Origin of the sequence: Paramagnetospirillum caucaseum (assembly GCF_000342045.1) — a bacterium.
GTDB lineage: Bacteria > Pseudomonadota > Alphaproteobacteria > Rhodospirillales > Magnetospirillaceae > Phaeospirillum > Phaeospirillum caucaseum.
In genome coordinates this window covers 1-45,954 of sequence record NZ_AONQ01000038.1, presented here as the reverse complement: position 1 = coordinate 45,954, position 45,954 = coordinate 1, and the positions used below count along the sequence as shown (strand labels likewise).

General features: G+C 61.4%; 43 protein-coding genes and 4 pseudogenes. 29 read left to right on the top strand and 18 right to left on the bottom strand.

The features are described from left to right. Nucleotides 1-203: 203 nt before the first annotated feature. The 5 genes and pseudogenes from tnpC (H261_RS23435) to tnpA (H261_RS26745) all read right to left on the bottom strand — a co-directional run. Nucleotides 204-758, bottom strand: a pseudogene (gene tnpC, locus H261_RS23435) (IS66 family transposase); the annotation flags it as partial. Nucleotides 759-770: 12 nt separating this feature from the next. Further along, nucleotides 771-1,091 carry a transposase gene (locus H261_RS26750; RefSeq protein ID WP_407636093.1) on the bottom strand — a complete coding sequence of 107 codons (321 nt, stop codon included), beginning with the start codon at nucleotides 1,089-1,091 and terminating at the stop codon, nucleotides 771-773. Nucleotides 1,092-1,162: 71 nt separating this feature from the next. After that, a pseudogene (tnpC, locus tag H261_RS14130) lies at nucleotides 1,163-2,784 on the bottom strand (IS66 family transposase). Nucleotides 2,785-2,849: 65 nt separating this feature from the next. After that, complete coding sequence (gene tnpB / locus H261_RS14125) at nucleotides 2,850-3,197, bottom strand: IS66 family insertion sequence element accessory protein TnpB (RefSeq protein ID WP_008618742.1); 348 nt, start codon at nucleotides 3,195-3,197, stop codon at nucleotides 2,850-2,852. After that, entirely contained in the window at nucleotides 3,194-3,571 is a 378-nt protein-coding gene (gene tnpA, locus H261_RS26745) for an IS66-like element accessory protein TnpA (RefSeq protein WP_407636092.1), read from the bottom strand. Before tnpA (H261_RS26745) ends, tnpB begins: the two co-directional genes overlap by 4 nt. Nucleotides 3,572-3,711: 140 nt before the next feature. Here tnpA (H261_RS26745) and tnpA (H261_RS26740) point away from each other — a divergent pair, with 140 nt between their 5' ends. Continuing rightward, nucleotides 3,712-3,999 carry an IS66-like element accessory protein TnpA gene (tnpA, locus tag H261_RS26740; RefSeq protein WP_081608954.1) on the top strand — a complete coding sequence of 96 codons (288 nt, stop codon included), beginning with the start codon at nucleotides 3,712-3,714 and terminating at the stop codon, nucleotides 3,997-3,999. Beyond that, nucleotides 3,951-4,145 (top strand): annotated as a pseudogene (locus H261_RS14115) (transposase domain-containing protein); the annotation flags it as partial. The gene tnpA (H261_RS26740) and the pseudogene H261_RS14115, both read left to right, overlap by 49 nt. A 388-nt stretch (nucleotides 4,146-4,533) precedes the next feature. Here H261_RS14115 and H261_RS14110 read toward each other — a convergent pair. The 10 genes from H261_RS14110 to H261_RS23430 form a co-directional block, all read right to left on the bottom strand. Then, a complete protein-coding gene (locus H261_RS14110) occupies nucleotides 4,534-4,935 on the bottom strand; it encodes a RidA family protein (protein ID WP_008618736.1) in 402 nt (133 codons plus the stop codon). Between the two features lie 30 nt (nucleotides 4,936-4,965). After that, nucleotides 4,966-6,600, bottom strand: coding sequence for an AMP-binding protein (locus H261_RS14105; RefSeq protein ID WP_235062936.1), 1,635 nt, complete (start codon nucleotides 6,598-6,600; stop codon nucleotides 4,966-4,968). A 55-nt stretch (nucleotides 6,601-6,655) separates the two neighbouring features. Next, nucleotides 6,656-8,473, bottom strand: a complete 1,818-nt coding sequence (locus tag H261_RS14100; RefSeq protein ID WP_008618732.1) for a methyl-accepting chemotaxis protein — start codon at nucleotides 8,471-8,473, stop codon at nucleotides 6,656-6,658. Nucleotides 8,474-8,475: 2 nt separating this feature from the next. Continuing rightward, nucleotides 8,476-9,162, bottom strand: coding sequence for an ABC transporter ATP-binding protein (locus H261_RS14095; RefSeq protein WP_008618730.1), 687 nt, complete (start codon nucleotides 9,160-9,162; stop codon nucleotides 8,476-8,478). Beyond that, nucleotides 9,155-9,910, bottom strand: a complete 756-nt coding sequence (locus H261_RS14090) for an ABC transporter ATP-binding protein (protein ID WP_008618728.1) — start codon at nucleotides 9,908-9,910, stop codon at nucleotides 9,155-9,157. The genes H261_RS14095 and H261_RS14090 overlap by 8 nt, the downstream gene beginning before the upstream one ends. After that, complete coding sequence (locus H261_RS14085) at nucleotides 9,907-10,878, bottom strand: branched-chain amino acid ABC transporter permease (RefSeq protein WP_008618726.1); 972 nt, start codon at nucleotides 10,876-10,878, stop codon at nucleotides 9,907-9,909. The genes H261_RS14090 and H261_RS14085 overlap by 4 nt, the downstream gene beginning before the upstream one ends. After that, nucleotides 10,871-11,743: a branched-chain amino acid ABC transporter permease gene (locus H261_RS14080; protein ID WP_008618724.1), complete on the bottom strand. Its 873-nt coding sequence runs from the start codon at nucleotides 11,741-11,743 to the stop codon at nucleotides 10,871-10,873. The genes H261_RS14085 and H261_RS14080 overlap by 8 nt, the downstream gene beginning before the upstream one ends. 62 nt (nucleotides 11,744-11,805) lie before the next feature. Further along, nucleotides 11,806-12,972 carry an ABC transporter substrate-binding protein gene (locus tag H261_RS14075; RefSeq protein WP_040476519.1) on the bottom strand — a complete coding sequence of 389 codons (1,167 nt, stop codon included), beginning with the start codon at nucleotides 12,970-12,972 and terminating at the stop codon, nucleotides 11,806-11,808. A gap of 79 nt (nucleotides 12,973-13,051) precedes the next feature. Next, nucleotides 13,052-14,512: an oxidoreductase gene (locus tag H261_RS14070; RefSeq protein ID WP_008618708.1), complete on the bottom strand. Its 1,461-nt coding sequence runs from the start codon at nucleotides 14,510-14,512 to the stop codon at nucleotides 13,052-13,054. A 2-nt stretch (nucleotides 14,513-14,514) separates the two neighbouring features. Next, nucleotides 14,515-15,027 (bottom strand): MarR family winged helix-turn-helix transcriptional regulator, encoded by a 513-nt coding sequence (locus tag H261_RS23430; RefSeq protein WP_152426878.1) that lies wholly within the window; start codon nucleotides 15,025-15,027, stop codon nucleotides 14,515-14,517. Between the two features lie 486 nt (nucleotides 15,028-15,513). Between H261_RS23430 and H261_RS14060 the strand changes: the two genes are divergently transcribed. The 24 genes from H261_RS14060 to H261_RS13945 all read left to right on the top strand — a co-directional run bounded on the left by H261_RS14060 (nucleotide 15,514) and on the right by H261_RS13945 (nucleotide 42,911). After that, nucleotides 15,514-17,121, top strand: coding sequence for an acyl-CoA synthetase (locus H261_RS14060; protein WP_008618706.1), 1,608 nt, complete (start codon nucleotides 15,514-15,516; stop codon nucleotides 17,119-17,121). A gap of 13 nt (nucleotides 17,122-17,134) precedes the next feature. Beyond that, nucleotides 17,135-19,249, top strand: coding sequence for a hydantoinase/oxoprolinase family protein (locus tag H261_RS14055; RefSeq protein ID WP_008618705.1), 2,115 nt, complete (start codon nucleotides 17,135-17,137; stop codon nucleotides 19,247-19,249). Then, nucleotides 19,168-20,946, top strand: a complete 1,779-nt coding sequence (locus tag H261_RS14050; RefSeq protein WP_235062935.1) for a hydantoinase B/oxoprolinase family protein — start codon at nucleotides 19,168-19,170, stop codon at nucleotides 20,944-20,946. Before H261_RS14055 ends, H261_RS14050 begins: the two co-directional genes overlap by 82 nt. Before the next feature lie 45 nt (nucleotides 20,947-20,991). After that, nucleotides 20,992-22,125: a benzylmalonyl-CoA dehydrogenase gene (gene iaaF / locus H261_RS14045; RefSeq protein ID WP_008618703.1), complete on the top strand. Its 1,134-nt coding sequence runs from the start codon at nucleotides 20,992-20,994 to the stop codon at nucleotides 22,123-22,125. After that, nucleotides 22,122-22,523, top strand: a complete 402-nt coding sequence (locus tag H261_RS14040) for a cobalamin B12-binding domain-containing protein (protein WP_008618702.1) — start codon at nucleotides 22,122-22,124, stop codon at nucleotides 22,521-22,523. Before iaaF ends, H261_RS14040 begins: the two co-directional genes overlap by 4 nt. Beyond that, on the top strand, nucleotides 22,520-24,127 hold the full coding sequence (locus tag H261_RS14035; RefSeq protein ID WP_008618701.1) for an acyl-CoA mutase large subunit family protein: 1,608 nt from the start codon (nucleotides 22,520-22,522) through the stop codon (nucleotides 24,125-24,127). Before H261_RS14040 ends, H261_RS14035 begins: the two co-directional genes overlap by 4 nt. A 121-nt stretch (nucleotides 24,128-24,248) precedes the next feature. Then, the gene (locus H261_RS14030) at nucleotides 24,249-25,115 is read left to right on the top strand and encodes an FAD binding domain-containing protein (RefSeq protein WP_008618700.1); all 867 of its coding nucleotides are present in this window, start codon (nucleotides 24,249-24,251) and stop codon (nucleotides 25,113-25,115) included. Continuing rightward, nucleotides 25,096-25,587, top strand: coding sequence for a (2Fe-2S)-binding protein (locus tag H261_RS14025; protein WP_008618682.1), 492 nt, complete (start codon nucleotides 25,096-25,098; stop codon nucleotides 25,585-25,587). The genes H261_RS14030 and H261_RS14025 overlap by 20 nt, the downstream gene beginning before the upstream one ends. A 51-nt stretch (nucleotides 25,588-25,638) precedes the next feature. Then, nucleotides 25,639-27,987, top strand: coding sequence for a xanthine dehydrogenase family protein molybdopterin-binding subunit (locus H261_RS14020; protein WP_008618681.1), 2,349 nt, complete (start codon nucleotides 25,639-25,641; stop codon nucleotides 27,985-27,987). Nucleotides 27,988-28,007: 20 nt separating this feature from the next. Next, a complete protein-coding gene (locus tag H261_RS14015; RefSeq protein WP_008618680.1) occupies nucleotides 28,008-28,259 on the top strand; it encodes a MoaD/ThiS family protein in 252 nt (83 codons plus the stop codon). A gap of 146 nt (nucleotides 28,260-28,405) precedes the next feature. Beyond that, nucleotides 28,406-29,602 (top strand): CaiB/BaiF CoA transferase family protein, encoded by a 1,197-nt coding sequence (locus tag H261_RS14010; RefSeq protein WP_008618679.1) that lies wholly within the window; start codon nucleotides 28,406-28,408, stop codon nucleotides 29,600-29,602. Continuing rightward, nucleotides 29,599-30,789 (top strand): CaiB/BaiF CoA transferase family protein, encoded by a 1,191-nt coding sequence (locus H261_RS14005; protein WP_008618678.1) that lies wholly within the window; start codon nucleotides 29,599-29,601, stop codon nucleotides 30,787-30,789. The genes H261_RS14010 and H261_RS14005 overlap by 4 nt, the downstream gene beginning before the upstream one ends. Before the next feature lie 14 nt (nucleotides 30,790-30,803). Further along, the gene (locus H261_RS14000; RefSeq protein ID WP_008618677.1) at nucleotides 30,804-31,631 is read left to right on the top strand and encodes an SDR family NAD(P)-dependent oxidoreductase; all 828 of its coding nucleotides are present in this window, start codon (nucleotides 30,804-30,806) and stop codon (nucleotides 31,629-31,631) included. A 112-nt stretch (nucleotides 31,632-31,743) separates the two neighbouring features. Further along, nucleotides 31,744-33,198: an NADH:flavin oxidoreductase gene (locus H261_RS13995; RefSeq protein WP_008618676.1), complete on the top strand. Its 1,455-nt coding sequence runs from the start codon at nucleotides 31,744-31,746 to the stop codon at nucleotides 33,196-33,198. Between the two features lie 27 nt (nucleotides 33,199-33,225). Further along, nucleotides 33,226-34,149 carry an ArgK/MeaB family GTPase gene (locus tag H261_RS13990; RefSeq protein ID WP_008618675.1) on the top strand — a complete coding sequence of 308 codons (924 nt, stop codon included), beginning with the start codon at nucleotides 33,226-33,228 and terminating at the stop codon, nucleotides 34,147-34,149. A gap of 182 nt (nucleotides 34,150-34,331) precedes the next feature. After that, entirely contained in the window at nucleotides 34,332-34,775 is a 444-nt protein-coding gene (locus tag H261_RS13985; RefSeq protein ID WP_008618674.1) for a MaoC family dehydratase N-terminal domain-containing protein, read from the top strand. A gap of 10 nt (nucleotides 34,776-34,785) precedes the next feature. Continuing rightward, nucleotides 34,786-35,199 (top strand): MaoC family dehydratase, encoded by a 414-nt coding sequence (locus H261_RS13980; RefSeq protein WP_040476530.1) that lies wholly within the window; start codon nucleotides 34,786-34,788, stop codon nucleotides 35,197-35,199. 71 nt (nucleotides 35,200-35,270) lie between these two features. Beyond that, nucleotides 35,271-36,314: a molybdopterin-binding protein gene (locus H261_RS13975; protein ID WP_008618672.1), complete on the top strand. Its 1,044-nt coding sequence runs from the start codon at nucleotides 35,271-35,273 to the stop codon at nucleotides 36,312-36,314. A 47-nt stretch (nucleotides 36,315-36,361) separates the two neighbouring features. Continuing rightward, a complete protein-coding gene (locus H261_RS13970) occupies nucleotides 36,362-37,513 on the top strand; it encodes an ABC transporter substrate-binding protein (protein WP_040476517.1) in 1,152 nt (383 codons plus the stop codon). A gap of 76 nt (nucleotides 37,514-37,589) precedes the next feature. Continuing rightward, nucleotides 37,590-38,465: a branched-chain amino acid ABC transporter permease gene (locus H261_RS13965; protein ID WP_008618670.1), complete on the top strand. Its 876-nt coding sequence runs from the start codon at nucleotides 37,590-37,592 to the stop codon at nucleotides 38,463-38,465. A gap of 3 nt (nucleotides 38,466-38,468) precedes the next feature. Further along, on the top strand, nucleotides 38,469-39,464 hold the full coding sequence (locus H261_RS13960; RefSeq protein WP_008618669.1) for a branched-chain amino acid ABC transporter permease: 996 nt from the start codon (nucleotides 38,469-38,471) through the stop codon (nucleotides 39,462-39,464). Next, nucleotides 39,458-40,222: an ABC transporter ATP-binding protein gene (locus H261_RS13955; RefSeq protein ID WP_008618668.1), complete on the top strand. Its 765-nt coding sequence runs from the start codon at nucleotides 39,458-39,460 to the stop codon at nucleotides 40,220-40,222. Before H261_RS13960 ends, H261_RS13955 begins: the two co-directional genes overlap by 7 nt. A 4-nt stretch (nucleotides 40,223-40,226) precedes the next feature. Further along, nucleotides 40,227-41,555, top strand: coding sequence for an ATP-binding cassette domain-containing protein (locus H261_RS26645; protein WP_008618666.1), 1,329 nt, complete (start codon nucleotides 40,227-40,229; stop codon nucleotides 41,553-41,555). 159 nt (nucleotides 41,556-41,714) lie between these two features. Then, nucleotides 41,715-42,911 carry a thiolase family protein gene (locus H261_RS13945; RefSeq protein ID WP_008618665.1) on the top strand — a complete coding sequence of 399 codons (1,197 nt, stop codon included), beginning with the start codon at nucleotides 41,715-41,717 and terminating at the stop codon, nucleotides 42,909-42,911. 189 nt (nucleotides 42,912-43,100) lie between these two features. Here H261_RS13945 and H261_RS23425 read toward each other — a convergent pair whose 3' ends face one another. Next, nucleotides 43,101-44,135: a transposase gene (locus H261_RS23425; protein ID WP_008618657.1), complete on the bottom strand. Its 1,035-nt coding sequence runs from the start codon at nucleotides 44,133-44,135 to the stop codon at nucleotides 43,101-43,103. Nucleotides 44,136-44,444: 309 nt separating this feature from the next. Between H261_RS23425 and H261_RS25795 the strand changes: the two genes are divergently transcribed. The 3 genes from H261_RS25795 (at nucleotide 44,445) to H261_RS26090 (ending at nucleotide 45,408) form a co-directional block, all read left to right on the top strand. Then, nucleotides 44,445-44,615, top strand: a complete 171-nt coding sequence (locus H261_RS25795) for a hypothetical protein (RefSeq protein WP_008618656.1) — start codon at nucleotides 44,445-44,447, stop codon at nucleotides 44,613-44,615. Between the two features lie 39 nt (nucleotides 44,616-44,654). Beyond that, entirely contained in the window at nucleotides 44,655-45,179 is a 525-nt protein-coding gene (locus H261_RS13935; RefSeq protein ID WP_008618655.1) for a DUF2889 domain-containing protein, read from the top strand. A 76-nt stretch (nucleotides 45,180-45,255) separates the two neighbouring features. Continuing rightward, nucleotides 45,256-45,408 (top strand): hypothetical protein, encoded by a 153-nt coding sequence (locus H261_RS26090; protein ID WP_235062934.1) that lies wholly within the window; start codon nucleotides 45,256-45,258, stop codon nucleotides 45,406-45,408. 13 nt (nucleotides 45,409-45,421) lie between these two features. Here the strand turns inward: H261_RS26090 and H261_RS13930 are convergent, their stop codons facing one another. Beyond that, nucleotides 45,422-45,622 (bottom strand): HU family DNA-binding protein, encoded by a 201-nt coding sequence (locus H261_RS13930; RefSeq protein ID WP_235062933.1) that lies wholly within the window; start codon nucleotides 45,620-45,622, stop codon nucleotides 45,422-45,424. Between the two features lie 63 nt (nucleotides 45,623-45,685). Beyond that, nucleotides 45,686-45,954: pseudogene (locus H261_RS25470) on the bottom strand (hypothetical protein); the annotation flags it as partial.

Below are 45,954 nucleotides of genomic sequence, written 5' to 3'. Positions count from 1 at the left end.
GGCTGCCTTGTCGTCGGCCTCCCAATCGGCGTAAGCCTTCGCCGAGGGCCGCCTTTCACCGGACGGAGAAGTGTGGCGTAGTCTGGCACTGGGTATCCCCCCGGTGACGGCCGCCTGTTCGAGCGGCCCTTGCTCTGAGATTCTGCCAGCCTGATTGTAAGCGTCCCCTGACGGCTGCGGTTTCTCCGGCTTGACGGAGGCGGTCAGGCGGCGGCAGGGATGCTGGCCGGGACACCGATGGTCCAGGGCAGGAGGTCGGCGATCCGGTTGATGGGATGGTCGGCGATGCGGCCGATGACGTCGCGCAGATAGGCTTCCGGATCGCGGCCGTTGAGCTTGGCGGTCTCGATCAGGGTGTAGATGGCGGCGGCGCGGTCACCACCGGCATCGGAGCCGGCAAACAGCCAGTTCTTGCGTCCCAAGGTCAGGGGGCGGATGGCCCGCTCGGCGGCATTGTTGGTCATCTCCAGGCGGCCATCGTCGAGATAGCGCGACAGCGCCGCCCAACGCGAGCGGGCATAGCGGATGGCGGCGGCCAACTCGCTCTTGCCGGAGATCTTGGCCAAGGCGGCGTCAAGAAAGACGGCCAGGTCATCGAGTTGTGATCGGGCATGGGCCTGGCGGGCTTGTTTTCGCCCCTCCGGGGATTGGCCGTTCACCTGACGCTCGATGCCAAAGAGGGCGCCGATCCGCTCCAGGGCTTGCGCCGCCAGTGGCGAGCCGGTGGCCAGATGGATGTCGTGGAATTTACGCCGGACAGCAGAATACCCTCATCCGCCACCAGTCGCCGACCATGGGTGAGCAGGATCTCGATCCGCGCCTCCACACCGAGGGCCGTCCGGCTCCTTCGCCTCCGTGGCAGACGCGGCAACCGTCACCGGGACGAAAGACGGGGCTGTCGCTGGCGGCATCTTCGTCCCGTACCGGGCACACCATCGACCGAGAACACTGGAAGCAAGACGGTAACGCCGCGCAACCTCCGCCACCGAGCGACCACTCGCCTCAACCTCCGCCACCAGCCGCCGCTTCTCCGCCTCCGGCCAATGCCGGCGGCGGGCGGGCCGCTCATCGCTACTGCCATCGCAGACCATAAGCATCCCTTTGCCATCCTTAGCGTAAGCGTCCTCTGACGGCTGCGGTTTCTCCGACTTGACGGAGTCTATCAGGCGGCGGCAGGGATGCTGGCCGGGGCTGCGATATTCCAGGGCAGGAGGTCGGCGATCCGGTTGATGGGGTGGCCGGCGATGCGGCCAATAACGTCGCGCAGGTAGGCTTCGGGATCGCGGCCGTTGAGCTTGGCGGTCTCGATCAGGGTGTAGAGGACGGCGGCGCGGTCACCACCGGCATCGGAGCCGGCAAATAGCCAGTTCTTGCGTCCCAAGGTCAGGGGGCGGATTGCCCGCTCGGCGGCATTGTTGGTCATCTCCAGGCGGCCATCGTCGAGATAGCGCGACAGCGCCATCCAGCGCGAGCGGGCATAGCGGATGGCGGCGGCCAGTTCGCTTTTTCCGGGGATCTTGGCCAGGGCGGCATCAAGGAAGACGGCCAAATCATCGAGCTGTGATCGGGCATGGTCGTGGCGGGCTTGTTTCCGCACCTCCGGCGGCTGGCCGTTCACTTGGCGCTCGATCCCGAACAGCCCGCCGATCCGCTCCAGGGCTTGCGCCGCCAGCGGCGAGGCGGCAGCCAGATGGATGTCGTGGAATTTACGCCGGACATGGGCCCAGCACGCCACTTCGCTGACGGTGGCGGGGATGCCGTCCCGATCCTCATAGAGTGGGCCGAACCCGGCATAGCCATCGGCCTGGAGAAAGCCGGAGAATCGCGCCAGATGACGGCGGGGATGCTCGCCCTTGCGGTCGGCGCTGTAGCGGTAGAACACGGCGGGCGGTTCGCTGCCACCGTGGGGCCGCTCGTCGCGCAAATAGACCCACAGCCCCCGGTCTTGGTCTTGCCCATCCCCGGCGGCTTTGCCGCCAAATCATTTGAACTGCGCGCCTTCGCGCGCGGCGCCAGAACCGGGACCGGAGTGTCATCGGCGTGCAGCTTGTCGGCGGCGAGGACATGGCGCTCCACCGCACCGACCAGGGGCTTGAGCAGCGCCGCCATCTTGCCGACCCAATCGGCGCGGTCGAGCTCGACGCCGTCGCGGGCGTAAATGCCGGATTGGCGATAGAGCGGCAGATGATCGCAGAATTTGCCGACCAGCACATGGGCGAGCAAACCGGGACCCGGCTGGCCCCGCTCGATCGGCAGGCTCGGCATCGGGGCCTGCGCCATGGTTTCGCACGTCCGGCACGAGAAAGCCGGGCGGACATGGCGGACGACCTCGAAACGGCCCGGCAGGTAATCGAGAATCTCGGTGACATCCTCGCCGACTGGACGCAACGCCCCGCCGCAGGCCGGACAGGCGCAGCTCCCGGCATGGACGACCTCGCGGCGCGGCAGATGCGCAGGCAGAGGGCGGCGACCGCCATGACGGCGCTGACCCGGCTCGGCCGCCGGAGTCTCGGCGCTTGCCTCGCTCGCGGGCCGATCCGCGCCGGCGCTGACCTCCAGATCCTCCAGCACCAGTTCGAGCTGCTCGATCTGGCGGTCCAGCTTCTCCGAGGAACGTCCGAATTGCTGCCGCCGCAACCGGGCGATCTGCACCTTGAGCGTCTCGATTTCCAGGCTCTTGGTGACCAGACCGGCCTTCGCCGCCGCCAGTTCTCCGGTCAACCCGGCGATGATCTGGCGCAGGGATTCGACGTCATCGGGAAGGGAAGACACGGTTTCGAGCATGGCCGCGATTTTAACGCGACAGAGAGCGCCAAGCCATTGATTTAACGCCATGATTGGCGGAATTCTCAGCCCGCCGCCACCGGCTGCCAGGTCCGTACCGGCAGCCGCCAATCGATCCCCTCCAGCAACATGGAAAGCTGGGCCGTGGTCAGCACCACCGAGCCTTCGCGCGTCACCGGCCAGACAAACCGGCCCTTCTCCAGCCGCTTGGCGAACAGGCAATAGCCTTGGCCGTCCCAATACAGCACCTTCACCAGATCGCCCCGACGTCCCCGGAAGATGAAGAAATGGCCGGAAAACGGATTCTGCTTCAGCACCTCCTGCGCCAGCATGGCCAGACCGTCGAAGCCCTTGCGCATGTCGGTGACGCCCATCGCCAGATGAATGCGCACCCCGGCGGGAATGGTGATCATGCTCCCTCGATGGCGGCGATCAGCAGGCGCAGACGCGAGGGCGCAATGCCCTCATCCGCCACCAGCCGCCGACCATGAGAGAGCAGAATCTCAATCCGTGCCTCACTACGCCGGGGGCCGTCCGGCTCGTTCATCTCCGTGGCAGACGCGGCAACCGTCACCGGGACGAAAGACGGGGCTGTCGCTGGCGGCATCTTCGCCCCATACCGGCTACGCCAGCGGCCGAGAACGCTGGAAGCAAGACGGTAACGCCGCGCAATCTCGGCCACTGACCGGCCGCTCGCCTCAACCTCCGCCACCATCCGCCGCTTCTCCGCCTCCGGCCAATGCCGGCGGCGGGCCGGGCGCTCATCGCTACTGCCATCGCAGACCATAAGCATCCCTTTGCCATCCTTGCCACGCTCAACCCGAGCACGCCATTCAGGCCGATTGGGAGGCCGACGACAAGGCAGCCGTCAGAGGACGCTTACGCCGTCAGAGGACGCTTACGCCGTCAGAGGACGCTTACGCCTGATTGGCGTTGGTGGTGGCGGATGTGTCCACAAATTCGTTTCTGGACAGAAGTTCGGTGGTTCGGCGTCGCAACCGGTCCTGGCCGGAGGCGCTGAAGCGGGAGATCGTCGCTGCGACGTTCGAGCCGGGAGCTTCTGTCGCGGCGGTGGCGCGACGCTACGAGGTCAACGCCAATCAGCTCTTTACTTGGCGGAAGCGATTTGGCCCGCCCGGAATCGACACGATGACTCCAGGCCTGGTGCCGGTGGTGCTGCCGGTGGTGACCGCGCAGCAGCCGTCTACACCCTGATCGAGACCGACACCCCCACCGGCCGCGATCCCGAAGCCTATCTGCGCGACGTCATCGGCCGCATCGCCGATCACCCCATCAATCGGATCGCCGACCTCCTGCCCTGGACCATCGGCGCCCCGGCCAGCATCCCTGCCGCCGCCTGACCGCCTCCGTCAAGCCGGAGAAACCGCAGCCGTCAGGGGACGCTTACCGTTGGTAATCGGTTTGATCCTTGGTTCGGTTGTTGGTGTTGCAAACCCTACCGAAGATCTCCCGATGACCACCCCGAGATCGGGGCTGCCTGGGGATGACGTCTCCGGGCGCTACGCGCCCTACGCCATCATCCCCAGGTAAAAGCTGCTACACCACTCAGCGGGACGTGCCCCCTGGACGCCATCATCGACGCATGTTGCGACGCCTGGAATGCCCTAGCCGCAGACGCTCAAAGGATCACCAGCCTCGCCTTCTATCCCTGGATCAAGAAGGTCATTTCATAGGTCGGTATACCCCGTTGCCAGATGGAGAGCAGCCACAAGCCGATTACGCCATGTATTATGGCGATTTTGGAATGACTGCGTTGGCCTGTATTTCAATCTTGGCCCGATCTTCTATCAATGCCACTACCTGGACGGCAGCCATGGCCGGAAAATGGCGGCCGATTACATCACGATATGCCTGCCCAATTTCCTTCAAGCGCGCCAAATATTCTTGCTTGTCCACCAGATACCAAGTCATGGCAGTAATATGTTCCGATTTACCGCCCGCCACGGCCAGCACTTCAAGGATATTGGTCAGTGCCTGACGAGTCTGCTCGACCAGATCGTCGCTTTCAAACTGGCTTTGGGCATTCCAACCGATCTGCCCACCGACAAAGACATGACGTCCTTCGGCAGCAACTCCGTTGGCGTAACCGAGTGGCTTTACCCAGCCATCAGGCTGCAAGATGGTGTTCATTATGAAAATTCCTCCAACTTAAACAATTGTCTATCTTAATGCCACGCGCTGTAGCTTGCCAGTTGGTGTTCTAGGTAGCGTTTCTCGGAATTCAACCTGCCTTGGGTACTTGTATGGCGCGATTTGCAATTTAACGAAGTCCTGTAGTTGCTTTGCCTTGGATTCGGAAGCATCCGATGGGCGCTTGAGAACAACAAATGCCTTCACCACATGGCCGCGTTCGGGGTCGGGAACTCCGACAACCGCGCATTCAGCCACATCGGGGTGTTCCAGAAGCACATTCTCGATTTCGGGGCCCGAGATGTTGTATCCGGCCGAGATAATCATGTCGTCACCACGCGCCTGATACCAAAAGTAACCATCTTCATCCATGCTGTAGATGTCGCCCGTCAGGTTCCATCCGTTGGATACATAGCTTCGTTGGCGTTCGATATTGCTCAGGTAGCGGCATCCGGTGGGACCTTTGATGGCCAAGCGCCCGATGTTTCCGGGAGCGAGCGGGCGGCCCTCCTCATCGACGATGCAGGCTGTGTAGCCGGGGATAGCCTTGCCTGTTGAACCGGGACGGATATCGTCACCAGACGCCGAGATGAAATTGTGGAGCAATTCCGTGGCGCCAATACCGTTGACGATTTTCAGGCCGGTGGCGGCAAGCCAGCGGTCCCAGGTGGCCAGAGGCAGGTGCTCGCCCCCAGACACGCAAAGCCGAAGGCTGGCAATATCGCGGCCGGCCACAAGGTCCGTCATGGCCCGATAGGCCGTCGGTGCGCTGTAAAGCCCGGTGACACGATATCTGGCGATCGTTTCCAGCAAATCTTCGGGAGAGAAGCTCTTCCTCAATACGACCGAGGCGCCGTGATACATGGGGAACAGCACATGTGCGCCAAGTCCATAAGTGAAGGCCAGGGGCGGGGTGCCACAGAACCTGTCCTCGGGGGTGATGCTCAGCAGCTTTGGAAAACACTCGCAGGCTGCGATCAGGTCGCGGTGAAAGTGCATGGTGCCCTTGGCCTGACCGGTGGTTCCGGAGGTGAAGGCGATGATGGCAACGTCGTCTGCGGCCGTTTGTACGTTGGTAAACGCGCTTGATCTTCTCGATATGGCTAGATCGAGAGTTCCGGCGGCATCGAGATCGCCACCAAGGGCAGAAAACGACATGACGTGACGAAGACTGGGCCTCAGGGACTGGACAGTCTTGGTTTCCGCCACCAGGCTGGAATCGCAGAGGGCGTGGGAGATCTCGGCCTTGTCGCATATATAGCCAAGTTCCCTTGCGCGCAGGAGAGGCATGGCCGCTACGCAAATCCCCCCGGCTTTCAAGACGGCAAACCAAGCCGCCACCATCATCGGCGTATTGAAGCCATGCAGCAGGACCCGATTGCCGGGAACAAGCCCCATGTCTTGTACCAAAACGTTGGCGATCCGGTTGGAGCGATCCAGCAACTGCTCATAGTTCCATACGACATCTTCGTAAAGGAAGGATGGACTCCCCCCATGACCGGTCGCCACCATATCGTCCAAAAGAAGAGCGGCGGCATTGATCGACGGGGAGATCAAGGAGAGCGGCGGCTCGTCGATGGCCATATCGGGCCAAAGCTCTGCCAGCGGCAAATTTCGTCGCGCAAACTGATCGATATGGGCGGACTTCACTTTGTCGGCAACCAACTTCGCCTCCAAAAATAGAAAATAGCAAAATAAATACTGAGAGCGTCATCCGTTGCTAACTTGATGCGCTCGATTGCTGCGTGTACACGCCAACACAAATTACAATGTCATCGACTTTTTTCGAAAAGCAAGATTTGTCCTCAAGGACTTTTGTTGTTGGGTTAACATAAACGTATTCTGTCCAGCCCGATCCATTCCGTATTGCTATTTCACGTGTCTCGCGAGAGAAAAGCTTCCCATTTGCATCTTTCAGCGTATTTCCATCCATGCCGACCAGTTTCGGGTTCGCCCCTTGGCCAACTATCATTCCATTATTGGCATCCAGAACGACCACATAGAGGTCCTTGAAATGAAACGGTCCTGATTTGTCGATAATGGCGTCCAGAAATTTTGGTCGGCCGTTGGTGCGAAAAAATATTTCGGCTTGCTCAACCATGGCTTGCGCCTCCTCCGGCGTCCCGCGCCGGGCTGAGCTATACGAGGCTTGGTTTGCGGCGTATCCAAGGCGAACGCCCCCCCAGTGCCTGCCTTGAATGAAGATGGGTGAGGAGACATCCATCATGAGCTCCGTCCTGCCATTGCCCATGTCGCGGACATAGACCTGCGGCCACACCCCTTCAATATTGCGAGAGGCCGCCAAGCCAACTTTATCGTCAAATATTCTGCGATTACGGCAATGCACGGCATTCCAGTCCTGGTCTGGACCAGGCGGTTGGGAGTATCGACTGTTGTGAGTAGGGACATATCCGTTGCGATCTGTAAGACAACAGAACACGACCTGGCGATCAAACGACAAAGCCTGATCCAATAGCGGCTGGATCGCGTGATCGGTGAATCCTGTGAAGCGGGTGACGTATTGCGGAGGTTTGCCCCCCGCAATCTGCTTGTAATCCTCATCAAACAGATCGGCGATAGAGATGGCCCCGGCGGATATGCCCTCTTCCATACTCTTTCCAATGAGTTGGGCCAACCGCCGGACCTCATTGGCGAATGGCGTGTCAGGGGTCTGGCAATCGGCATCGAAGGCGATGGCGATCATCCGTTCGCCGGCAACGCGCATCGTGGTAAGCGATTCCGTGGCAGCATCAAGATCTTTGGCCGCCGCCGCGATCCCGGACCGCGCGCCGCATACCGAGGTTTGGAGGTTATCACCGTCCGCCTTTATGATGGCCGCCTGCTCCGATACCACTTCCAAATCGTTGGAGATGTGCTCGACGACGCTGCGGATGGCATCAACGTGCTTGCCGATGGTCGCTGTGCTGGTATTGACCTCTTGGGCACGGATCACGCTGGAGTTGCTCTCAGAGGCCATTGTTGATGCCACCGACTGGAGTGCTCCCAGTGTCTGCCGGATCTCGCCTGTTGAAGCGGAGGTCTGACGCGCCAGTTCCTTGACTTCCGCGGCAACGACGGCGAAGCCGCGGCCCGCCTCGCCGGCTCGCGCAGCCTCGATGGCAGCGTTGAGCGCCAACATGTTCGTCATGCGGGCGATGGTTTCGATCGATGAGGCCACCTGCTCTACCTGTTGCAGGGCGGACTGCAGGGTGGTGATGTGGTTCATTCCAACCAGCACTATCTCGGAGAGCGTCTTGATATCGGACAGAGATTTCCCAATCTCCTCCTTTGAAGCCGCCATTGTTGCCACCGCCTCTGCTGCGAGCGAGCGGCTATTCCCAGCGGTGAGAACGATTTTTCCGGTTTCCTGCCCCAAGGCAGTCATACGGTGTTCGATTGCCTCCATGACCGAGGACTGTTGGCCGACATGCGCGGATACTTGGTCCACGCGAGTCAGGACCTCCGCCACCTGAATACCCAACCCAGCACCCTCATTGGCAAGGCGTTGAATGACAATTGTGGTGTCGATGTCAGCCATGCTCAGACCCCCAAATATCGCTGGCGGATATCGTCGGCCTCGCTCAATTGGCCACTATTGCCTGCCCACACCGTCCGTCCCTTCTCGATCACGAAATGACGGTCGGCAATCTTGATCAAGGCATCGATATTCTTATCGACCACCAGAATCGATTGGCCGAGACGCTTAAGAGCTGTCAGGCAGTTCCAGATCTCAGCCCGGACCAGGGGTGCCAATCCTTCCGTGGCCTCGTCCAGAATCAACAGCTTTGGGTTGGTCAGGAGGGCACGGGCGATCGCCAGCATTTGCTGCTCTCCACCCGACAGTTTGTTGCCTAGGTTGGAACGGCGTTCCCGTAGCCGCGGGAACATAGTGTAGGCCTTCTCCAAGGTCCATTCGCCCTTGACCTGGGTCGCCAACATGTTCTCCTCAACGGTAAGATTGGGAAAAATCTGTCGCCCTTCGGGAACCAGTCCTATCCCGGTACGAGCGACCCTGTGGGCAGGCAGACCTGTAATGGGTTTTCCGGTAAAATGGACCTCTCCGCGTCCGGGCTTCAGAACTCCCATCATTGCCTTGATGGTGGTGGTCTTGCCCATGCCGTTGCGGCCGAGCATGGTGACGACCTCTCCGGCGCGGACCGAAAGATCGATGCCGAAGAGTACCTGGCTGCGACCGTAGCCGGCTTCCAGGCCATTGACCTTAAGCATGATCCATCTCCCCCCCCAGATAAGCCTGCTGCACTTCGGCATTGGCGCGGATCGCGTCAGGTCGGTCGGTGGCAATGGCCGTGCCGTAGACAAGCACGGTGATCCGGTCGGCAATACTGAACACAACGTCCATATCGTGTTCGATAAGCAGGATGGTTGGGCCGCCACGCAGGCGTCGCAGAAGATCGACGATGACCCGAGCTTCCTCGCGGCCCATGCCGGCAAGCGGCTCGTCGAGCAAGAGCAGATGTGGCTTGGTCGCCAGGGCCATGGCAATCTCCAACTGGCGCTGTTCTCCATAAGCCAGCTCGCCGGCAGGGACGTTGCCGCGGACGCCAAGCCCGACTTGGTCGAGTAAGGCCTGGGCGGGCTCCCTCAATGTCGGATCCGTGCTGGCATCGCGCCAGAATTTGAAGCTGTGACCCGCACGGGCCTGCACGGCCAGTGAGACGTTCGTGAGGGCTGAAAATTGCGGAAAGATGCTTGTGATCTGGAAGGAACGGACAATTCCTCGCGCAACTCTCTCGGGCACCGGTAGATTGGTGATGTCCAGACCCTCGAACAAGATCGAGCCGCTGTCAGGCGCGAGTTCACCGGCCAATTGCGCGACCAGGGTGGACTTGCCGGCGCCGTTGGGACCGATCAGGGCATGGACCTCTCCCGGCATGACCTGGAGGTGCAAATCATTGGTCGCCACCAGCGCGCCAAAGATTTTGACCAGCCCCCTGACTTGGAGCAGGCAGCTCATAGCACCCTCCTGGTGACCAATGCGCCATAGATGCCTCGGCGGGCGAAGTAAATTACAGCCAGAAGAAGAGGCCCTAGCGCTATTTGCCAGTGTTCGGTATAAGCCGACAGGACCTCCTCCAAGGAGAGAAAGGCCACTGCCCCGATCGCCGGACCGAGCAGTGAGCCCACCCCACCCAGGATGACCATGACGATCAGCTCACCCGAGCGTGTCCAATGCATCATGGCCGGGCTGACGAAGTTTGCCTGGTTGGCCATCAAGGCCCCGGCAAGGCCCGCCAGCGCGCCGGCAATGGTAAAGGCTGCCAAGCGGTAGCGGTAGGTCGGGACGCCGATATGAAGCATGCGCCGCTCATTCTCCTTGGCGCCGCGCAGCACCATGCCGAATCGGGATCTGGTAACCCGCAGCAACAGCAGATAAACCGCAGTCAATACGCCGAGGGCGACATAATAGAAGGTCGTCTTGTCTCGAAGGGAAATCAGGTCGGAGAACTGAGAGCGTTGCGGTAGCCTCAAACCGTCGTCGCCGCCGTAGCCTTTGAGCGTCACGAAGAAAAAGTAGGCCATCTGGGCAAAGGCCAGAGTGATCATGATGAAGTAGAGTCCCTGGGTGCGGATTGACACCGCCCCCACCAGGAACGCGAAGATACCGGCGCACAGCATGGCCAGCGGCCAGGTGATCCAGCCGCTGCTGGTGCCGGGAATGAATCCCAGCAGCAGGGTCTCCTCCGCCGCATGGTGACCGAGTATGCCGACCACATAGGCGCCGATGCCGATGAAGGCGGCATGACCGAAGCAGACCATACCGCCATACCCCAAGATGAGGTCGAGGCTCATGGCGGCCAGGGCGAAGACCAGCATGCGGCTGGCGATCCCGATGTAGAAAGGTTCGCCCAATGCCTGCGCCACCGGCGGCAGGGCAAGGAGGGCAATGGCCAGCAGAGTACCGAGGATGCGGTTTCTAACCATGTGCGGGGAACAGTCCTTGGGGACGGCGCCACAAAATGGCGGCCATCAGGATGTAAATGGACATCTCTGCCAGAGAGGCAGGCAGCAGCATGCGGCCGAAGGTATCAACCAAGCCGACCAGCAGGGCGGCGAGGAAAGCCCCGCGAACCGAGCCGATCCCCCCGATCACGATCACAACCAGGGTGGTGATAAGCACTCCATCACCCATCCCGACCTGCACGGCCAGCAGCGGCCCCGCCAAGGTGCCGGCCAGTCCGGCCAGCGCCGCTCCCAGGCCGAACACCAGGGTGAATAGGATGCGGATGTTGACGCCCAGCGACTCGATCATGCCGCGATTGCTTGCGCCGGCCCGGATCAACATGCCGAGGCGAGAGTGCGTAATCAGCATGTAGAGGAACGCCCCCACCGCCACGCCGATGAGAATGATCAACAGCCGATAGACCGGATAGGGGGCGCCGGGAATCAGCTCGATGGAGCCATTCAGCATCTCCGGCAATGCGAGGAAATAGGCCTGCGGTCCCCAAATCATGCGAACCAGTTCATTGAAGAACAAGATCAGGCCGAAGGTGGCCAAGACCTGATCAAGGTGGTCGCGATGGTAGAAGCCTCGCAGGATTATGGCTTCCAGTGCCATGCCGAGAATGAGAACACCCACGAAGGCCCCCGCGGAGGCCAACAGAAGTGACCCGGTCAACTGGAACAGGGTTGCCGCGAAATAGGCCCCCATCATGTAAAGTGAACCGTGCGCCAGGTTGACAAAGTTCATGATGCCAAACACCAGCGTCAGACCGGACGCCATCAGGAACAGCATGGTTCCCAGTTGCAGTCCATTCAGCAATTGTTCGAGAAAAAGAAGGATTCCCATTTCGCCTCCCCACCGCTTGTGGCGGCGGCCAAACATGACCGCCGCCTTGGATCAAGTGGCTGTCACATTTTGCAGGATTCGAAATAGGCATCTTTGTGCTGGCGGAAGACCTCGCTCCGATGGGCATTGGTCAGACGCCCCTTGGGATCCTTTACCACCTCATAGAGGTAGTAGTTCTGAATCGGGTGATGGTTGGTGTTGAACTTGATGTCGCCCCGCACGGAGTCCAGCTTCACCGTTTCCAGGGCCTTGCGAACCGCTTCACGGTTCTTCGATCCACCGGCGGCCTTGATGGCGGAATTGAGGGCAAGCGCGCCATCATAGGCGGTCGCGGCGTATGGCGAGGGAACGCGACCATAAGTGGCCTCGAAGTCGGCGACGAATTTTCGGTTGAGGGACGTGTCCATGGTCTCGGACCAGAAACTGGTGCTGAACGCACCCAAGGCCGCGTCTCCCACCGCCGGCAGGATGGTCTGATCCAGTGAGAACGAAGGTCCATACAGGGGGATTTCGCTTTTTAACCCAGCCTGCGCGTACTGCTTCAGGAAGTTGATGCCCATCCCACCAGGGTAGAAATAGAACACCGCCTCGGGTTTCGTCTGCCGAATTTGCGCCAATTCGGCGGCATAATCGGGCTGGTTGAATTGGGTGTAGACTTCGCCCACGATCTGGCCGTGGTAAAAGCGCTTGAACCCATTCATCTGATCCTTGCCCGACGGATAATTGGGAGCCATCAGATAAACCGTCTTAACCCCCTTGGCGGCCAGGAATTGGCCCATCGCCTCGGCAACATTATCGTTCTGATACGATATGCTGAAGTAATACGGGTGGCACTCCTTGCCAGCAAGCTGCGATGGGCCGGCATTGACCGACAATAGAAGGGTTTTGCTTTCCAAGACTGGCTTGGCCACCGCCAGCATCACATTGGAGAAGTTGATGCCGGTGATGACGTCCACCTTGTCGCGCTCGACCATCTTTTCGGCCAACTGGACGCCGATGTCGGGCTTGGCCTGGTCGTCGCCCTGGATGATCACCGTCTCGGCTCCCCCCAGCTTGCCGCCCAGATGCTTAAGCCCCAGATTGAAGCCGTCCAGAAGCTCGCGACCAAGAACGCCCTGCGGCCCGGAAAAAGTGGAGATGAAGCCGATCTTTACCTTGTCCTGCGCGGCCGAGGCAGGAAAAGAAAGTAGGGCAATAGATGTTGAGATCAGTAGCGCAGCCTTAAGCATGACAAAACCCTCCCTCTTGGTTTTCAGACGAATTTATTTTTAGTCGTCTGTCTTTGTATTTGTTTTTTACACAAACGTATCAAGCCATCGCAGGGGCGCGATCAGCTTCGCGGTCTCGCTCCACGCTCGGCCCATCGGGCTTGATCATCACGACGTTTGACGGGGCGCCAGCTTGTCCGCTCGCTGAACATGCGCGCACGTAATACCGATAGGTCAGTCCGCCAAGGATGGAATTATCCATCCAGCGCGTCACCTTGACGGCATCCTCGATAACCACGTCACCGTCGTCGCTGGCACGGTATACGTCATAGCGGGCGGCTCCCTCCGCCTTGTCCCATTGAAGGGTCGCGGTGTCGCCATTCAAGCCGACGCGAAGGTTGGCACTCCCGTTCGGCCAACCTGGCGCCGAGCCTTGGGCGTTGTCATCGGGGGCCTGCATCATGCCCTTGGGCCACAGGAAGCAGACAACCTTCTTGTGCGCGCCGTCCAGATGCTTGCAGACGTTGCAGTAGTCGCATTTCACAATGCGGTCGATTTCTCCTCTGGCGACTTTCAGAACCCAATCCGGGTCGGCCAGAAGCCCTCGAGCGATGCCGACGAAGTCCATGGAGCCGTCGGCCAGGACCCTTTCCGCATCATCGGGGTCGGAGATCTTTCCCGCGCCTGCGACGGGGACCTGATAGCCCTTGGCGTTGAGGAACGCCTTGATTTCACGGGTCAGCCCCGCATGGAGAGCGGCGGGATACTGGGCGCCCGGCATGCAGCGATCCCCGGAATATCCATTGTATGGATGGGGGACCTGGCCAGCGGCATGCTCGGCATCCTCGAACTTCCCTCCCACGGACAATGAGATATAAGCGAGCCCCAATTGCGCCATGCGCAGGGCGATCAACTTGGAATCGCTGACAGTGCTGCCGTCGGTGATGAATTCATCGGCGAGGATACGGATGCCGACGGGGAAGTCGGCTCCGGCCTTGCGGCGGACACTTTCCACCACCCGGCCGAGTATTCGCAACCGCCCCTCCATAGATCCGCCATATTCATCCTTGCGCATGTTCCTTCGGGAGAGGAATGAGGAAAGGGTATAGGCATGCGCGGCATGCAATTCTGCACCGTCAAACCCCGCTTCGCGGGCTCGGGCGACGGCGTCGCCGAACTGCTCGACAATGGTGTCGATGTCCTCGTGGGACAGCATGTCAACTGTCTGGCGCCAGCCCGACTTTGAGATTTTCATGAAGTGAATGATCTGGGGAACGACCTTGGAATCGGAGGCGCCATGGATCTGCTTGACCATTTCGGCCAAACCGGGGACGAACTTCTGGTCCGAAATTCGCAGGAGAGGCCCTGCGTTGGAATGGTGGATCGCCATTGCCTCGACGACGATAAGACCAACACCACCCTTGGCGTACCGGACGTAACGATCCTGGATCTCTTGCGTGACCCAGCCTTCTTCGTCCGCAAGGCGGGTGACCATTGCCGGCACCATCACGCGGTTCGGAATGACCATTCCCTGAAGATCCAGCGGCTCCAGAAACTTCATGACTATTCCTCCTCATGTGATGTAGCGGAGCGCCTCCCGCGGTGGCGTTGATTCATTGTCGGCAAGTCCGCCTTGAAGGAGCCAAGCGTCTGATGGAGCTTTTCAAGCGTAGTGGTGCTTTGGGCGGCCATTATCTCGTCTAGCCAGCCTTGATGGGCCGGCTCCATCCGTTCGACCAGATCCCTCCCTGCCTGAGTGAGGAAGACCCTTTGGGCGCGGCCGTCATTTGGGTCGGGAACCCGCTGGATAAGCCCCTTGCGCTCCAAGCGATCCGACAACTCGGTGATGTTTCCCTTGCTGACCATCAGCCTGTCAGACAATTCACGAAGAGTTGGTCCCTCGGGAGGTCGGTGAACCTGGGTTAGGAGGTCGAATACAGGCATGGTGATGCCAAATTCATCCCGCACCCTCTGGCGAAGAAGTCTTATTACAACATTGTTACATGTCAGCATCAGCATCCAAATTCTGAGCGGTAGCTTGCTCTTCTGGCTGTCACTTTCATTCTGGTTACTCACTAAATCACTCCATATGTTTTGGAATATCTACGAGCGGTTCCAACGGGAAGGCCGCGCTCATCATCAAAGGTAATTGGTTCGTATATGTACCATATGGTTAACATATGAACTAATTTCGGTCGTGTCAATACCCATATTTTTCCATGACCAAGGCTCAGGATGCTGAGGCGCTCATTGCCGACCGGTACCCTTGGTCCGGTTCACTCACGGAGTCGGCCGTCTACCCAGATCGATGTCACCTGACCGGACGCTATGGCCGATCTGATGGAAATCGCTGAGAACGACCAGCTGCGTCCGCGCTCGCAATGGTGATCCTGGCGGGTGGCCGCGGTGGGAATTTAAGGAGTGAGTCGGCATCGAATTTACGAGACGTAAAAAAAATCAATCTATGAGTAAAATTTGTTTGCGTGGCCGGTCCATCGGAGCTAGTCCTATAGGGGCGGGTGAACCTTGAAGCGGGTTCTCGATCTGCTCGGAGGGAGGGAGATGGCCGATTGGCGCACAGATACGGGGGGGCGGGATCTGTCCGACTGGGTTTCCGGTTGGGCGCGCCATCTTCCCGAAAAGCCGGCGATCCGTTATGGCGACGAGATCATCACATACGCGGACTTGGCTGATCGCGTTAACCGAATGGCTGGCGTGCTGCGCATCGACCTTGGTGTCGGGCGGGGTGATCGCGTCGCGTTTCTCGGCCTCAATTCGCCGAGGATGCTGGAATTGCTTTTCGCATGCGCCCGGCTCGGCGCCATGCTGGTCCCGCTCAATTGGCGGCTGACCGAGTCGGAACTGTCGGTCATTGTCGCCGATTCCAGACCGGTGGCGGTGGTCGCGGAACCCGCATTTCATGCTGTCGCGGAGGCCGTGCGCGGCCATGCCCCGGGGGTGCGGCTGGTCAGTTGCGCGGATGCTTCGACAGTGGGGTGGGCGTCCTTGACCGAGTTGGTGACTCGGCATGGGGGCGCCGCCGAGCCACGGTGCGGGGGCTACGATTCGCCGGTTCTGATCTGCTACACCTCAGGCACCACCGGCAAGCCGAAAGGGGCGGTCCTGACTCAGGGCGCCATGTTCTGGAACGCCGTCAACAGCGCCCACATGCATGACCTGCGCAGCACGGACAGGATACTGACCTGCTCGCCGCTGTTCCATGTCGGGGGACTCTGCATTCAGACCGTGCCGGCTTTTCACGCCGGTGCGACGGTCACGTTGCATCCACGGTTCGACGTCAGTGCATTCTTCGACACGGTCGAAGCAGAGAAAACGACGCTGATCCAACTGGTGCCCACGCAGTGGCACGCGCTCATCGCACATCCCCGCTGGAAGACGGCGGACTTGTCCTCGATTCGACTGGCGGTGACGGGCTCGACCCTGGTGCCCGGTTCCCTGACGGAAACGCTACAGGATCGAGGACTTGATCTCATTCAGGTCTACGGCAGCACCGAGACAGGGCCGATCGCCGTTTTCAGCCAGCCGGCCAACGCGCGGCTCTTCCCCACCTCAACGGGCAGGCCGGCGATCCATTGCGATGTCCGTATCGTCGATGACATCGGACGCGATGTTCCGGTCGGGGAGCGCGGCGAGATTCTGGTTCGCGGCGAGAATGTCATGGCCGGCTACTGGGGCGATCCGCAAACCTCGGCGGAAGTCCTGCGTGATGGTTGGTTCCATAGCGGCGATATCGGTCATTTCGACGAGAGCGGCAACATGTTCGTCGATGACCGCAAGAAGGATCTGATTATTTCAGGTGGCGAAAACATCTATCCGGCCGCCCTTGAGTCGATTCTTTATGAATGTGCCGACATCAGCGAAGCCGCGGTGGTCGGGCGGGCCGATCCGCATTGGGGCGAGCGGGCGATTGCCGTGGTGGTTCGCCAACCCGGCAGCCGGATTACGGGCGAAGAAATCCTCGCCTTATTCGAAGGCCGGGCGGCCAGCTACAAGCTGCCGAAGGTGGTGGTATTCGTCGATAGGCTGCCGCGCAGCGGCACGGGGAAACTTCTCAAGGGCGAAATCCGCAAGATGGTTGCGGCCGATGAAGGGGAGGCAGCCTTGTCTCCGCATGGCGCCGCATCCAAGACACAAGCAACAACACGTTAAGGCGGAGCAAGACATGGCGCTGAAAATTGGTATCGACGTCGGTGGAACCTTCACCGATTTCCTGGTCGCCAAGGATGGCGAGGCTCCTCGAATCGTCAAGGTGCTGTCGACGCCCCAGGATCCGTCCATCGCGGTCGTCGACGGATTGACCGAAATCGCGGCGAGCATGAATCCGGCGCTGTCGGTTCAAGACCTGGCCGCCTCGATCGATACGATCGTCCACGGCACCACGGTCACGACCAATGCGACGCTGACGAGCACCGGCGCGCGCACGGCGCTGGTCACCACCGACGGGCTGCGCGACGCGCTGGAAATGCGCCGCGGCATCCGCGAGGAACGCTACGACAACCGCTATACCAATGTTCCGCCGCTGGCGCCCCGTCACCTTCGGGCCGCCGTGCGCGGTCGCGTGGATCGCGATGGCAGGGAGGTGGAGAGCCTCGACGTCGCCGGAATCAAGGCCGCGACCGAATTGTTCCGGAAGGAGCGGGTGGAGGCGGTGGCAATCTGCTTCATGAATGCGTTTGCCAACCCCGAACATGAGCGCCAGGCGGCGGAAATCATCCGGCGTGAACTGCCCGAGGTCTATCTGACCGTATCGACCGACCTGCTGCCGTCGATCCGCTTCTATGACCGGATCAGCACCACCGCCCTGAATTCCTATGTGGGACCGAAGCTCAGCCACTACCTCGACCAATTGCTGAGCCGGCTGAACGAAATCGGATTCAAGGGCCTGCTGTTGATCATGCAGTCCAACGGCGGCGTGATGGCACCGCAGGTGGCGCGCCAGAAATCCGCTCTTACCCTGCTTTCGGGCCCGGCGGCGGGGCCGGGGGCCGGGCTGATCTTCGCCCGTGCCCACGGTCACAACAAGGCCATCACCGTCGACATGGGGGGCACCAGCTTCGAGGCCTCGCTGGCGGTGGATACCCCGATCATGGTGAACGAGGGCGAGATCGCCCGTCACCGCATCGCCCTGCCGATGCTGGGGATCCATACCATCGGTGCCGGCGGCGGTTCGATCGGCTGGATCGACGAGGGCGGACTCCTGCGCATGGGACCGGCCAGCGCCGGAGCGGCCCCCGGTCCGGCCTGCTACGCTCGCGGCGGCGAGCGCCCGACCTCCACCGATGCCAATCTGGTGCTGGGCTATCTCAATCCGGATTATTTTGCCGGCGGGCGGATGAAGCTTGATCTCGACGCCGCCCGGCGGGCCATCGAGACCCATGTCGCCACGCCGCTTGGAATGTCGCTCGAGGTTGCCGCCGCCGGCATGTACCGGGTGATCTGCAACAACATGGCCCAGGGCGTGCGGGAGGTCACCATCAAGCGTGGTTTCGACCCGCGCGAGTTCCCGATGATCGTGGCGGGCGGTGCCGGCCCCATCCATTCCTGCCTTATCTGCAACGAACTCGATATCCCGTTCCAGATCGTCCCGCGCGAGTCCTCGATTCTCTGCGCATACGGCATGCTGATGAGCGATCTGAAGCACGATCTCGTGCGCACCTTCGTCTCACCGCTGGCGTCCATCGATTGGCCCCGCCTGCGCGGCCTGATCGAGGGCATGGTGAACGAGGGCCACGCTCTTCTCGACGAGGAACGGATCGCCAAGTCGAGGCGCCAGACCTTCATCAAGTTCGATTGCCGCTATTTCAAGCAGTACCACGAGGTTTCGTTCGTGGTCGATGCCGATATCGTCGAGCGCGGAGACGTGAAGATCCTGGCGCGCGCCTTCCATGCCGAGCACAACCGCCTCTACGGCTATTCGCTGGAAGAGCAGGACTCGCCGGTCGAGGTCATCAACGTCCGGGTGCAGGTGGTCGGCCTGACCGACAAGCCCGAATATCAGTCGGAACCCTATGCCGGCGCCGATGCGGAGCATGCCCGGAAGGGGGAGCGCAACATCTACGTTCCCGAGGACAACGCCTTCCGCAGCGTGCCCGTCTATGACGGTCACCAGATGCGCCACGGCAACCACGTGGTCGGTCCGGCGATGATCGAAGAGGTGACCACGGCGATCTTCGTCAGCGCCAATTACGACTGCGTTTGCGACCAGAACGGCTCTTTCGCCATCTATCGCAAGGGGCGCGAGGATCTCGTCACTTCGATTCTGCGGGGGACACACTGATGACCAAAATCGATCCGATCCTGCTTTCCGTGTATTCACGGACCTTCAAGTCCATCACGGATGAAATGAGCCTGTCCGTGCAGAAGAGCGCACGCTCGCCCATTCTGTGCGAGGCCAAGGACTTCGTCACCGGTCTCTACGATGCAAAAGGCAATATGCTGGAGCAGACGGAGAACCTGCCGATTCTTGCCTTCTCGCTGGCGCCGGTGTGCAAATACATTCTTCAGTATTTCGGGGATGATATTCATCCCGGCGATGTCATTTTCCATAATGACGTCTTCAGCATGGGCAACCAGAACAACGACGTCGCCGTCTACAAGCCCGTGTTCTTCGAAGGCAAGCTGGTTGCCTGGACCGCGGTCAAGGGGCACCAGGCCGATATCGGCGGCGCCGTGGCCGGCGGCTATAACCCCGCCGCCAAGGAGGTGTGGCAGGAAGCCTTGCGGATCCCGCCGGTCAAGGTCTGGGAAAAGGGCAAGTTGCGCAAGGATGTCTGGGACCTGATCTTCGCCAACATCCGTTTTGAAATGGTCCAGCACGACCTGCGCGCCCAGATGGGCGCCGCCACGGTGGGTGAAAGGCGGATGCTCGACCTGCTCGACAAATACGGCGTCGAGAGTTTCGAGGCGCACAAGCTTGCCCTGTTCGATGCCACGCGGAAGATGATGGAGGCCGAGATCGCCACCATCCCGAACGGCACCTATTATGGTGAGGGCAAGGTCTTTTACGATGGCCATAATCTGGGGTCGCAATACACGATCCGCGTGAAGATCGAGGTGAAGGACCGCTCCATCCGGTTCGATTATTCCGAAACCGATCCGCAGACCGACGGCTTCGTCAATGGCACTTTCACATCGTCTGCCTCGGCGACGGTGCTGACCCTGCTCCAGATGGTCAATCCCGACATGCCCCACAACGAGGGCATGATCCAGCCCATCGAGATCGTGATCCCCGAGGGAACGATCCTGAACGCCAGCTATCCCAAGGCGACGACGTTCGGCAATCACCTCTGCCCGCCGAACGCGGACGCCATTGTTCGCGCCCTGGCGCCGGTGATCCCCGACCGTGTCACGGCAGGTTGGAACCACCTGCTGTGCGCCCTTACCACCGGCATCGATCCCGACAAGAACGAACGCTATGTCGATATCGGCTTCATGGCGCAGAAGGGCGGGTCCGGGGCGATGAACGGAACCGATGGATATGATCACATCGGCATGATCGACGCTTCGGGGGGGCTGATGGATCAGGACTACGAGATGTTCGAGCAGCAGACCCCCCATTTCCTGCTGAAGCATGAATATATCCGCGACTCGGCCGGAGCCGGCCAGTGGCGCGGTGGCATCGGGGTCGAGACGGTCTACCGCATCGGCTCGGACGATACCCAGGTGGTGACCTTCGGCGATGGCGATTTCGAGCCGGCATTCGGGTTGTTCGGTGGCGGTCAGGGAACGCTGAATTCCATCACCCTGACCTATCCCGATGGCAGCAATGTCGTGCCCCGCAACAAGGACCTGATCGTCGGCGTCCCGAAGGGGACGATCTATCAGCAATTTGCCGGCGGCGGCGGCGGCTATGGCGACCCGCGCAAGCGCGACCGTGCCCTTCTGGCCCGCGAGGTCCGCGACGGCATGATCAGCCCGGAAGCGGCGCGCGACATCTACGGATTGGAGGGGAGCGATGGCCTTGCCCGGACATAGAGGGCATTCCGCCGGAACACCCCTCGCGAAGAAGGTGACGTGACCATGGATTTCGAACTCAACGAAGAACAACGCTCGATCCAGGAGACGTTCGCGCGTTTCTGCGATCGGGAAGTGGCTCCCCAGGCGGAAGCCCTCGACGAGGCTCACGCCTATCCCAGGGCGCTGATTGGACGGTTGGCCGAACTCGGCTTCTTCGGCATGCGCTATTCCGAGGATGTCGGAGGTCTGAACCTGGACCTGTCTTCGTTCTGCCTGGCCTTGGAGGAGATCGCCCGCGGCTCCTTGTCGGTGGGCGGTGCCGCCGCCATGCAGGCGCTGATGGGGACGAACTTTCTCTATCTCCTGGGCAACGACGACATCAGGACCCGGTTGCTGATCCCGGCGCTGAAGGGCGAGAAGATCGGCGCCATCTGCATGACCGAGCCCAATGCCGGCTCGGATCTGGCCGGCATCGCCACCGTGGCGGAGAGGGTGGACGGCGGCTACCGCCTGCGGGGCCAGAAGACGTGGATCACGGCGGCCCCGGTCGCCGATTTCTTCACCGTCTTCGCCCGGGCCGGCGAGGAGCGGAAGCTGACCATCTTCCTGGTGGAGAAGGGCACCCCTGGCCTGGTCGTCGGCCGGTCCATCGAGAAGATGGGGGTGTGGGCGCTGCCCACCTCCGAGGTCGCCTTTGATGACGTCTTCGTGCCCGACAGCCACCGCCTGTCCAAGGAGGAGGGCGACGGCGAGCAGCATCTGCGCAAGGTTCTGGCCGAGATTCGCATCATCACCGGCGCCATGGCCATCGGCGTCGCCAAGGCCGCCCTGGCCGAGGCCGTGCGGTATGCCGGCGAGCGCAAACAGTTCGGCAAGCCGATCAACCGGTTCCAGGCCATTCAGCTCAAGCTGGCGGAAATGGCCACCGAGTTGGAAGCTGCGGTTCATCTCGTCCGCTATGCCGCCTGGAGTAAGGATGCCGGCAAGCCGGTGCACCAGCTGTCGGCCATGGCGAAGCTGTTCGCCACCGAGACGGCCTACAAGGTCACCGACCAAGCCGCACGGGTGCTGGCCTCCTACGGCTTCGCCATGGAATACCCGGTGCAGCGCTATCTTCGCGACATCCGCTTCACCCTGATCGGGGGCGGCACCAGCGAAATCCTGAAACTCATCATCGCCAAGGAGCTGTCGGCATGACCCAATCCGACCGCAAGATCCGTGTTCTTATCGCAAAGCCCGGCCTCGATGGCCACGATCATGGTGCCAAGGTGGTCGTCCGCGCCCTGGTGGATGCCGGTTTCGAAGTCATCTACACCGGCCTGCGCCAGACCCCCGAGATGGTCTGCGCCGCCGCCGTCGAGGAAGGGGTCGATGTGATCGGCCTGTCCAGCATGGCGGGCTCGCACCTGCCGTTCTGCCGCAAGCTTGCCGTTCTGATGAAGGATAACGGCCTCAAGGACAAACTGTGGATTATCGGCGGCAACCTGCCCGCCCCGGATCACGCCGTGTTACGCGAGATCGGCCTGCACGGCATCTTCCCGACCGGCGCTAAGTTCGCCGATATCGCCAGCTTCATCCGGGAGAATGTGCGATGACCGCTGAAAAGCCTAGCCTGCGCCGGGTCATTAACGAGTCTGGCATCGAGATCAAGCCGCTCTATACCCAGGACGACGTCATCGCCTCGGGTGGAACCGAGATGATCGGTTTGCCGGGCGAGTATCCGTTCACCCGCGGAATTCATCCCACGATGTACCGCAAGCAGCCGTGGACCATGCGGCAATACGCCGGTTTCGGCAATCCGCAGGATACCAATAATCGTTTCAAGTTCCTGATCGACAATGGCCAGACCGGCCTGAATGTCGCCTTTGACCTGCCCAGCCAGATCGGTCTCGATTCGGATGATCCGGCCGCCGAGGGCGAGGTCGGGCGTGTCGGCATGTCGGTCGATACCTTGGCCGACATGGAGATCGCCTTCGCCGGTATCGACCTGGAAAAGATCACCGTGTCACTGACCATCAATGGGTCGGCCACCGTGATGATCGCCATGTATCTGGCGATGGCCGAAAAGCGCGGCTACGACATTTCCAAGCTGCGCGGCACCGCCCAGAACGACATTCTCAAGGAATTCATCGGGCGCGGCACCTGGATCTTCCCGGTCGATGCCTCCATCAAGCTGGTGGCCGACACCGTCGAGTATTGCGCCAAACACGCCCCGAAATACTCGCCGGTCAGTGTTTGCGGCTATCACATCCGGGATTCGGGTGCCGATCCGGTGCAGGAGATGGCCTACGCCTTCAACATCGCCTGCGCCTATATCGACAGCGCCCTGGCCAGGGGGCTGGACATCGACGAGTTCGCCGGCCGGCTGTCGTTCAACTTCAACATCTTCGGCAATCTGTTCGAGCAGGTGGCCAAGTTCCGCGCCGCCCGCGGCTTGTGGGCCAAGATCGTGAAGGAGCGCTACCACCCCAAGAAGCCATCCTCCATGGGCCTGCGCATGATCGCCGGCGGCGGCGGCGGCGGCCTGACCTTCGAGCAGCCGGAAAACAACATCGTTCGCACCGCCTATTACGCGCTGATCAGCGCCCTGTCGGGCACCCAGACCATGGCGCTGTGCTCGTATGACGAGGCCTACACTATCCCGACCGAGTATTCGGCCCGCATCTCCTTGCGGACGATGCAGATCCTGATCGAGGAGATGGGCTTGGCCGATACGGTCGATCCTCTGGCCGGTTCCTATTACGTCGAAACCCTCACCAATCAGATGCGCCAGAAAATGGTGGAGGCGATGGACGACGTCGATGCCCGTGGCGGCATCGTGAAGCTCGTGGCCGAGGGGTGGATTCAGGCGCAGGTATCCTCGCAGGCCTACAACATGGCCAAGAAGCTCGAATCCGGCGAATTCCGCAAGGTCGGCTTCAATTGCTACCGGGTCGAGGAGGAAGAAAAGCAGGTCGAATTCCATCCCTACGATGAGAGTGATGCCCGCCGCCAGATCGACTCCCTGAACGCGGTGCGGGCCCGTCGGGACAAGGCGCAGGTGGATGCGGCCCTGGCCCGCATCGAGGCCGATGCCCGCGCCGAGGTCAACGTCATGCCCGCGATCATGGAGGCGGTCAAGACCTACGCCACGGTCGGTGAAATCACCAAGACGCTGGTGAATGTTTACGGCCGTTACCGCGAACCGATCAGGTTCTGATCGACATGAACGGCAACTCCACGAATCACCTCGACCCCGGCGGGCCGGCACACGCGAGCGGTGCTCAGCGTTTCGGCCATTCACATCGGCATTGCCGCCACGTTGCAATCGGAGGGGAAACATGCAGGAGATAACCACCTACCTGGCGCCTCGCCGCCTGGACGAGGCATTGCGGGCGACGGCGGACGGCGATGCCACTGTGTTCTGCGGCGGCACCGACCTCGCGCCACAGACTGAGTCCGGCGTGCGCCAATACAAGGCGAAACTGCTGAGCCTTCGTCGCATCGAAGAATTGGGGGGCATTGAGGCCGAGGGTCACGAGATCCGCATCGGTGCCACGACGACCATCAGCGAAATCCGCCGTAGCTCAGCGCTCGCAGAAATCGCGCCGGTTCTGGTCGAGGCGACGGAGCACTTCGCCAGCGAACAGATCCGCAATGCGGCATCGGTGGGCGGTAACCTCTGCAACGCCTCACCTGCCGGCGATATGAGCCCGCCCCTGCTGGTCCTGGGCGCTGCGGTCGAACTTGCCTGCTGGCGTGAGGGGGCCGTGCGGACGCGGCGGATACCGCTGGAAGAATTCTTCCTCGGTCCCGGCAAGACCGCCAAGCTTCCGGAGGAACTGCTGACCGCCGTTGTGTTCGAGCGGCCTGTGGTCGATTTCGTCGGCAGGTTCCGCAAGTCAGGTCCGCGTCCCGCGCTGGAGATCTCAACCGTTTCGGTAGCCTTTGGCGCTCGTATCGCCAACGGCCTGCTGCGCGGTGTTCGGGTGGCCATGGGGGCGGTTGCGCCCACCCCCTTGCGCGCCCGCCACGTGGAGGCTGCGCTGGAAGGCAAGCCGCTCGACGCCGCGACCATCGCCGCGGCCGTGGCGGCGACGACGGAGGACGCCAAACCTATCGATGACGTACGTGCCAGTGCCTGGTATCGCAGCCATCTTATTCAAGTTTTCGTTGAGGAGGTGCTCAATGATGTCCGTCGAAACTGAAATCAACTTCAAGCTCAATGGCCGCGAAGTCAGCCTTAGGGTGCCGGCTACAATGAAGGCGTTGGCCATGCTGCGCGATAGGCTGGGCTTGACCGGAACCAAGTACGCCTGCGGCGAGGGCGAGTGCGGCGCCTGCACCATCAATGTGGACGGCAAGACCGTCAACAGCTGCCTGATGTACGCCGTGGATTGCGATGGACGTGAGGTCGTGACCGTCGAGGGGCTGCGCACGCCGGAAGGCCTGCACCCGGTGCAGCAGGCCTTCGTCGACCACGGCGCCATTCAGTGTGGTTTCTGCACGCCCGGCATGATCATGCAGGCCCAGCACTTGCTCGAGAACAATCCTACGCTCACCCGTGAGGAGGCGAAACGGGGCCTCGAAGGCAATATCTGCCGCTGCACAGGCTATACCAAGGTGCTGGACGCGGTGGAGGCCGTGGCCGACAAGAACGGGCGCTGTAGCCACGGCTGAGCGCGCGTCATCCCCAAACTGGAATTGCATATTCTCGAGTGGAGCCCTGCCATGGAAAAGACCACCACCGCCTCACTCACGGCGAAGAAGACCATGATTGGCCAGCGCCTCAATAAGCCCGACGCCCCGGACAAGGCGACTGGCAAGACGCGCTACATCAACGACATGGTGTTGCCGCAGATGCTGATCGGCAAGGTATTGTTCGCCGGTCGGCCTCACGCCAGGATCGCGCGCCTCGACACCACGGCGGCGGAGAAACTGCCCGGCGTTCACGCGGTGCTGACCGGCAAGGACGTCGCCGGTCTGAAGTTCGGCTTCGTGCGCGACAACGTCCCGCTTAAGGATAAGGTGCGCTGCGAACACGATGAGATCGCCGCCGTCGCAGCCGAGACGGAAGAGATTGCCCAGCGTGCGCTCGAACTCATCGAAGTCGAGTACGAGGACCTGCCCGGCGTGTTCACCCCCGAAGACGGCGCCAGGGAGGGGGCACCGCAGATCCACGACAACTTTCCCGGCAACAAGAGCCTTCATTTCGAGTTCAAGGACGGCGATCTTGCCGAGGCCGAGGCAGCCTCCGACTTCGTCGTCGACAACGTGTTCCGCCCGCACCATGTGACCCACTGCTGCATGGGCACTTCCTGCGCCATCGCCGACTTCGACCATAACGGCAAGCTGACGATCTGGACGCAGACCCAATACCCATACAACTATAAGATGGATCTTGCTCCGGCGCTGGGCATTCATCCCGGCAACATCCGGGTCATCCAGCCGCCCGTGGGTGGCGCTTTCGGCTCCAAGCTCGACGTCTACCCCTACGAGCCGATCGCCGCGCTGCTGGCGAAGAAAACCGCCCGGCCGGTCAAGGTCATGTATTCGCGCGAGGAGGAGTTCAAGGCCTCGCCGACGCGCCAGTCGGCGATCATCCACATGCGCACCGGCTGCACCCGCGACGGCACCCTCACCTTCCGCACCGCCGACGTGCTGATGGACAACGGCGCTTACACCTCGTGGGGGCCGACTATCCCGGTCGTCATGATGCGCACCGTCTCTGGTCATTATCGGGTGCCCGTGGTCGACTTCAAGGCACAGGCGATCTACACCAACAACCCATACGCAGGCTCCTTCCGCGGCTACGGCAACGTGCAGGCCGCCTGGGCTACCGCGCAGCAGATGGACATGCTGGCCGATCTGGTGGATATCGATCCCCTCGAATTCCACCTGAAGAACGCGCAGAAGTCGGGCGAAGTCACGCCGCAGAAATCCATCCTGAACGAGTGCGTTTTCGTGGAGTGCCTGGAAACCGCAGCGGCAGCAAGCGACTACGGCCGCAAGCGCAAGGAGTACGCCGCCGAGCGGAACAAGCCCGGTCGCTACAAGAAGGGTATCGGCCTCGCCTCTTCCATCCACAACGCCGGCGGAGCCAAGATCCACAAGTCGGACGGCATCGGCACCATTCTGAAGGTGGACGATTATGCCCGGGTCACAGTGATCACCGGCGCCTCCGAGATCGGGCAAGGCATCGACGTGGTCATCATGATGATCGTCGCCGAAGAACTGGGCGTGCCGCCCGAGCACGTCACCATCGTCAATAACGATTCCGACATCGCTCCGTGGGACGTCGGCGTGCACGCTTCGCGCACCACCTTCATCGCCGGCAACGGGACGCGCCGTGCCGCACAGAAGGCCAGGGCGCAGATACTGAACGCCGCCGCACGGGCACTTGGCGAACTGGCTGAGGATCTGGACCTGCGTGACGGCTCGGTCGTTCGCAACCGCGACGGTGCTCCGCTCCTCAAGCTCGAGCGTCTGATGCGGCAGATGCACTTCCAGCCCGAGCCCGAGCTGGTGATGGTCACCGACTACTACGAACCGAACAGCGAGCCCGAGGGGGCCAAGTACAGCTCTAATTCCTCGGCCGCCTACTCCCACGCCGTGCACATCGCCGAGATCACCGTCGATACGCTGACCGGCGAGATCAAGGTGGACAAGGTCACGGTGGCACAGGACGTCGGCAGGGTCATCAATCGCATGGGGCTCGAAGGCCAGATCGAGGGCGGTATCGCCATCGGCCTGGGCTATGCCCTGAGTGAAGACATGCGGATCGAGAAAGGCATGCTGAAGAATCCATGCTTCCGCGATTACAAGCTCATCACGGCGCCGGAGATACCTACGTTCGACCTGCACTTCATCGAGAGTTATTGCGTCGAAGGTCCCTATGGCGCCAAGGGCATCTCCGAACTGCCGACCATCGTCATTGCGCCGGCCATTGCCAACGCGCTGTACAACGCGACCGGAGTCCGGATCTTCAATCCTCCCATGTCACCGGAAAAGGTTGCCCGCGCCATCCACGAAAGGCGAGTGCAGGCAACGTCTCCCGATGGCGGAGTCATTCCTTCATAGTTTTGATGGATTGAGCTCAGATGAAACTTATGTATTTTGCCTGGATTCGAGACTGCATGGGCTGCGACTCTGAAGACATCGTCTTGCCGGAAGATGTCAAAAATGTGGGGATGCTGCTCGACTGGCTTCCGACCAAGGGCGAACGATTCATCCTGGCGTCAGAGTACATCGACATCGTCATAGTCTCGGTCAATCTCCACTACGCTGATCGCGACTATCCTGTGTGTGACGAGGACGAAGTCTGTCTGGCTCCCCCGATTGGGGGGGGCTGAGGAGGGCATCATGACGATCCCATCCGTATTCACCAGGAAACTTGGTTGGAGGCCCGCATGAACATCGTTCTCGCCCATTGCGTGACACCCTTCCGGGCGTGCCCGACCGGGCATCGCTTTCATGACATCGACAACGGTATGACAGCATGAAACCTCGGACCATCATTTCGCTCGAACAGGCGCTGTCGTTGCCCTATGCGACGCTGCGCTTCGCCCACCTGGGTTGGCGGGTGATCCGGATCGAGGCCTTCACCGCCGAGGACGGGGGGCTGCAAGGCGACCCCAACCGCTATGTCGGCTCGATGGTCGCGGACAGCGATCGCCGGTCGTATTTCATCGCCCCCAATGTGGGGAAGGAATCTGTCGCGCTCAACCTGAAGCAGAAAGAGGGCCGGGACGTCCTGCACCGGCTGATCAAGTCCCTGGACGCCGATGTCTTCTGCTGCAACACCCTGCCGTCGCGGTACAAGGGGCTGGGGATCGACTATCCGACCCTGAAGGACATCAAGCCCGACATCATCTGGGCCGGGATATCGGCCATGGGGCCGGACTATCCCGGGGTGCCCGGCTATGATCCCGTGGTCCAGGCCATGGCGGGATACATGGATCTGACCGGATCGGCGGATGGTGCTCCGACCCTGATGGGCGTGCCGGTGGTCGATCTCAAGGCCGGCGACGAGGTCTATGCCGCCGTCTGCCTGGCCCTGGCCGAACGGGCCGAGACGGGTGAGGGCGCCGAGATCAATGTCTCCATGCTGCAAGCGGCGGCATCGTGGCAGCTTACGACCCTGCCGCTGCTGGACTTCGGGGCCCAGCCGGCGGAAATGTCCCGCAGCGGCAACGAGCATCGCAAATTCGTGCCGACCAACGCCTATCCCACCACGGACGGCTACGTCTTCGTCGCGATCGGCAACGACGGGCAATGGAAACGGCTGTGCGATCTTGCCCCCTTCGCCGGTTTGGCGCGCCCGGAACGCATGACCAACGAGGGCCGTGGGCGTGACCGCGAGGCCATCCAGGCCGAAATCTGGGCGCTGACCCGGACCCTCGGCACGTCGGAACTGGTCGAGATGCTGCGGCAGGCCACGGTGCCGCACGCACCCATTCTCACCATTCCGCAGGTGCAGGCACTGCCGGCGCTGGCCGACCGGCTGACCACCACCATCACCCCGGAGGGTAAGAGGGTGCGGCTGCAGCCGAAGGCCATCGACAGGCAGGGAGATGCGTTCCACTTCGCCTTTCCGCCAAGGTATGGGGAGCACACCGGTTCGGTTCTGGCCGATGCTGGCTATACCGCGGCCGACCAGGCATCCCTGCGGGCCTCCGCGATCATCCCGACATGAAACGGCGTACGATCATCTCGCTGGAGCAGGCATTGTCCCTGCCGCATGCCACCCTCCGCTTCGTTCATCGGGGGTGGCGGGTGATCAGGATCGAAGCCATGCCCTTCTCGACGGGTCTTCCCGGCGACCCCAACCGCTATATCGGCCGACGGGTGGCCGAGGACGACCGGCGGTCCTATTTCATCGCCCAGAATGTCGGCAAGGAATCCATCGCGCTCGACCTCAAATGTCCCGAAGGCCGGCGCGTGCTTGGCCAGCTGATCGCCGAACTGGATGCCGATGTCTTTTGCTGCAACATCCTGCCCAGGCGTTACGCCGATCTGGGCATCGATTACCAGACCTTGCGCGCGTTCAAGCCCGACCTGATCTGGGCGGGCATCTCGGCGATGGGGCCCGATTATCCCGACGTTCCCGGCTACGATCCGGCGATTCAGGCGCTGGCCGGCTTCATGGCGCTGACCGGTGAACACGACGGCCCGCCCATGTTGTCGGGCATTCCCCTGATCGACCTGAAAGCCGGTGACGAGGTCTACGCCTCGGTGATGGCGGCCTTGCTTGATCGTCACGAAACCGGTCAGGGGCGGGCGATTCATGTGTCCATGCTGCAAGCGGCTGCCTCCTGGCTGGTGACGACTTTGCCGCTCCTCAATTTCGAGCATGACCCGACGGAGGTCGGGCGCTGTGGCAATGAACATCGAAAGTTCATTCCCTCGAACGCCTATCCCACGGCGGACGGCTTGATCTACATGGCCATCGGCAACGATCTGCAATGGCGGCGTCTCACAGAGATCCCAAAGTTTGCTGGAATAGCGAACGAGCTGCGGCGCACCAACGAGGGGCGCCACATCGAGCGCGCCGCGATCAACCGGGATATCGCGGCCGTCACGGTCGGCCACGCCACGGCGGAACTGATGTCCGACCTGGGGGGCGCAACTATTCCCCATGCACAGATTCAAGATATCCGGCAGGTGGCCGAAATGCCGGCGGTGGCGTCGCGGTTGACGACCACCACCATGCCGGACGGCCGGGTCTTGCGCTTGCCGCCGGCTGCCGTCGATCTCGACGGCGGCAGTCATTTCGCCTTTGCCCCTCGATATGGAGAGAACACGCACTCCGTGTTGTCAGAGGCAAATTTCACCGCCGAGCAGCTTGAGGCCCTGGCCGCTGCCGGCGTCATTCCCGCATGAGAATTGGAGAAAACATGAGCAAGCTTCACGACAAGGTCGCCATCGTCAGCGGTTCCGGACGTGGAATCGGCCGCGCCATCGCGCTCAAGCTGGCTGGCGAAGGGGCCAAGGTGGTCCTGAACGATCTTGATGCCGATCCTGTCAACGAGACCGCCGCGTTGATCCGTCAGGCTGGTGGAAAGGCCGAGATCTGCATGGGCGATGTCACCGCGCCCGATTTCGGCACCCGTTTCGTGTCCACCGCGGTGGAGGCGTTCGGCGGTCTCGACATCATCGTCAACAATGCCGGCTATGCCTGGGACAGCGTCATCCAGAAGATGACCGACGAGCAGTGGTACGCGATGATCGATGTCCATGCCACGGCCCCGTTCCGGATTCTGCGCGCCGCCTCCGAATTCATCCGGGCCAATGCCAAGGCCGAGAAGGAGCAGGGACGCGTGGTCACCCGCAAGGTGGTCAACGTCTCCTCCATCGGCGGTGTCTGCGGGAACGCCGGACAGATGGGCTATGCCGCCGGCAAGACGGCCCTGATCGGCATGACGAAGACGCTGGCCAAGGAATGGGGCCGTTACAACGTGACCGTCAATTGCGTCGCGTTCGGCATGATTCAGACACGCATCACCAAGCCGATCGGGTCCGGGCAGGAGGTCGCGAATATCGGTGGCCGCGAAATTCGGATGGGACTTCAGCCGGAGATGATCGAGGCGTCGCTCAAGGCAATCCCGCTGGGGCGGGCCGGTGCACCGGAGGATGCGGCCGGAGCCGTCTACATGTTCTGCATTCCCGAATCCGATTACGTCAGCGGTGAGATCCTGCTGGCCGCAGGTGGCTTCGTGATGTGATGGAAGCCCGGCCGGGGTTCCGCTGTCGCCGAGACGACGGCGGGACCCGGTCAAAGAAATTCGCGCCGTCGGATTTGGACGGCCTTCCAGATATCTGCAAGAGGATCATGCGATGAAGCTGCTCGAACCCCTCGACATTAACGGCATGGTGCTGCCCAACCGGGTCATGGCCCCGGCCATGGTGACGCGGCTGGCCGATGAGGAAGGTTGGGTCACCCAGGAAATTAGTGATCGCTACGTCCGTTATGCTGAAGGCGGAGTCGGATTGATCGTGGTCGAGGCGATGGCGATCCATCACTCCAATTCTGGCCCCCTCCTGCGGATTTCCGATGACAAGTTCGTCCCCGGCCTTGCCGACATGGTCAGGCGGATTCACGACACATCGGACTCCATGGTCGTCCCCCAGATCATCCACTTTATGAAAATCTCGAAAAGTGGCTGGCGTCAGACGGTCGACATGCTGTCCGACGAGGATATCGAGGCGATCATCGGACAATTCGGCGACGCTGTGCGCCGCGCCCGCGAGGCCGGTTTCGATGGCGCCGAAATCCACTCGGCCCACGCCTACACGCTGGCATCCTTCATGTCCCGGCGCAACACCAGGACGGACCGATATGGCGGCGACTCCCTCGAAGGACGCCTGCATGTCATCGGTCGGGTGATGGAGGATGTGCGCAGGAAGGTCGGGCGCGACTTTCCCGTCGGTGTCCGGTTCCTCGCCGATGAATTCATCAAGGGGGGCAATACCGCCAGCGACACGAAACTCATCGCCCTTCGGCTCGCCCAGCTTGGCTTCGACTACCTGTCGCTGTCGGTCGGCGGCAAGCTGGAGGATGCGGAACACATCCCCGGACAGGTTCCGCACCCCTATACCGGATATTCCGGCGAAAGATGCATGCCCGGCAGCCTGTTTCCACCGGGTCTTCATGTTGATCTTGTTTCGGATATCAAGGCCTTCCTCATGGAGAAGGGGTACGATCTGCCGGTGGCCGCGGCCGGCAAGCTGTCGACGCCCGCCGTCGCCGAAAAGGCGCTGGTTGACGGCAAATGTGATTTCATCGGAATTGCCCGCGGTCTCCTCGCCGACCCGGATTGGGTGAAGAAGGTCCGCGCAGGCCGCGATGATCAGCTGATCGCCTGCGACTATTGCAATGTCTGCAAGGCGCTCGATGGCGCTCACAAGAAAGTGGTCTGCTTCCTGTGGCCCAAGGGAGAGATCCAGGCCCCGATGATCGATCCCAATGCCGGTGCCCTGTCGTGGGGCGAGGGCAGGGGCGGCCTGACCGTGACGCTCGACGGCGGAAAGGCGAAGTTGCGTTGGGATAAGGTGGAGGGAGCCGTCCGCTATGAAGTCTACCGTGCCGACGATGACGGCGCGGTTCAGATCGAGGACGCGCTCAAGATAACCAACTGGACCGACGGCAACATTCTTGGCGGCATCCGCTATCACTACTACGTGCGTGCGTGCGGCGCCTCCGGACAGGTCAGCCCACCGTCAAACAGCGTGGTGATCGAGCCGGCAATCCCCGTTTATCAGGCGGCCAGGGAATATTCTCAAACCGCCTGACGCCATATACAAGAAAGAGGATGCGAGATGCCCGATTCAGCACTCTCTGGTCTCAAGACGAAAGCCGATCTGTCGGCGGCGCTGGAACGGTTGGAAAGGGCCGCCGAGGACGAGAACACGTTCACCCTTCTGTCCGCGGCTTATCAGCAGCCGCGCGCCCATGTCGTCGGGATGACCGGCCCGCCCGGCGTCGGAAAGTCGACGTTGATGAGTGCGTTGATCGGCGCGTGGCGGGGGGCCGGGAAAACCGTTGCCTGCATCGCGGTCGATCCGTCCTCGCGCCGCACCGGGGGGGCTCTGTTGGGGGATCGGACACGTCTGGCCATCGACCCGACGGATACCGGGGTTTTCGTCCGTTCAATGGCGGCACGGGATCGTCTGGGTGGCCTGGCGGCACTGACCGTCCCCGCAATGATATTGATGCGGGCTTGCTATGACTATGTCCTGATTGAGACGGTGGGTGTGGGGCAGTCAGAAGTTGATGTCGCGAATATTACCGATACGGTGATTTTCTGCGTCCAGCCGGGATCGGGCGACAGCCTGCAGTTCATGAAATCCGGAATTGTCGAGATCCCCCACATTGTCGTCGTCACCAAGTCCGACATGAAAGAGGCCGCCACCCGAGCCCTTTCCGACGTCTCCGGCGCCCTGCACATGTCCGTGGCCCGGGATGGTTGGACGGTGCCGGTCCTGCCGGTGTCGGCGGAGCATGGCACGGGGATTGCCTCACTGGCGGCCGCCATCAACGAACACGCCGTTTCTCTGGCATTTGACGGAAATCTTGCCGCAATCCGGCATGCCCAGGCCGAGCAATATCTGGCCGAGACAATACGTGAGAGATTTGGACGCGAAGGGCTGAGGCGCGTGGATAACCTGGGTCTCGCGCCCTTCGAGCCTCCCTTCCGTCGCATCGCCGAGGTCTCTGCGGATCTGGCGAAGCGATTGGGATGACGGATTAAAAGGACGAGGTGATAGCACGGGAATTGGCGTGGGTACCCGTCCTGGGAATGGGCGTCCGATACGGTATGCCGAAACCCACACAAACGTAAAATATCTTTACGTTTGTGTAAAACAGGGGTAGCCTTCAACTCGACGCCGGTGGTCCGGCAATTACCAGGGAGGCAAGCGTGGGCATGGCTGTGAAGGACATCGTCGGCAAGGTTTTCGACCCGTTCAGTATCGAGGTCGAAAAGGGGCGCGTGGCGTTCTTCGCGCGCTCGATCGGCGCGAGCGATCCCATCCATTTCAGTGAGGCGGCCGCGCGCGCGGCAGGCCATCGCGGCATTGTCGCGCCGCCGACCTTTGGCTTCACCATCGCCATGGACGCCAATCAATCGTTCATGGTGCTGGACCAGCTTGGCATCGACAAAACCCGCACGGTGCACGGCGAGCAGGAATTCATCTACCACGATGACATCTGCGCCGGGGACACCATCACGGGGCAGCAAACAGTGGCCGAGTCATATGACAAGAAAGGCGGCGCCCTCACCTTCATTGTCACCAAGACTGAAATCAAAAATCAGCTTGGCAGCCATGTCTGTGACTTGCGTACGGTCATTGTCGTTCGCAATGGTTGAGGAATCGGAAATGAAACGATTTGATGAAGTGGAAATTGGCGAGGTGTTGCCCGAATTCACCTGCCCGCCGGTGACGCGCACGCAGCTGGCGCTGTTCGCCGGAGCCTCCGGCGACCACAACCCGATCCATGTCGATGAGGACGCCGCCAAGGCGAGCGGCCTGCCTGGCGCCATCATCCACGGCATGTTGTCCATGGCGGTCCTCGGCCAGCTGGTGACCGGCTGGGTTCCGCAAAAGAACCTGCGGAGCTTCGCCACGCGCTTCGCCGCCATGAACTACCCCGGAGACGCGATCATCTGTCGCGGCAAGGTGGTCGGAAAGTGCCAGGAGGGTGGGGAGAACCTGGTCGACCTGGAACTCGAAGCCTGGAACAGCCGGGGCGAGAAGACCTTGGCGGGGTCGGCAAGGGTGATGCTGAGCTGACCCGGACCGGGCGGCGATGGAGTGCGAGAGGTCACTGCTGCGCCATTCGGAGGATTTAGGGAGCGAAGCCGATGATCTTTGGCGACTTTCCGATCGAGGCGGCCGAGGGGGTGGTGCTCGCCTATTCGATTCACCTCTCCGAATCGATCCCCAATGGACGGTCGATAAGGAAGGGGCGCACCCTCTGTGCCGGCGATATCGCCGCGCTGACTGCGGCGGACATCCATCGTATCACCGGTGCGCGTCTTGAGGCCGGCGACGTTGACGAGAACGCGGCGGCCGATTCCGTGGCCGACGTCCTGGTCGGAGCCAATGTCGGCCGCAGCGAGGCCCTGACCGGTCGCAGTAACTTGCTGGCGGAAGCCCATGGCCTGCTCATTATTAATCGCGAACGGATCGGCGCCTTCAATCGGATCCATGAGGGCGTAACGGTGGCGACGGCCGAGCCGTGGATGATCGTGGAACCGGGCCAAGTTGTGGCGACGCTCAAGATCATCCCGTTCGCCGTGGAGCGGCGAGTGATAGACCTTTGCCGGGACTTTGCCTCGGCGGGGGAGCCTGCCATCTCGGTGAGGCCCTTTATCCCGCATAAGGTGGCGATGATCCAGACCACCCTTGCCGGAACCCGTGAAAGTGTTCTCCAGAGCGCCGCCGCCGCAAATCGGAGCCGCATTGAAGCGCTGGGCAGTGTTTGGCTTTCGGAGAGGCGCTGTAACCACGATGCAGAGGCCCTGGCAGTGGAGATCGGGCGGGTCCTGGACGAAGGGTGCTCGTTGCTGCTGATTTCCGGTGCCTCGGCCACCGTTGATCGCCGCGATATCGTGCCCGCCGCCATTCTAGGGGCGGGTGGCGGCATCGACCATTTCGGCATGCCGGCGGACCCCGGCAACCTCCTGCTTTTGGGCCATGTCGGTCAGGTGCCGGTGATCGACCTTCCCGGCTGCGCCCGGTCCCCCAGCCTCAACGGCCTGGATTTGGTTCTGCGGCGGGTGCTTGCCGGACTCGCCGTCACGGCCAGCGACATCATGGACATGGGCGTCGGCGGTCTGCTCAAGCAATGCCCATCATTGACTGCAAGTACATTAGAACAACAACAAGAACAATCATCTAGATGAATAAGAACGTCTGACAGACCTTTAATCGGAATGGGGAGGACAGTGTCATGCGAAAATCAACAATTGCCTTTGGTGTTGCCTTGGCCGCCTTGGTGGTCGCGGGCGTGAATCAAGCCATTGCGGCGGAACCAATCAAGGTGGGGGCCGTGCTTTCCCTGACCGGTGGTGCCGCTCCGCTGGGGGAACCGGAAGCGCAAACCCTTCAGATGATGGTTGATGAGACCAACAAGGCCGGCGGATTGCTGGGGCGTCGCGTGGCCTTGATCCAGTTCGATGATGGCAGTGATCCCGGCAAGGCCAATGGCTTCGTGAAGCGCCTGATTGAGGATGAAAAGGTGGACATGCTGATCGGAGGCACCACGACCGGCGCGACGATGGCCATGTACTCGCTGGTGGAACGAGCCGAGATTCCATTCATTTCCCTTGGGGGGGCCAGGGTCATCGTCGATCCGGTGAAGAAGTGGCTCTTCAAGGTCTCTCATGATGATCGCATGGCGTCGGAACGAGCCCTACAGGACATGGCCGGGCGTGGCTACAAGTCCATTGCCCTGCTCGCCGACACCACCGGCTACGGCCAGTCAAGCCGCAAGGAGACCTTGGCGGTCGCCGGGAAGTACGGCGTCTCCATCATCGCCGACGAAACATTCAACGTCAAAGATACCGACGTCACCGCCCAGTTGGCGAAAATCAAGAATAACCCGGCCGTGCAGGCCCTGTTCGTCTCCAGTTTCGGCCAGGGTCCCATCGTCGTTGCCAAGGGCATGGCGCAGTTGGGAATGACCCTGCCTCACTATGAGGGTCATGGGTCGGCCTCCCAGGAATACCTGAACCTGACCGGTGCCGCGTCGGAAGGGGTACGTATGCCGTCGCCGGCGGTGATCGTGGCCCAAGTTCTTCCCGATAGCGATCCCCAGAAGGCACTGTCGGCGGAGTATGCCAAGGCTTTCGAGGCGCGCTTCAAAACTCCGCCGTCCACGTTTGGCGCCTATGCCCGTGACGCCTGGCTGCTTTGGGTGAACGCCGTCACGCGGGCGGGTTCGACGGACAAGGCCAAGGTTCGGGATGCCCTGGAAAATACCAAGGATTTCCCCGACACCAGCGGAATCGTGACCATGTCGCCCCAGGATCATCTTGGCATCGACTCGTCTGGTCTGAAAATGGTCCAGATCAAGAATGGCGGCTGGACGCTGGCAAAATAATTCATCCCGTAACCGCCTCCTTGTGCCGTTAAGCATCATTGATGGTGCAAGGAGGTTTGCGTGAGAGGGGGCGAAGATGTCGCCTGAATTTATTCAATTCATCTTATCAGGCATTACGCTTGGCGCAACATACACGCTGGCGGCGCTCGGTTTCTCGATGATATTCAATGCCAGCGGCGTGATTAACTTCGCGCAAGGCGAATTCATCATGATCGGCGGCATGTGTGCCTCCGTTCTTGTGAGTGCGGGCATCCCGCTGCCCCTCGCCTGTATCGTCGGTGTGATGGCCGCGGGCTTGATCGGATATCTGATGGAGCGGCTGGCTGTTGGCCAATGTCGTGACGCCGAGGTTGCCACCTTGATTCTCGTCACCATCGGGGTGTCGATGATCGTGCGGGGGTTGACCGAGATATTCTTCGGCAAGGCCAATCACGGCCTGCCGCATTTTTCCTCGGACAAGCCGATCGAGATCGCGGGGGCGACAATCCTGCCGCAAAGCCTTTGGGTTCTGGCGGTTTCCGCGTTGATCGTGGTTGGGCTGAAGCTGTTTTTCAGCCGCACTCAACTCGGCAAGGGGATGCTGGCGGCATCCTATGACCGATTGGCGGCGCAGTTGGTGGGAATCGATGTCCGCCGTGTCCTGACACTCAGCTTCATTCTCTCCGCGCTCATCGGCGCGTTCGGCGGCATTCTGGTCACGCCGATCTCCACCGTCGCCTATGACACCGGTATCATGCTTGGCCTCAAAGGGTTTGTCGCCGCCACGCTCGGGGGGTTGGGAAGCGGAAGCGGGGCTGTCTTCGGAGGGTTGCTCCTTGGGTTGGTCGAGGCGTTGACCGCCGGTTACGTCTCTTCTGCGTACAAGGACGCGGTGCCCTTCGTCATGGTGTTCATCGTCATGGTGCTGCGTCCCCAGGGATTGCTTGGTGCCAAGCCAACGGATCGGATCTAGGTCATGATAAAGCTTCCAGGTGCGAATGGCGTGGACTCTGGCTCCCTTCCTGAAGAGGTGGTCAACCGTTTCAGGGGACTCGCGGCACTGGCTGCCGTCCTGATAATCCTGCCAGCCTTCCTTCCAAATACATTCTATGTCGATGTGGCGAACCGTGTGGCCATCCTGGCCATGAACGCCATCATGCTGAATCTCCTGATGGGGTATACCGGGCAGATCAGTCTCGGCCATGCCGGCTTCTTTGGTCTTGGGGCTTATGGATCGGCGATTCTGACGGCCCGCTACAATGTTCCCCCGCTCGGTGGCTTGATCCTGTCAGCCGTGGTCACCGCACTCCTTTCCTGGGCAGTGGCGCGCGTCATTCTTCGCCTGCGCGGCCACTATCTCGCCATGGCGACCCTGGGATTGGGAGTGATCATCACAATCGTCCTGACCAATGAGGCGCAATGGACCGGCGGCCCGGACGGAATGCCGGTGGGGCGATTCTCGGTCTTGGGCTATTCCCTGGCGGGGGAGCGGCAGTGGTATTGGGTTTTTGCCGTATTGCTGTTCGCGACCGTCGTCATCACCCAGAATTTGATCAACTCCCCGGCCGGGCGCGCTCTTCAGGCGCTGCACGGGTCGGAAGTCGCGGCGACGGTGGCGGGGGTCGATGTGCGTCGCCGTAAGATGGATGTCTTCGTTCTGTCGGCAACGGTCTCGTCGATCCTGGGCAGCCTGGGGGCCCATTATTTCGGATACATCAATCCTGGTATCGCCGACTTCGTGCAATCGACCGAGTTGGTCATCATCGTTGTCTTTGGGGGAATGGCCTCGATCTACGGTGCCCTGATCGGAGCCGTGATCATCGGCATTCTGCCGCAATTCCTGGCCGGATACGATGGCTGGGACGTGGTGGCGTTTGGGGTGATTCTGGCGGCAACCATGATTTTCCTGCCCCGGGGCCTGGTGCCGAGCCTGGCGGCCGCCATGCGGCCGAAGCGAGGTGCGACGTGCTGACGGTTGATCATCTGTCCAAGTCGTTCGGGGGGATTCATGCCGTCCAGGACGTCGGCTTCCATATTCCCGCCGGATCGGTCTATTCGGTGATCGGCCCCAACGGGGCGGGAAAAACGACACTGTTCAACCTGATCTCGGGCCTCTACACGCCGACGGCTGGATCCGTCAAATTCGAGGGAGCCGAGATTACCGGCATTCCACCGCACAGCCTGGCCCGGATGGGAATCAGCCGCACGTTCCAGAACCTGCAGGTGTGCAAGAACCTGAGCGCCATCGAGAACGTCATGGTCGGCGCGCATTCGAGGCTCAATTCCGGGATGTTCGCCGGCATGTTCCGGTTTCCCGGCATCGTGCGCAGTGATCGGGCCTGCAAGGAACGAGCGGTCGATCTCATGACGCAGGTCGGCTGCAAGGCCTATATCGACGCTCACGCCTCGGCCATGCCCTATGGTGCGTTGAAGAAGCTGGAAGTGGCCCGCGCGCTTGCGTCCGAGCCGAGGCTCCTTTTTCTCGACGAACCCGCCGCCGGCCTCAACCACACCGAAACGCATGATATGGCACTGTTGGTGGGAGAACTGGTGCGGTTGGGGATCACCGTCGTGGTGGTGGAACATGACATGAAGCTGGTGATGAACATCTCGCACCGGATTCTCGTGCTCAATTACGGACAGAAACTCGCCGAGGGGACTCCCGAGGAAATCAGAAAGAATCCAGACGTCATCGCCGCCTATCTGGGCGGGGACGAAGACGAGGAATAGGCCCATGCAGGCGCTTGCCATTATTTTGTCGGAACACCGCACCATGCGGATGGTCGGTGGCGCTCTTTCGGCGTTGGGTGCCCAGTTCGCCGATGGAACGGCGGACGACACCACCTTCCACACCATCGAGCTGATCGCGGATTACTTCAGTGGGTTCAGGGATCTCTATCACGATGCCTGGGAATCCGATGTCCTGTTCGTGCGTATCCGGGAACGCACCGATCGCGGGCAAGACGTTCTCGCCGAACTGGAGCTCCATCATCGGGGGGCCTATCAGCAGACCGAAAGGCTGAGGCAGATGGCGGTCAGGCCCGACCGGGGGGCCGAGCAGAATATTGCCGAGTTGGTGGACGAGATCGCGCTGTTTCGGCGTCGCATGGACAACCACCTTCGGCTGGAGGAGGAGTTCTGCTTCCCGCTGGCCCGCGAGGTGCTGATCGATGAGGATTGGCTGCAGGTCAACGACATCTTCGCCTCCCGCACCGATCCGTTGACTCACGAATATCCGGCGGAGGCGATGGCCTTGCTGCGCGCCCGGATCACCCGGCTGTTGCCGGCTCCGGTCGGCCTCGGCGCGAGGGAGGATTCCGTCCCGCTCGCCCCGAAGCAGATGTCGGGCAATCCCGAGGCCATGCTGTCGGTCGTGGGTCTGTCCAGCGGCTATGGCAGGATCGAGGTTCTGCACGGCGTCTCGATGCAGATCATGCCGGGGCAATTGGTCGCGCTGGTCGGGGCGAACGGGGCCGGCAAGACCACCTTGCTGCGCTGCATCTCCGGGGTTCAGCCGGTGTCGCGCGGCTCGATTTCCATGCACGGAGAGCCGATCACCTTCGACGAGGCGAAAAACCGGGTCAGGGCCGGTATCTGCCAGGTTCCCGAAGGCCGCCACGTCTTCAAGCCCATGAGCATCGAGGACAATCTGCGACTGGGCGGCTATCTCCGCCCGGCGGCGGAGATCAGGACCAGCCTTGAGGAGGTCTATGCCCTGTTCCCCGTCCTGCGGGAGCGGCATGACCAGCCGGCCGGCGTGTTGTCGGGCGGGCAGCAGCAGATGCTGGCGCTGGGCCGGGCGCTGATGGGAAAGCCCAAGCTGCTTTTGCTCGATGAGCCCAGCATGGGGCTGGCTCCCCTGGTCGTCGCGGAAATCTTCCGCAACATCCGCCTGCTGCGGGATGCCGGCATAACCATTCTGCTGGTCGAACAGAATGCGCGGGCGGCACTGGCGATCGCCGATTACGCCTATGTCCTTGAAACGGGCAATGTCGCCCTGGAAGGCAAGGGCGCGGACCTGCTGCGCGACGACCAGGTGCGCCGCGCCTATCTCGGCATGTGACGGGCAGGGCAGTCGCCGCGCTACTACATGTAAAAAATATTTTACAGTATGTTAAAAATGGGCTATGGTCCGCCTCGAAGCAAGTGACAGGGGGTGCGTCATGTTGAGGTTGATTTTCGCGACGCTGGCCAGGGTTGGTCTCTCCGTGAAGAGCGGGCGATGAGCGCCTGGATCCCCTATGGCGCGTACTGGAGCACGCCCCTCGCGAAGTGGCAGGGCAGCTTCGCCAATCTGCACGCGATCAGGTTCGCCGCGCATGTCACCAAGGCGGAAATGGCCCGCCGCAACCTTGATCCCAAGGCCATCGATTTCGGCGTGCTTGGCCTGTCGGTGCCGCAGACCGCCTGCTTCTACGGCCTGCCCTGGCTGACCGGCATGATCGGCGCGGATGGCGTCGGCGGCCCCACCATCAGCCAGGCCTGCGCCACCTCGGTGCGCTGCCTGCAGACGGCGGCCCTCGAGGTCGCGGCCGGGATGGCGACGGTGGCGCTGGTGCAGGGCTGTGACCGTCTTTCCAACGGCCCCCACATCTATTACCCCAATCCCCGGGGAATGGGGGGCACCGGCGAGACGGAGGACTGGGTGCTGGCCAATTTCGGCCGCGATCCGTTCACCGGTCAGGCGATGGTCGTCACCGGCGAGAACATCGCGAGGAAGGGGGGCTTCACCACCGCCCAGCAGCATGACCTGGTGCTGATGCGCCAGACTCAATACGACATGGCCACGGCGGAGGATCACGCCTTCCAAAGGCGCTACATCACCCTACCCTTCGATGTCCCGGATGCCCGCTTCGGCAAGGTGGCGGGGGTGATGTCCGGCGACGAGGGGCTGACCCGCTCGACCCCCGAGGGCCTGGCCAAGCTCCGGCCGGTGGTCGAGGGCGGCACCATCACCTATGGCGCCCAGACCCATCCCGCTGACGGAAACGCCGCGATGCTCGTCACCACGCGTGAAAAGGCGCGCGAGCTGTCAAAGGGCAAGGTCGGCATTCGCCTGGCCGGTTTCGGCCTGGCGCGGGTCGAACCCTCCCATATGCCCGCGGCGCCGGTTCCCGCCGCCCGCCGGGCTCTTGAACAGGCCGGACTGGCCATCGGCCAGATCGATGCGGTCAAGACCCACAATCCCTTTGCGGTCAACGACCTCTATTTCGCCAAGGAAACCGGCTTCCCGCTTGACCGGATGAACAATTACGGCTGCTCGCTGATTTACGGGCATCCGCAGGGGCCGATGGGCCTGCGCGGAGTGATGGAACTGATCGAGGAACTGGCGATCCGCGGCGGCGGCCGCGGCCTGTTCACCGGCTGCGCGGCCGGCGATACGGCGATGTCGGTCATTGTCGAGGTCGGCGATGCCTAACGGATGTGAATGTCAGCGGATGGTTCGATGAGTTCTGGCCGCTGATTGGTGCGCTGCTTTGTCTCCCTGTAGCGCTTCGGTGGGGCATGCGAGGTTTCCTCAAATGTCTCCCCTCCACTTGGCCAGGCGGCTTTGTCGCCTGGCCTACTTTTTTGTGGAGAGATCGTGTGCCGACGAGCGTTTTGAAGTTCATCCCCCCCAGGCTTGCAACAGGGCGTCGTCGATGGAGAAAAGCTCGCTGGCCAGCAGTCCGCTTTCGATGAGGCGTTGCAGCGTGGTCGTCAGGATGGCGCGAATGACCTCCTGGGCCAACAGGCGCTCACGGTTCTGCGCAAAGACCGTGGCATCCCAGGCATGGGTCTTTCCATGCAGCCCAACGAACCAGCGCAGCAGCTGGTTGTGTTCAAGCTGCTCCATTAACTGGCGATCCGAGCGGATGGAGTAAAGAACCTGAAGCAACATCGCACGCAAGAGCATGTCACGCGGTATCGAGGATTGGCCGATCATTGCATTCAGCGCTTCAATCCTATCCCATGATTCCACCAGGATATCCGTGACCATTTCGCGAATGGCCCGCAGAGGGTGGCCCTTGGGGACCCTCGCGTCAGGGCTGACGGTATGGCTGACCCGATCTTTTATCGTCGTGCCGTGCGCGGCCACGCCACTGGAGGCGAGCGTGGAGAATATCTCGATGATTTCATCAAGCGATACGGCGCCTTTCAGGGGGTCAAACCACCGCGCGAGCCAGTTGCACATGCCAAGAATGCCAAAGGCGACCATCTTGGGGTTGAGTTCCGGGTTGAAATCCCCCTCTTCCTGCCCCTGGCGGATAAGAGCAGTCCACAGATGACCGTTTTCAGACCATAGCTGCCGAAGCTCGATGGCCTTCGGGGAGTCGTCGAAAAAATGATCTTCCCGCAAAGCCACCGTCATCTCGAGATACGCCGATGGATTGAAGCTGGAAAGGTGGTGCTTGATCGCGGCGTGTAGCTTGGGGAAGGGGCCCTTGCCCGAGTTCAGGATGTTCTCGAGCTCCGTGTTGAGGCTCCTGGCTTGCGGAATCAATATCGAGTGGAGTATCTCCTCCCTGCTCTTGAAGTAATAGTAGATCGCCTCACGCTTTATGCCGACTTCTTTCGCGATGTCCTCGATTGTTGTGCGAGATACGCCTCTCCTCTCGAACACCTTTGCTGCTTTCCTCAGGATGTCGGCTTCTCTGCTCATTGTCTTGCGGTTCCCTATGTTGCGGCAGGCGGCTGGCCGCATGCAGGGCGCGGTGGTCGCGAATTTCCAGCCTGACCGTACGAATGAAGATTACTCCAGGCATGCGGCGACACACAACCGTGTAAAAAATGCTTACGCAATGATGTGAATAATTTACGTTTGTGTAACCATAGGATAGGGTTGGGCGTGGCTAGGTTCGACCGAAGCCCGTTCGGGCAAGCCGCAAGTTCCGCTGAGGGGGGGGCTCGATGTGTGCGGAGGGCTGAGGTCGCCCTGCTTCCCTAACGTTTTTAAACTGGAGCGAATTCAATGAAATTCATCAATCCCCCGGAATGGCCGAAGCCCAAGGGCTACAGCAACTGCATTGTGAGTTCGGGCCAGATGGTGTTTATCGCGGGCATGGCGGCCGTCGTCGTCAATGGATTGATGGAGGACCAGGCTAGGCTGGAGATCGAGACCACTGCGATGATTCCTGGCTAATGCTATGGTCAAGCTGGATCGCCACTCTGTGAGTTTGAAATGAGCAATAATTCATCCCGCAGGCCAATCCATACGCGCCGCATCGAGTATGCCTCGTTTCTGAGGGAGGATGGGCTGTACGAAATAGAAGGCAGGCTGATCGACACGGTGGAGGCGTCGGGAAACGCCATACATGTCATGTCCCTGCTTCTGACCTTCGACCAGAACCTCACGATTCACAGTGTAAGGCCAGCCCTGGAGGCGGGGCCATTTCCGTCCTGCCACGACAACCCGGATGTGTTGCTCGGTCTGGTCGGCATCCAGATCGCCCCGGGCTGGCAGCAGCGTGTCCGGGCGAAAATAAGCAGCAGCGAGAGCTGCACCCACCACATGGAATTGTTGTTCACCATGGGGACGGCCGCCTACATGGCCGTCTCGCTTGCCCCGGAACTCAACGGCACGGCCCCCTTGAGTCACATGCGGGAAAAGGGGATCGAGCCATATTTTCTGAACGGTTGTCGGGCGTGGCAGGCCGACGGGCCGGTCGTCAAGGAATTTTTCCCGGAACTGGCCGTGCAAAGGTGAGCGCCAGCGGAGCCTTGGAAGCCTCGTTGAAAGCTGTATAGCTGGTAAATCGGCGTAAACGTGTCGTGAAGCCCTGATGGCGCTCGATTTCGGTCAGAATCATCAGAGCCATATCCAGGGCAGGATAATCGCCCGTGGCCGACGGGCTGCGGGCATTTTCCTCCGCCCGTTCCACGGCGCGACAGCTGTGGCGGCGGAGAAGAACGACACCGTTTCCGATAGATGCTGAGGATCAACTGATTTCAAAGCGCCGTCTTCAGTGCCGCCGCCGCGCTGAACCTGATGGCGATCGTGGCGGCGATTTCGATGGCTTCGCCGGTCTTGGGGGCGCGTTCCGACTTGGAGAAGGAACCAAAGCCCGCCAGACGGAAGCTGCCATCGGCTTTCACGCCCGTCGAAGATGGTGGACAGCATCGCCTCGACGGCGGCACCTTGACCAGCACCGGATCGCCGATGACCGCCGTGAAGAATGCGCCGTGGATAGTTGCCGGGGAACGCCATTCTCGTCACCGCTCCGGTCGTCGGCCTCGGCGATGGTGCAGACCAGGGTAGATGTCGAAGCGTTGTGCGGCTTCGCTTCCCGCCTCATAGGCATCCGACAGCACGGTACGCCGCGCGCGGCTGCCCTTGACGGTGAAGTTGATGCCCAGACTGTCCATTTCGTCATCGACCACCGAGGCCTTGATCGGCACCAGATCGCGGCCCGAGGAGCGGACCATTGCCGCCTCGCGTTCCTCGCGCATACTGTGCAGCTTGCAGGCGATGCCGTGGGCTC

Coding starts and splice junctions, on each gene's coding strand:
- H261_RS26750 (WP_407636093.1), bottom strand. CDS start 1,091: ATGGTCTGCGATGGCAGTAGCGATGAGCGGCCCGCCCGCCGCCGGCAT.
- tnpB (WP_008618742.1), bottom strand. CDS start 3,197: ATGATCACCATTCCCGCCGGGGTGCGCATTCATCTGGCGATGGGCGTC.
- tnpA (WP_407636092.1), bottom strand. CDS start 3,571: ATGGTCTGCGATGGCAGTAGCGATGAGCGCCCGGCCCGCCGCCGGCAT.
- H261_RS14110 (WP_008618736.1), bottom strand. CDS start 4,935: ATGAACACCATCTTGCAGCCTGATGGCTGGGTAAAGCCACTCGGTTAC.
- H261_RS14100 (WP_008618732.1), bottom strand. CDS start 8,473: ATGGCTGACATCGACACCACAATTGTCATTCAACGCCTTGCCAATGAG.
- H261_RS14095 (WP_008618730.1), bottom strand. CDS start 9,162: ATGCTTAAGGTCAATGGCCTGGAAGCCGGCTACGGTCGCAGCCAGGTA.
- H261_RS14090 (WP_008618728.1), bottom strand. CDS start 9,910: ATGAGCTGCCTGCTCCAAGTCAGGGGGCTGGTCAAAATCTTTGGCGCG.
- H261_RS14085 (WP_008618726.1), bottom strand. CDS start 10,878: ATGGTTAGAAACCGCATCCTCGGTACTCTGCTGGCCATTGCCCTCCTT.
- H261_RS14080 (WP_008618724.1), bottom strand. CDS start 11,743: ATGGGAATCCTTCTTTTTCTCGAACAATTGCTGAATGGACTGCAACTG.
- H261_RS14075 (WP_040476519.1), bottom strand. CDS start 12,972: ATGCTTAAGGCTGCGCTACTGATCTCAACATCTATTGCCCTACTTTCT.
- H261_RS14070 (WP_008618708.1), bottom strand. CDS start 14,512: ATGAAGTTTCTGGAGCCGCTGGATCTTCAGGGAATGGTCATTCCGAAC.
- H261_RS14060 (WP_008618706.1), top strand. CDS start 15,514: ATGGCCGATTGGCGCACAGATACGGGGGGGCGGGATCTGTCCGACTGG.
- H261_RS14055 (WP_008618705.1), top strand. CDS start 17,135: ATGGCGCTGAAAATTGGTATCGACGTCGGTGGAACCTTCACCGATTTC.
- iaaF (WP_008618703.1), top strand. CDS start 20,992: ATGGATTTCGAACTCAACGAAGAACAACGCTCGATCCAGGAGACGTTC.
- H261_RS14040 (WP_008618702.1), top strand. CDS start 22,122: ATGACCCAATCCGACCGCAAGATCCGTGTTCTTATCGCAAAGCCCGGC.
- H261_RS14035 (WP_008618701.1), top strand. CDS start 22,520: ATGACCGCTGAAAAGCCTAGCCTGCGCCGGGTCATTAACGAGTCTGGC.
- H261_RS14030 (WP_008618700.1), top strand. CDS start 24,249: ATGCAGGAGATAACCACCTACCTGGCGCCTCGCCGCCTGGACGAGGCA.
- H261_RS14025 (WP_008618682.1), top strand. CDS start 25,096: ATGATGTCCGTCGAAACTGAAATCAACTTCAAGCTCAATGGCCGCGAA.
- H261_RS14020 (WP_008618681.1), top strand. CDS start 25,639: ATGGAAAAGACCACCACCGCCTCACTCACGGCGAAGAAGACCATGATT.
- H261_RS14015 (WP_008618680.1), top strand. CDS start 28,008: ATGAAACTTATGTATTTTGCCTGGATTCGAGACTGCATGGGCTGCGAC.
- H261_RS14010 (WP_008618679.1), top strand. CDS start 28,406: ATGAAACCTCGGACCATCATTTCGCTCGAACAGGCGCTGTCGTTGCCC.
- H261_RS14005 (WP_008618678.1), top strand. CDS start 29,599: ATGAAACGGCGTACGATCATCTCGCTGGAGCAGGCATTGTCCCTGCCG.
- H261_RS14000 (WP_008618677.1), top strand. CDS start 30,804: ATGAGCAAGCTTCACGACAAGGTCGCCATCGTCAGCGGTTCCGGACGT.
- H261_RS13995 (WP_008618676.1), top strand. CDS start 31,744: ATGAAGCTGCTCGAACCCCTCGACATTAACGGCATGGTGCTGCCCAAC.
- H261_RS13990 (WP_008618675.1), top strand. CDS start 33,226: ATGCCCGATTCAGCACTCTCTGGTCTCAAGACGAAAGCCGATCTGTCG.
- H261_RS13985 (WP_008618674.1), top strand. CDS start 34,332: ATGGCTGTGAAGGACATCGTCGGCAAGGTTTTCGACCCGTTCAGTATC.
- H261_RS13980 (WP_040476530.1), top strand. CDS start 34,786: ATGAAACGATTTGATGAAGTGGAAATTGGCGAGGTGTTGCCCGAATTC.
- H261_RS13975 (WP_008618672.1), top strand. CDS start 35,271: ATGATCTTTGGCGACTTTCCGATCGAGGCGGCCGAGGGGGTGGTGCTC.
- H261_RS13970 (WP_040476517.1), top strand. CDS start 36,362: ATGCGAAAATCAACAATTGCCTTTGGTGTTGCCTTGGCCGCCTTGGTG.
- H261_RS13965 (WP_008618670.1), top strand. CDS start 37,590: ATGTCGCCTGAATTTATTCAATTCATCTTATCAGGCATTACGCTTGGC.
- H261_RS13960 (WP_008618669.1), top strand. CDS start 38,469: ATGATAAAGCTTCCAGGTGCGAATGGCGTGGACTCTGGCTCCCTTCCT.
- H261_RS26645 (WP_008618666.1), top strand. CDS start 40,227: ATGCAGGCGCTTGCCATTATTTTGTCGGAACACCGCACCATGCGGATG.
- H261_RS13945 (WP_008618665.1), top strand. CDS start 41,715: ATGAGCGCCTGGATCCCCTATGGCGCGTACTGGAGCACGCCCCTCGCG.
- H261_RS23425 (WP_008618657.1), bottom strand. CDS start 44,135: ATGAGCAGAGAAGCCGACATCCTGAGGAAAGCAGCAAAGGTGTTCGAG.
- H261_RS25795 (WP_008618656.1), top strand. CDS start 44,445: ATGAAATTCATCAATCCCCCGGAATGGCCGAAGCCCAAGGGCTACAGC.
- H261_RS13935 (WP_008618655.1), top strand. CDS start 44,655: ATGAGCAATAATTCATCCCGCAGGCCAATCCATACGCGCCGCATCGAG.
- H261_RS26090 (WP_235062934.1), top strand. CDS start 45,256: ATGGCGCTCGATTTCGGTCAGAATCATCAGAGCCATATCCAGGGCAGG.